We start from the raw sequence: 56,139 nt of genomic DNA on the forward strand, positions 1-56,139 counted from the left end.
CGCAAGACCGCGGCCACCGCACCGGCACCGGAGGCGGACGCCACCGAGGCCGAGGCGAAGCCCAAGGCACGGCGCACCCGCAAGGTCGCCGCCGCCGAGACCGCGGTCGACACGGCCGAGGCCACCGAGGCGAAGCCGCGCCGCACCCGCAAGGCGGCGACGACGGCCGAGACGGTGCTCGACACCGCCGAAGCCAGCGTGGCCACGGAGACCGCCGAGGCCAAGCCGCGCCGCACGCGTAAGACGGCGGCGGCCGTGGAGACGGCGGCCGAGGCCACCGAGGCCAAGCCGCGTCGCACCCGCACCCGCAAGGTCGCCGAGCCGGAGACGACGGCCACCGCCGACATCCCGGCCCAGACCGCGCAGGAACCGGAACCCAAGGCACGCCGCACCCGCAAGACCGCGGCCACCGCACCGGCACCGGAGGCGGACGCCACCGAGGCCGAGGCGAAGCCCAAGGCACGGCGCACCCGCAAGGTCGCCGCCGCGGAGACCGCGGAGAGCTGAGCACGGCCCGAGGGCCCGGTCCACACAGGTGGGCCGGGCCCCCGGCGTTTCGGCGCCCGCCGTGCCGCCCGATAGCCTCACCCCGTGACCGACCCCACCGCCTTCGACACACCCCAGGGCGCTCGCGCCTACCCGCTGCGGACCACGCGCGGCGAGTTCGCTGTCGTCGACATGCCCCCGGCCGCGGAAGCCGAGGTGAGGGGTGTGGCGCTGATGCTGCCCGGGTTCACGGGGAGCAAGGAGGACTTCAACCTGGTGCACGCGCCGCTGGCCGCGCGCGGGTACCGGACCATTGCCGTGGACGGGCGGGGCCAGTACGAGTCCGACGGCCCGGCCGACGACGAATCGGCCTACGAACAGAGCGAGTTGGCGCAGGATGTGCTCGCGCAGGCCGAGGCGCTCGGCACCCCCGTGCATCTCGTCGGACACTCCCTCGGCGGCCAGATCGCCCGCTGCGCCGCCCTGCTGGACCACTCCCCGTTCCGCTCGCTCACCCTCCTCGCCTCGGGCCCGGCCCGGATCTCCGTCTCCCAGGAGCAGCGCGTGAAGCTGCTGCGGGACGCCCTCGACGTGATGACCATGACCGAGGTGTGGGAGGCGATCCGGGCCATGGGACCGCCCGAGGAGGTCGGCGGCCCGGCCCGCGGCCTCGGCACCCAGGAGCAGTTGCGCCGCCGCTGGCTGGGCACCAGTCCCGCCCAACTCCGGGTCACTGGGCGGCAGTTGTGCGGCGAGCCCGACCGGGTCGCCGAACTCTCCGCCCTTCCGCTGCCGTTCCACGTCGTGTCGGGCGCCCGCGACGACACCTGGCCGGTGACCGTTCTCGACGAGATGGCGGTACGGCTGGGGGCGCACCGGACGGTCGTACCGGGCGCCGAGCACTCACCGAACGTGGACCAGCCGCTGCCGACCGCCCGGGCGCTCGCCGGCTTCTGGGACGAGCACACTCGGTAGCGGTGGGTCCGGGGCGGTCCCCCGGACGCCGCTGGTCAGTACTGCGTCTGCAGGTGCTCCCAGAAGCCGTCGCGCAGCGCGCGCCGCAGGTCCGATTGGCCGCGGAGCGAGTACGAGAGCAGCCCCTCGGCCTCGACCAGCAGGTCCTGGTCGACCGATCCCGGCAGGTAGGGATGGCCGGGCAGCAGTTCTACCAGCGCGTCGCGGCCCCGCGCCGCCAGCCACTTCGCCGCGATCTGGGCGCCCACGAAGCGGACGTCCTCGCGTGTGGGCCGGGCGGACGCCGACGCCGGCTCGTAGGTGGGGGCGGTGCGCCGGGACACGTACGGCTTGAAGAAGTCGAGGTCGAGGGTGCGCTGGCTGTCGACCTCCCAGAGCAGGGGCTCGGCCTGGTTGCGGCCCTCGGGAGCCTCGATGCCCCACAGGTGCACCCGGGCGCCGTACCCCTGCGCCGCCTCGACGGCCGACACCAGATCCTCGTCGCCGCCGAGGAGCGCGGCGTCGCTGATGGCGCGGTGCCGGGCGAGTGACTCCAGGTCCGTACGGATCAGGGAGTCGACGCCCTTCTGCTGGTTGTTGGCGTTGAGGTTGCCCAGGCGCACCTTCACGTCGGGCAGTTCCGCGATGGACTGCTGCTCGGCGGTGTGGATGCGACGCCGGGCACCGTCGTACCAGTAGACCCGCAGCAGCCTGCTGTCCGCGAAGATCGTGCGGGCGCGGTCGATGAGCGCCTCGATCAGGCCCTCGGCGTCGAGGTCGAAGGCGCGGCGGTCCTCGGTGCCGGCCACCAGCCGGCCGGCGGCCGCGTACAGGTACCCCGCGTCGACGAAGATCGCGTGGGTCGAGGGTGTCTTCGCCACCTCGGCGAGCATGCGCTGGAGCAGCGCGTTCGTGCGGTCGATGCGGGCGGTCAGGTCCGCGAGGTCGTCGTTCATCGCCTCCATTGTCCCGGCGGTCACGCTGCGAACACAACCGGTCCCGTTCAGTCTCCGCAAACTCACTTACCGGGCAGTAGTTAGCCGTTCGAAAAATTTCTTTAGCGTAGGGAATGTCTGTAACACGCAACGCGTTGACTACTCATAGAGCAGGGGGCACAAACGCCCCCCGTTCCTTCCAGCCAGTAGTTCTCCTCAGGAGGATGACCAGACGAAGGGGGAAGCAATGCGCTTCGAAATCCTGCGACTCGACGACATCGACGGCACGCCCGTGGACACCACCGTCGTGGACGCCGCCTCCGTCAACCGGATCGTTCAGCAGGCCGCCGCCATAGGGCAGCGGCTGTGGATCCGTCCGGCCGACACCTCGGCCTCATAACGTACGGATCACCATCCATAGACTTCAGAGCCCCGTGGGGCGGCCGGCCCGACCGGCGTCCCACGGGGCTCTGCGTGTTCCCGGGGCGGGTCCGCCGGGGCCCTGCGCGCTCCCGTGGCCGGCCCGCCGTATACGACCGGCTCACCGCCCGACCCGCGTACGGCTGTCGCCGACCCGCGTACGGCTGTCGCCGACCGGCGTACGGCTGTCACATGAGCCGGTCGCGACACCGTCTGTCGCCTCGATCGCCGCCCGGGCCGGTCGCGACCCAGGCCGCCGCCTCAGGCGCCGCGGACCACCTGGGTGATGCCGTTGATGATCTGCTGCACGGCGATCGCGGAGAGCATCATGCCCGCGAGCCGGGTCACCAGTACCACGCCGCCGTCCCTGATGACGCGGATGATCACCAGCGAGTACCGCATGACGAACCACAGCACGACGTGGATCGCGACGATCGCCGTCCACACCGACACCTGCGAGGCCACGCTGTCCGCCTTCTGCACGGCCAGGATCACGGACACGATCGCGCCCGGGCCCGCCAGCAGCGGCATGCCCAGCGGTACGAGCGCCACGTTGACGTCCTTGGTCTGCTTCGGCTCGTCGGTCTTGCCGGTGAGCAGGTCGAGCGCGATGAGCAGGAGCAGCAGACCGCCCGCGATCATCAGCGCCGGCACGGACACGTGCAGATAGTCCAGGATCTGGTGCCCGAGCAGTCCGAACACGGCGATCACACCGCCGGCCACGCACACGGCCTGGAAGGCCATGCGCTTCTGCACCTTGGCGGGACGGCCGGCGGTCAGCGCGAGGAAGATCGGGGTGATCCCGGGGGGATCCATGATGACAAAAAGGGTCAGGAAGAGAGAGCCGAAGACAGCGACGTCGAACATGAGAGTGAGAAGGCCTTGCGGAAGAGGTGAGCGAACAGGGTGAGAGGTGGCGAGGGGAGAGGCGAGCCTCAGGCTCCGCCCGTCCCCGGCACGGGGAACGCCCCGGTCGCCCGCCGGGTGATCTCCCCGTACACCTCGGGATCCGTGGTGTACGCGCCGAGCGCGACCGTCTTCCGGCTGCCGTGGTAGTCCGAGGACCCCGTGACGAGCAGTCCCAGATCGGCGGCCAGCGCGCGCAGCCGGACCCGCGCGTCGGGGTCGTGGTCCATGTGGTCGACCTCGACGCCGTCCAGCCCCGCCGCCGCCATCTCGGCGATCGCGGCCTCCGGCACCGTGCGGCCCCGCTTGGCGGCGGCCGGGTGCGCGAACACGGTGACTCCCCCGGCGCCCTTGACCAGCCGGATGGCCTCGAACGGGTCGGTCTCGTGCTTCGCCACGAAGACCCGGCCGCCGTCGGCCAGCCAGTCCTGGGTGAACGCGTCGCTCACGGTGGGCACGACGCCCAGCTCGACGAGCGCGGACGCGACGTGCGGCCGTCCGACGGAGCCGTCACCGGCGATCCGGGCGACCTGCTCCCAGGTGACGGGCACACCCAGCTCGTTGAGCCTGGCGATCATGCCCTTGGCCCGCGGCACCCGGTCGTCCCGCACCAGCTCGCGCTCGGCGAGCAGCGCGGGCTCCTCGGGGTCGAAGAGGTAGGCCAGCATGTGCATGCCGATGCCGTCGATACGGCAGGACAGCTCGGCACCGGTGACCAGGGTGAGCCCCTCCGGCAGCGCGGCGGTCGCCTCGGCGTGTCCGCGGGTGGTGTCGTGGTCGGTCAGCGCGACCACGTCCAGCCCGGCCGCGGCGGCGGCTCGCACCAGCTCGGCCGGGGTGTCCGTACCGTCGGAAGCCGTGGAGTGGCAGTGCAGGTCGATACGCACGACGCGGGCTCCTGGCGGTGACAGGGCGGAGGGGGACGCTCCAGCATAACGGGAGAACGGAACGCCTCTGTCACACCCACACCCGCCGAGCGCCCCCTACATTCGCGCCACTGTCGCACCTTGAGCGGTGGCACATACCGGCGGGGCACCCCAAGCACACATCGGGGCTCGGGCCGTACGCCCTCTCCAGCGGCACGCATCAGGGCTCCGGCGACCCGCCACAGAACTCCGTCGGCACGCATCAGGGCTCCGTCAGCACACGCCAGGACTCCGGCGACCCGCCACAGAACTCCGTCAGCACACATCAGGACTCCGGCGACCCGCCACAGAACTCCGTCAGCACACATCAGGACTCCGGCAACCCGACCCAGGACTCCGTCAGCACACATCAGGACTCCGGCAACCCGACCCAGGACTCCAGCACGCGGCAGGACTCCAGCGGCGCGCCCCCACGGTTCCGGCGGCCCGCTCCAGGGGTGCCGGCTCCAGCGTCCGCGGGCTAAGGCTCCAGCAGGCGCGGCGACAGCGCCCCGCACGGGACCAAATCCAGCTCGGCCCCGGCGTCCCGCAGGTCGGTCAGCACCAGCTCGTCGTACATCAGCAGCCCCGACTGCTCGGGCCACACGACCGCCCACACCCACAGGCCCAGCGCCTCGCCCGCGAAGACGGCACGGTCGGCGGGGACACCGGTGACATGCCAGAGCGGGGTCGGCCGGCCGGCCGCCAGCACCTTGGCCTGGGGCGGCTTCTCGACGTCCATGGACGGACCCGGGTCCGGGCCGTCGATGCCGGCGTACCGCGCGCCGAGGCCGACGCCGAGTTCCTCCGCGACCAGGATCAGTTCCCCCATGCCGCCGAGCGGGCCGGGACCCGAGCAGGCCACGGCGGTAGCGCGGCCGCCGCTACGGTCGTCACCGGCGTAGGCCACACCCGTGAACAGCCACCCGACCGGCAGTGGCCAGGGCATCCACACCGGCACCTGGGTGCGATGCACCACGACGCTGAGGGCCTCGACGCTGGGCGGGATCACGGGCTGCAGTGGATGCACCGTGCCGTGCGCATCGCACTGCCAGGAATCGGCGAAGAGTCCGGGAGCCCTGACCCGGCCACCACACTTCGGGCAACTGGGTTCGCCCCTCATAGAGCTCCACGGTCCTACCCGCGCACGCCCACGTCAAGGACGATCACCCGTCCGGGCGGAACCCGCGTCACCCGACCCCCGACCGGACCCCGAACACACCCTCGATCGCATTCCGATCACACCCCCCTCGGCAAACTACATGTAGCTTGCATTAATTAGCCGACCTAACTTACTATGTGTATACACCAACTATCTCCTCCGGATTGGAGAACCAATGGACCCCTTCGACGCCGGAGCCGGCAGCCTCCTGCGGCAGCCCAAGGCGGTCTGGGCGACGGCCGGCGCGTCGGTCGTCGCGTTCATGGGCATCGGCCTCGTCGACCCGATCCTGCCGTCCATCGCCCAGGGCCTGAACGCCACGACAAGCCAGGTCTCCCTGCTTTTCACCTCGTATTTCCTGATCACCGCCGTCGCGATGCTGGTCACGGGCTTCGTCTCCAGCCGCATCGGCGGCCGCAAGACCCTGCTGCTCGGTCTCGCATTCGTCGTGGTCTTCGCCGGACTCGCGGGCACGTCCGGCTCGGTCGGCGAACTCGTCGGGTTCCGGGCCGGCTGGGGTCTGGGCAACGCGCTCTTCGTGTCGACGGCCCTCGCGGTCATCGTCGGCGCGGCCGCGGGCGGCAGCGCCGCCGCGATCCTGCTCTACGAGTCCGCCCTCGGCCTCGGCATGGCGTGCGGCCCGCTGCTGGGCGCCCTGCTCGGCAACGCCAGCTGGCGCTACCCGTTCTTCGGCACCGCGTTCCTGATGGCGGTCGGCTTCCTGTGCATCACGGTGTTCCTGAAGGAGCAGCCCCGGCCGGCTCGAAAGACCTCGCTCCTCGACCCGCTCAAGGCGCTCGGGCACGGCGGTCTCGCCTCCGCGGCGGTCTCGGCGTTCTTCTACAACTACACGTTCTTCACCGTGCTGGCCTTCACGCCGTTCGTGCTGAACATGACCCCGTACAGGTCGGGCGCCGTGTTCTTCGCCTGGGGCGTGCTGCTGGCCGTGTTCTCGGTGCTCGTGGCGCCGCGGATGCAGGCGCGGTTCGGCTCGCTGAAGGTGCTCGGCGGCTCACTCGTGCTGCTCGCCGTCGACGTACTGGTCCTCGGCTACGGCGACCACACCACGGCCGTCGTCTGCACGGTCCTGTCCGGCGCCTTCATCGGCGTGAACAACACGGTCTACACCGAACTGGCGCTCGGCGTCTCGGACGCGCCGCGTCCCGTGGCCAGCGCGGGCTACAACTTCGTGCGCTGGTTCGCCGCCGCCGCGGCGCCGTACTTCGCGCCGAAGATCGAGGAGTGGAGCGACATCCACATCCCGTTCGTGGTCGCGGCGGTCACGGCCGTCCTCGGCGCGGTGGTGGTCTTCGTACGACGTGACGCGCTGACGCACGAGGCGCAGGAGCTGGAGCCGCAGCACGCGACGCAGGACGGCGTCGCCGTCTTCGCCGACTGAGCGCACCGAACATGCCGGGCGCGCTGGACATGCTGAGCACACTGAACCGACCGGGACACCGAACGGACCGGCTCACAGACTCGGCCGGCTCACAGACTCGGCCGGCTCGACCGGCTCAACCGACGCTTTCCGGCCACTCGTTGATGAGAGGTTACTCACTCCAGCGGGACGGATCTGCGGGACGGATCCCGCAGGTCCGTCCCGTTCGTCAGCCAGCGCTCCTGGAGGGCCTGCGCGCCGTGGACACGCTTCCACGCGGCCTCGTTCGCGGTCATGGGGAGCAGCGGCAGGAACCGTACGGGATCGAGCGGCTCGTCCAGTTCCAGGTCCTCGACCAGACCGCCCGGCTCGGCGACCAGGACCGAGGTGAACGGGGCGCCCGGCCACAGCGGGCCGCCCACGTCGAGCGAGGCACCGGGGGTCACGACCAGACCTTCGACCTGCGGAGACGCGGCGAGTACGGCGAGTGGACGGAGCACCTTGTCGGTGTCGGCGAGGCCCGCGCGGACGGAGAGGACCAGCTCGGCGCGGGGGCCCTTGACCGGGTCGGCGAGCACGGCGGTGGGGTCCGCCATGGGCTGGGCGGACATGCCGAGCGTGGCGTAGCGGACCACCGCGCCCTCGGTGGAGTCGTCCCGGAAGCGGAGCACCTCGATGCGGTCGGTACCGAGGAAGGTGACCGCGGCGCGCGCGTCCGGCTCGCCCAGCGCGGTACGCAACCGGGCCTCCACCAGAGGAAGAACATCAGCCATGGGGCGAGCATAGATCTCGTCAGTACCAGGCAAAGCAGCACCTTGACACTTCAGTCGGCTGTTACTCTTGCCCGGTGGTTCGGGGCAGCACGCAGAAGCGTCGCGATCAAGCCCCGACGCCGATGGAACTCCCTTACGAGGGACCGGCCGGAGGAGGTGGGGCTGCAATGGACCGAAGTCGACCTGGCAGTACCACCCGCTCTTCCGGCCGCTGATGTAGCTGCTCTGGCTCTGGCTGGCTGCCACCTCTCGCGCCCGTATTTCTACGGAAGAGCACTTCGTTTCGTTTTACCTGATCTGTCTGATCTGAATCAGTAGCGAAGCTCGCCACCGCAACGGTGCGGTGCTCCCCGCTTTGTGGACGTGCCAAACATCCGCAGTCAGGACGTCCCCATTCCGGGTAGTTCCACCCGTTTTCCGGAGGCTTTTCGTTGCCTGTCGCGAAGGAGCCTGCCCATGTCGATGATCCGCGACCTGCGTTCCGTGGTCCGCCCGTCCCGCGTCTCGCTGCGCAAGGACGTTCTGCGCAGGGACGGTCTGCGCACGGACGGTCTGCGCACGGACGGCGGGGTGTACGACACCACCCGCGACCCCTCGACGCCGTCCGCCGTCGTGGACTGCGCCATCTACCGTGACGGCGCCCGCGTCGAGACCGCGACGCCGCTGACCCCGCACGAGGCGATGCGCCTGGTGCGGCGCGACGGCGGCTTCGTGTGGATCGGTCTGCACGAGCCGACCGAGGCCGAATTCGCCGGTATCGCCCGTGAGTTCGGACTGCACCCGCTGGCCGTGGAGGACGCCGTGCAGGCGCACCAGCGGCCGAAGCTGGAGCGCTACGACGACTCCCTGTTCACGGTGTTCAAGACCATCCACTACGTCGAGCACGACCGGCTCACCGCCAACAGCGAGGTCGTCGAGACCGGCGAGGTCATGTGCTTCACCGGCCGGGACTTCTTCATCACCGTCCGGCACGGCGGCCAGGGCTCGCTGCGCGCGCTGCGCCACCGCCTCCAGGACGACCCCGAGCTGCTCGCGAAGGGCCCGTCGGCCGTGCTGCACGCCATCGCCGACCACGTCGTCGACGGCTACATCGCGGTCGCCGACGCCGTGCAGGACGACATCGACGAGGTGGAGACCGAGGTGTTCTCGCCGGGCCGCAAGGGCAGTCCGCGCGGCACGGACGCCGGACGGATCTACCAACTCAAGCGCGAGGTGCTGGAGTTCAAGCGCGCGGTGTCGCCGCTCCTGCGCCCCATGCAGCTGCTGAGCGAGCGGCCCATGCGGCTGGTCGACCCGGACATCCAGAAGTACTTCCGGGATGTCGCCGACCACCTCGCCCGGGTCCAGGAGCAGGTCGTCGGCTTCGACGAACTGCTCAACTCGATCCTCCAGGCCAACCTCGCGCAGGCGTCGGTCGCGCAGAACGAGGACATGCGGAAGATCACGTCCTGGGCCGCCATCATCGCCGTACCGACGATGGTGTGCGGGGTGTACGGGATGAACTTCGACTACATGCCCGAGACGCACTGGAAGTTCGGCTACCCCGTGATCATGTCGGTCACGGTGGTCATCTGTCTGGGCATCCACCGCACGCTGAAGCGCAACGGCTGGCTGTGAGGCTGCCTGGTTAGGCTGGGCCCATGACAAGCGAGCTGCTCGACCAGGCCCTCGTCGAGGAGGCCACGAAGAAGTCCGGCCTCATCTGGGTCCGGGGCTCCGGTGTCCCCGCCGCGCGTCCGCTGTGGCACGTGTGGCACGAGGGCGCGGCCTGCCTGATCGGCGACGGGCCCGGGGAGCAGCCGCTGCCGGGACTGGCCGCCGGGACCGAGGCGGAGGTCACCGTCCGCAGCAAGGACAAGGGGGGCCGGCTGGTCTCCTGGACGGCGCGGGTCGTCGAGCTGGCGCCGGGGTCCGAGGAGTGGGCGGCGACCGTCGCCGAGCTCAAGGGCAAACGCCTGAACGCGCCCGACGGCGAGGCCATGACGGACCGCTGGTCCCGTGAGTGCCGGCTGCTGCGGCTGGAGCCCACGGGGGCGACGGCGCCGCTTCCCGACGGCTCCCTGGCCGAGGCGCCGGTGGCGACACCGGCGACCACACGGCAGCCGGTTCCGGCGGGGCTGCCCCGCCTCCTGCTGAAGAAGCGCGGCCGCCGCTGAGGCGTGAGGGGTCGGCAGGCGCGGGGGCCTCGGAAGTCGGCCGCCGCCGAGGCCTGAGGGGGCGGTTGCCACTGAAGCGTCAGGGGGCGACCGCCACTGAAGCGTGAGGGGGCAGCCACTGAGGCCTACGAGGTCGGCAGCTGCTGCCCGTAGTCCACCGTGTCGCCCTTCGCCGGTTCCTTCACGGTGAAGTCCTTGCCCCAGTCGGAGAAGGTGAGCGTTCCCGCGCCGCCCGCGCGTTCGAGGCGCAGCGGGTACGGCTTGCCGTCCAGGGACACGTCCAGCGTGCCGCCGGAGCCGTCGTCGCCGGTGATGCGGATCGTCGGGACGCCCGACTGTTCGTGGTGGCCGCCCGTCCCGAGCTTGCCGTGCAGGGTCAGCAGACCGTCGAGGAGGACGTCCTTGTCGGTGAATCCGCTGAACTTCTTGTACGCGGGATCGTCCTTCGGGACCTTCACGTACTTGCCGTCGAGCTTGTCGGCGGCCGCCGTGTCCGTACCGCCGCCGCCGGTCTTGCCGTCCTCATGGCTCCAGAACTCCGCGTCGGCCTTGAGGTAGAGCTGGTCGTCGATCCGCAGCACCTGGAAGGTCGTTCCCTCGGACGTGACCGACCCGGTCCCGCCGTCGGACTTCAGGCGCATGTCGAGCGTGTACGTGCTCCCGCTGGCGACCACGGTTCCCGACAGCCGGACCGCGTCCACGGACGCGGCCGCCGTTCTCGTCCGGCTCTGGATCTTCGCGGCGGGCAGCTTGCCCACACCGTTCGTACCCTCGTCCGGGCCGGAGCTGCACCCCGTCAGTCCCGTTCCGGTCACGACCAGGGCGCACAGCGCACTCACCAGCACGGCCCGACGGCCACGGCCCTGGGGAATCGCAGTCACGGATGGGGTTGCCTCTCTCGCGGTCCTCGACGCAGTACGGCAGCGTACCGGGGCCGTCGAGGGCGAGCGGAGCCAGTCCGTCCGGACCGCTCACCAGGGCGTGCCCGAACGGGACGGGCTAGCCTGAACCACACCCGAGCGGGCACATCGGAAACGAGCGGAAATCCGGAAACCACCTCGGCTGAAGCGAACCGGAAACCACGTCAGAGGAAGCACAGCACGCCACGCCCCGTACGCAGAGGGAGCCCCGTCATGGCAGCCGGCGCCCACCGGATCTTCGTCTCGCACCTCGCCGGCGTCCCGGTCTTCGACCCGAACGGCGACCAGGTGGGGCGCGTGCGCGAGCTGATCGTCATGCTGCGCGTCGGACGCCGGCCCCCGCGCCTGCTCGGCATGGTCGTGGAACTCTCCACCCGCCGCCGCGTCTTCCTGCCCATGACCCGGGTGACCGGGATCGAGTCCGGCCAGGTCATCAGCACCGGCGTGCTCAACGTCCGCCGCTTCGAACAGCGCCCCACCGAACGCCTCGTCTTCGGCGAACTCCTCGACCGCCGGGTCACCCTGGTGGAGACCGGCGAGGAGGTCACCGTGCTCGACCTGTCGGTACGGCGACTGCCCGCCCGCCGCGACTGGGAGGTCGACCGCGCGTTCGTGCGCAAGGGGCGCAAGAGCAGCGCCTTCCGCCGCGACCGGGGCGAGACGCTGACCGTCCCCTGGTCCGCTGTCACCGGCTTCTCCCTGGAGGAGCACGGGCAGGGCGCCGAAAGCCTGCTCGCCACCTTCGAGCAGCTGCGCGCCGCCGACCTCGCCAACGTCCTGCACCACCTCTCCCCCAAGCGGCGCGCCGAGGTCGCCGCCGCCCTCGACGACGACCGGCTCGCCGACGTCCTGGAGGAGCTGCCGGAGGACGACCAGATCGAGATTCTCGGCAAGCTGAAGGAGGAGCGTGCCGCCGACGTCCTGGAGGCGATGGACCCGGACGACGCGGCCGACCTGCTCTCCGAACTGCCGGAGGAGGACAAGGAGCGGCTGCTGAGCCTGATGGAACCCGCCGACGCGGCCGACATGCGGCGCCTGATGTCGTACGAGGAGGACACCGCGGGCGGTCTGATGACGACCGAGCCGATCGTGCTGCGGCCGGACGCCACCGTCGCCGACGCCCTCGCCCGGGTCCGCAACGGCGACCTGTCCCCCGCCCTCGCCGCCCAGGTCTACGTGTGCCGCCCGCCCGAGGAGACGCCGACCGGCAAGTACCTCGGCACGGTCCACTTCCAGCGGCTGCTGCGCGACCCGCCGTACACCCTGGTGAGCGCGATCGTCGACGACGACCTGCAACCCCTGGACCCCGAAGCCGAGCTGCCGCTGGTCGCCGGGTTCTTCGCGACGTACGACATGGTCGCGGCGCCCGTCGTCGACGAGGCGGGCTCGCTGCTGGGCGCGGTGACCGTGGACGACGTGCTGGACCACATGCTGCCGGAGGACTGGCGGGAGACGGAGTTCCACCTCGACGAGGAAGCGATCGGCGAGGAAGCAGAGGAAGCAGAGGAAGCGATCGACGAGGAAACGACCGGTCATGGCTCCTGAGCGCGAGACGGTCCGCGAGCGGACCCCCGCGGGCGCCACCGCCGCCGGCCGGACACGGGCCCGGCTGGACCAGCCGCGCCCGCCCCGGCGCCGCATCCTGCCCGAGTGGGACCCGGAGGCCTTCGGGCGGCTGTCGGAGCGGATCGCGCGCTTCCTGGGCACGGGCCGGTTCATCGTCTGGATGACGGTCGTCATCATCGTGTGGGTGGTGTGGAACGTCTCCGCGCCGCACTCCCTGCGCTTCGACAACTACCCGTTCATCTTCCTGACCCTGATGCTGTCCCTCCAGGCCTCGTACGCGGCCCCGCTGATCCTGCTCGCGCAGAACCGGCAGGACGACCGCGACCGCGTCAACCTGGAACAGGACCGCAAGCAGAACGAGCGGTCCATCGCCGACACCGAGTACCTCACCCGCGAGATCGCCGCCCTGCGCATCGGCCTCGGGGAGGTGGCCACCCGCGACTGGATCCGCTCCGAACTGCACGACGTCGTGAAGGAGCTGGAGGAACGGCACCCGAACGGACACGTCACATTCCCGACAGAAAGGGCAGAACGGCCGGAACGGTCGTCGGCACGTGACGCAGACGACCGCTGACGTACTTCCCGGCGGCCGGGCCCGGCGCCGTACCATCGTTCTCATGGCTACGGAAGACGCGGTGCGCGAAGCGCTGGCGACGGTGAACGACCCCGAGATCAACCGCCCCATCACCGAACTGGGGATGGTCAAATCGGTGGAGATCGGCGCGGACGGAGCGGTCGCGGTCACCGTGTACCTGACGGTCTCGGGCTGCCCTATGCGCGACACGATCACCCAGCGGGTGACGGAGGCGGTCTCCCGGGTCGAGGGGGTCACCCGTGTCGGCGTCACGCTGGACGTGATGAGCGACGAGCAGCGCAAGGAGCTGGCGACCGCCCTGCGCGGCGGCCAGACCGAGCGCGAGGTCCCCTTCGCCAAGCCCGGCAACCTGACCCGGGTGTACGCGGTGGCGTCCGGCAAGGGCGGCGTCGGCAAGTCGTCGGTGACGGTGAACCTCGCGGCGGCGATGGCGGCCGACGGGCTCAAGGTGGGCGTCGTGGACGCCGACATCTACGGCCACTCCGTGCCGCGCATGCTGGGCGCCGACGGCCGCCCCACCCAGGTCGAGAACATGATCATGCCGCCGTCGGCGAACGGCGTGAAGGTCATCTCGATCGGCATGTTCACCCCGGGCAACGCCCCGGTCGTCTGGCGTGGCCCGATGCTTCACCGCGCCCTCCAGCAGTTCCTGGCGGACGTGTACTGGGGCGACCTGGACGTGCTCCTGCTCGACCTGCCCCCGGGCACCGGCGACATCGCCATCTCGGTCGCGCAGCTGATCCCGAACGCGGAGATCCTGGTCGTCACCACGCCCCAGCAGGCGGCGGCGGAGGTGGCCGAGCGCGCGGGCTCCATCGCCGTCCAGACCCACCAGAAGATCGTCGGCGTGGTCGAGAACATGTCGGGGCTGCCCTGCCCGCACTGCGGCGAGATGGTCGACGTCTTCGGCACCGGCGGCGGCCAGGCGGTGGCCGACGGCCTCACGCGCACGACCGGCGCGAGCGTCCCGGTCCTCGGCAGCATCCCCATCGACGTCCGGCTGCGCGAGGGCGGCGACGAGGGCAGGCCGGTGGTCCTCACCGACCCGGACTCCCCGGCGGGCTCGGCCCTGCGGGCGATCGCGGGCAAGCTCGGCGGACGGCAGCGCGGCCTCTCCGGCCTGTCGCTGGGCATCACGCCGAGGAACAAGTTCTAGCGCCGGTACTGCCGACGCCGGTCGGAACTCCCGGGTCCGGCACGGCGAGGGGCGCCGTCCTTGGTGGACGGCGCCCCTTCGCATGCTCCGGCCGGTCAGGCCGCTCCGGCTAGGCGTACGCGCTGATGTCCTTGATCATCGCGAACCCGAGACCGTACGCGCTCATGCCTTTCCCGTACGCCCCCACGTGGACGCCCGCCTCGGTCGAGCCGGCGAGGACCCATCCGAACTCGGACTCCCGGTAGTGGAACCGGGTCGGAACGCCGTCGACCGGCAGGGACAGCGTCGACCAGTCCGGCCCGTCCAGGTCGTCGGCCAGTACCCAGGCCGTCTCCGTCTGCTGGTCCAGCCACGAGTCGCGCAGGCTGTGGTCCATCTGGCCGGGCCAGGTGAAGGACAGCAGCCCCACCCCCGCCAGCCAGGCCGCGGAGGACACCGAGGTGGCCTCCAGCAGGCCGGTGCCGTCCGCGCTGCGCCGCACCGGGTTGGCGGCGACGGTGACCACGACCGCGAACCGCTCCTTGTCCTCGGTCGCCTCGTTGCGCACGGAGGGTTCCTCACCGTGCCCGATCGACCCGTGCTCCACGGCGCCGTCGGCGGCCGTACCGACCTGCATCAGCCAGCGCGGCCCCGTGAAGGCCTCGTCGAGGCCGTACCAAGGGAAGGGCGCCAGCAGGTAGCCGTCGACCGTGCGCCGGGCGGAGGGGACCTGCTGTCCGCCCTCCGTGGCCGGCGCCTGCGCGACCGCCCCACTTGTCGTCTCCATGTGCCCGGACGCCTCCTCGCTCTCGTCGGATCCGGGCGGCCCGCCCCCCTTCGGGCGTACTCGTCCGGTCCGCGCAACAACTCGGCAGCATATCCACCCCGCCGCGGAGAGCAGGGAAACCGCCCGGCGCGTGCGTCGCTCGAAGGTCCCCTTCCGGCCTCACGGGGCCTGAACAGGAGTATGAAACGCGTCACGTACGCCGGGGCGTGCGTGGCGCGTCGGGGGTTCTGCTTCCGCTTCTACGGCCTGAGCTTCGGCGGCTTCCGCTTCTACGGCAGGAGTCTCGACGGCGTGGTGACCGCGCTCAGGTGGCATCCGCGTCGTACGGCGGACGCTCCTCGCGGTCACCGGAGCCCTCGGGCTTCTTCGTCATGTCGATGCGGCCGCCGGACGAACCGGTGGACGAGGAAGCCGACGAGGACGACTCGGCGTCGCGGCTGTGCACCGCGTCCGTGACCTCGGCCATCTCCTTCTTCAGGTCGAAGCCGTTGCGGATCTCCTTGAGCCCCAGCTCGTCGTTGTCCATGTGTTTGCGGATGAACGTCTTGGGGTTGAGGTCCTCGAACTCGAAGTCCTTGAAATCGGGGCCCAGCTCCTGCCGGATGTCCTGCTTGGCGCTCTCCGAGAACTCACGGATCTTCCGGATCGTGCGCATCACGTCCTGGATGACCTTCGGGAGCTTGTCCGGACCGAAGACGAGCACGGCGAGGACAACGAGCGTGATCAGCTCGAGCGGTCCTATGTCATTGAACACCTGAAGCTCCTTGCGATGTCCTCGGTCCTCGGCCCTCGGTGGTCTGTGCGGTCTTCCGTGGTCCGGGCCGGGTCCACGGTACCCGGCCCGGCTGTCAGACCGGTACTGCCCCGAGCCGTCCGGGTGCGTGTACGCGACCGGTTTTTCGCGGCGTTCGCCTTGTCGGGCCCGGAGTCAGGCCCCGACCTGCGCGGATTCCGTCCATAGCGGGCGGGGCCCGATCCCCGGACGGGTCAGTCGCCGTCCGCGGATCCGAGGACGAGGGTGATCGTCCGCGCCCGGCCGTCACGTTCGACGGTCAGCTCCAGGCTGTCGCCGGGGCGGTGGGCGCGGGTCTTGACGATGAGTTCCTCGCCGGAGTGGACGCGCCTCCCGTCGACCGCGGTGATGACGTCACCCGCCCTGAGTCCGGCCCGGTCGCCGGGGCCGCCCGCGGTGACCGGGGAGCCGCCGGCGCCGCTCTTGGTGGCGACCCGGGCGCCGTCCCCGGCGAAGTCCATGTCGAGCGTGACGCCGATGACCGGATGGGTCGCCCGGCCGGTGTTGATCAGCTCCTCGGCGACGCGCTTCCCCTGGTTGACGGGGATGGCGAAGCCGAGGCCGATGGAGCCGGGCTGGCCGGTCCCGGAGTCCGAGCCGTTGTCGGCGGACTGGATGGCGGAGTTGATGCCGATGACCCGGGCCTGCGAGTCGAGGAGCGGGCCGCCGGAGTTGCCTGGGTTGATGGGAGCGTCGGTCTGGAGGGCGTCCACGTACGACACGTCGCTGCCGTCCGCCTCGCCGCCCGCCGTGATGGGCCGCTCCTTGGCGCTGATGATGCCGGAGGTGACCGTGCCCTCCAGGTCGAAGGGGGCGCCGATGGCGACGACGGGGTCACCGACCCGCACGTTGTCGGAGTTGCCGAGCGGGATGGGCCTGAGCCCGCTGACACCGGTCACCCGCACCACGGCGAGGTCGTAGCCGCTGTCGTGCCCGACGACCTCGGCCTCGGCGGTCTCGCCGCCGTTGAAGACCACGGTTATCCGGCCGTCCGTGCCGGCGGGCTGCACCACATGGTTGTTGGTGAGGATGTAGCCCCGGGTGTCGAGCACGAAGCCGGTGCCGGTGCCCTGTTCCTCGGTGCCGGTGACATGCAGGGTGACCACCCCTGGCAGGGCCCGCGCCGCGATCCCCGCCACGCTGTCCGGAGCCCGCCCGGCGGGCACCGCACCGGCCTGCGGCAGCTCCACCTTCCCCAGCCCGCCGTTGCGCTCCAGATACGCGCCTACGACGCCGCCCACGCCGCCGGCGACGAGGGCGAGCACCACCGCCCCGCCGACGATGCCCCGCCGCACCCTGCGGCGCCGCTGCCGCTCACCGGGCACGGCGGCCCCGTTCAGCTGGAGGGGGGCGGCGGTGAGCGGGGCGGCGGTGGCGAGCGGGGCGGCGGCCCAGGGGTCGTAGCGCTGCCAGGGGTCGCCGGGCGCCCGGGTGCCGGACAGCGGGGGCCGGTCCTCGGGGAAGGGGGCCGGGGTGACGGCGTCGGGAGCGGACGGCACCGGGGTGCCCGGAGCGGGCGTCCCCTGACCGCTCGGGCCCGGCGTGGGCGTCCCTTGAGCACTGACAGCCGGTGCGGGCCTCCCCAGTGCGTCAGCAGCCGGTGCGGGCGCCGGGACGGTCGTACCGTGCGTCGGGGTGGCCGTCACGGCGGGGTGCTGGACCGGTGGAGCGGGCGCCCAGGGGCCCGCCTCGCCGTACGGCGGGGTGCTGTAGGGATCGGGGTCGTGCAGAGGCCTGGGCCGCTCACCGGCCGAGGCCGTGGCTTCGGCGCCGAAGCCGGTTCCCTGCCCCGGAACGGGGGCGGGGGCGGGGGCGGTGGGCACGACAGCAGGGGCGGGGAAAGGTTCGGCGTCCGCCATCGCGGCAGGCCGCTCCAGCTCGAAGTCGCCGTCGCCGTAGGCGGGGTGATCCGGCCTCGTCCGCGGTCGAGGCCGGTTCCACCACTTCGCCTTCGTGGGCTTCCCCTCGTTCATGCTCTCCCCCAGAGCCGGCCGCGGCTCGTCGATTCCCACCCCCGCGCCCGGCTGTGTGCCGTGGGCGCGACCCTCCCTGGATTCAACCAGGTTCGCGGGCCACCGCGCAGCGGTCGGCGGGAAGGACGGCTGGTCAGCGAGGCAGAGGAGAGACGGAAGGGGTCGAGGTCGTGCCGGGGACGGGTGCGGCGAGCACCCCGGGGGCGGTGACCTCCGGGGCCGAGGACCAGGCGGTGAGGGCGATCGGGGTGACCGCGGTGAGCGGACGTATCAGCGGGGACATCGCGGCGGCACCCGCCATCACCGGTGTGGTGAGCGTGTGCACGACATCCTGGGCCGCCCCGGGCGCCGGCACCCCGGGCAGCAGCGGAGCGCCCGCCTCGGTCGGGGCGACCGGGGTCTCCCCGAGCATGCCCTGACCGCCCTGCGCGACCAGCGGCCCGAGCCCGCGCCGCCGCTGGTTCTCGGGAGTGGCTCCGGCGCCCGTGCCCGGCGAACGCGCCGGGGTGACATTGCTGCCGGAGCCGGAACCGCCACGAGCCTCCGCGGCCGAGTCGCCCGGTGTGCCCGTGGTCACCCCGCCCAGCGCGACCGCGGCCAGCGACACCGCCCCGGCGGCGGCGAACGCGAACCGCAGCCCGCGCGAGGCGGACCGTTCGGCCTCGGTCCGGCCGACGGGATGGATACGGAAGCCCCGGTCGGGGGCCGTGGGCGGCAGCACGGAACCGTGCTCGCCGGAGGAGACGAAGTCGAAGTCGAAGGGGCCGTCCCGCTTCACGCCGAAGACCCCGGCCCTGCCGCCGAAGCCTCCGGAGGCACGCGGGGAGAACCCCCCGAAGCCTCCCCCGCCGAGCGGCGAGCCACCGCCGTCCGGGTCACCTCCCCCGGGAAGCCCCTGAAGTCGGGCCAGGAAGCTCTCGGAGGGGGGCGGAGGGGCCACTTCCGCGAAGACGTTCTTCAGCCGGCGCTGGGCGTCGACCTCGGTCTTGCACTTCGGGCAGGTCGCCACATGCGCGAGCACCCGCTCGCGGGCGTCGTGACCGAGCTCTCCGTCCACCAGGGCGGAGAGCCGGTCTCCCAGGTGCTGTTCGGCCAGGAGCCGTTCGGTCGGGGTGGGTCGTGATCCACTCACGCGGTCGCGCCCCCTCCCCCCAGAGCGGGCACCCGGGCCACGAAGGAACGGCGTTCGGCGCGCGCCTCCGGCGAGCGGTGCGCGAGGGCCTTGCGCAGCTGGGAACGGCCACGGTGGATCCGGGAGCGGACCGTGCCGAGCTTGACGCCCAGGGTCGCGGCGATCTCCTCGTACGACAGTCCTTCGATGTCGCACAGGACCACCGCGGCACGGAACTCGGGCGCGAGGGTGTCCAGCGCCTGCTGGACGTCCGCGTCGAAGTGCGCGTCGTTGAAGACCTGCTGCGGGGACGGCTCGCGGCTGGGCAGTCGCTCCGCCGCGTCCTCGCCGAGGGCGTCGAAACGGATGCGCTGCTTTCGGCGGACCATGTCCAGGAAGAGGTTGGTGGTGATGCGGTGCAGCCAGCCCTCGAACGTGCCCGGCGAGTACGTCGACAGGGAACGGAAGACGCGGACGAAGACCTCCTGGGTGAGGTCCTCGGCGTCGTGCTGGTTGCCGGTGAGGCGGTAGGCCAGCCGGTACACCCGGCCGCTGTGCATGCTGACGATCTCCTCCCACGTGGGCGGAGTCCACGCCTGCCCGTCCGCGTCGGTGGAGAAAGTCGCGGTCTGGGTCGTGTCAGCGGCGTGACTGTGGTCAGCAGCGGTGTCGTTCACGGATTTCGGCTTGCCGGCCGATCCGAGGAAGCGCCTGAGCACTCCTCCCCGATCCACAGGCGCGGCCGCACCTCCCCTGTCGGCTCTGGTGGTGTCCAGTGGAGCCCCTACCATAGCCACCTCGCCCGTTAGCTCCGGATAAGCGGTTTTACGAGAATTTGATCTGGGCTGATACGGCTCATACGGCTGCGTCAGCACTTTCGCGTCGTCCGGTCCGTCGTCGTGATCCAACTGTGTCCCCCCGCCGTATCTGCCACCCCTATAAACGGCCGGTCCCATCAGCAGGTTCCCGACGGCAGCGGATACAGTCACGCCCAGGCAACCATGGGGACAGGAGACGGTCATTACCGGCAACCGGCAGACGAGCTGGGCGTTCGCCGACGCCTATGTCGCCGAGGACGAAGCGCTGCGTTGGGCCCGCGACCGTGCCCGCGACGCGGGGCTGCGCTCGGTGTCGCCCGGCACGGGCGCCGCGCTGCGGTTGCTGGCGGCCTCGGTGGACGCGAAGGCGGTCGCGGAGATCGGTACCGGGACCGGCGTGTCCGGCATCAACCTGCTGCACGGCATGCGGCCGGACGGCGTGCTGACCACCGTCGATCCCGAGCCGGAGCACCAGCAGTTCGCCCGGCACGCCTTCCGCGCCTCGGGCTTCGCGAGCAACCGGGCCCGTTTCATCCCCGGCCGCGCGCTGGACGTGCTGCCCCGGCTGGCGGACGCCGGCTACGACCTCGTCTTCTGCGACGGCGACCGGCTGGAGTTCCTCGACTACCTCGCTGAATCGTTGCGCCTGCTGCGCCCCGGGGGCCTGGTGGTCTTCGAGGGCGTCTTCGCCAACGGCCGCACGGTCGACTCCGGTCCGCAGCCGACGGAGGTCATACGGATCCGGGAGCTCCTGCGCGCGGTGCGCGAGAGCCAGGAGCTGGTGCCGTCGCTGCTGCCGGTGGGCGACGGGCTGCTCTGCGCGGTCAAGCGCTGAGCGCTGCCCTTCCGGCGGGCGGTGCGCGGGTGGCACGCGCGAACGGTACGCGGAGGCGCCCTGGACGGGCGGTGCGCCGCAGGTGGCACAGGCGGGCGTACGCAGGTGGTACGCAAGGGGCGCACCCGCGCAAATCAGCCGCCCCGGCACCACATAGGATGCCGGGGCGGCTGAAAAGGGTATGGTCGCTTGCGCGCTAGCCGACGACCTTCTTGAGGGCATCGCCCAATGCGTCGGCCTCGTCAGGGGTCAGCTCGACGACGAGTCGACCGCCGCCTTCGAGCGGAACGCGCATGACGATGCCCCGCCCCTCCTTGGTCACCTCGAGCGGGCCATCACCCGTTCGCGGCTTCATGGCCGCCATGCTCGTTCCCCTTCCTGAAACCAGCTCATCGTCAAAGCCGACGGCCCCTGGGAGAGGGCACGCGCCGTCCTAGCGTGGGACGCACGACACCGGCATCGAACACATTGCTTCCAGGCCATTATCCCGCATCTCAGGACCCGATGACCAACATCAGTCGGCATCGCTTGGGCAACGCGCGCGAGCAAAACCACTCAATTCGGCGATGTGGCTGCGATACTGCGCCACCGCACGGACGTCCGCGGACCGGAAACCCGCCGGAATTCTTTGACGCAGGTCACACGGACGGTCCGGTCCGTGGACAGTGATCTCCGCCATGCTGTCCTTCGGACACCGGACGTACCGACCAGTACGTCCCCACAGCGACACCTGGAGGGGTTCCGCCATGGCCGACACCGTGCTCTACGACGTGAGCGACGGACTCGCGACGATCACCCTGAACCGCCCCGAGGCGATGAACGCGCTGAACGTCGCGACCAAGGTCGCCCTCCGCGACGCGGTCGAGGCGGCGGCCGCGGACGACGCCGTACGGGCCGTGCTGCTGACCGCGGCCGGTGACCGGGCGTTCTGCGTGGGCCAGGACCTCAAGGAACACATCGGGCTGCTGGCCGCCGACCGGGAGTCGGGGTCGGGCCGGACCATGAGCACGGTGAAGGAGCACTACAACCCGATCGTGCGGGCGCTGGCCGGGGCGCCGAAGCCGGTGGTCGCCGCGGTGAACGGGGTCGCGGCCGGGGCCGGTTTCGGATTCGCGCTGGCCGCGGACTACCGGATCGTGGCGGACACGGCCGCCTTCAACACCTCCTTCGCGGGAGTCGCCCTGACGGCGGATTCGGGCATCTCCTGGACCCTGCCGCGGGTCGTCGGCCCCGGCCGGGCCGCCGACCTGTTGCTCTTCCCGCGCAGCGTGAAGGCGCAGGAGGCGTACGAGTTGGGGATCGCCAACCGGGTCGTAGCGGCGGCCGAACTGCGCGTCGAGGCCGAGAAGGTGGCGCGGGCGCTGGCCGAGGGGCCGACCGTGGCCTACGCGGCGCTCAAGGAGGCCGTCGCGTACGGGCTGTCGCACTCCCTGGCCGAGACCCTGGAGAAGGAGGACGAACTCCAGGCGCGGGCCGGTGCCTCGGAGGACCACGCGATCGCGGTCCGCGCGTTCGTCGACAAGGAGAAGCCGAAGTACCTGGGCCGCTGAGCCCGGCCGGACTCGGCCGAACCCGAACCTGAACCCGCACCCGAACCCGGACGGGTCGCAACGGGCCCGGACGGGTTCAGGCGCGGCGTGCGGCGCAGTCGGCCAGGTGGTCGTCGACCAGTCCGCACGCCTGCATCAGCGCGTACGCCGTCGTCGGCCCGACGAAGCGCAGCCCCCGCTTCTTCAGGGCCTTCGACAGAGCCGTCGACTCAGGGGTGACGGCCGGCACGTCGGAGATGCCTTTCGGGGCCGGGCGCGTCGCGGGGTCGGGGGCGTGGGACCAGATCAGCTCGTCCAGTTCGCCCGGGGCCCAGTCGGCCAGCACACGCGCGTTGGCGACCGTGGCGTCGATCTTGGCGCGGTTGCGGATGATGCCGGTGTCGGCGAGGAGTCGCTCGCGGTCCTGGTCGGTGAAGGCGGCGACCTCGGCGATCACGAACCCGTCGAAGGCGGTCCGGAATCCCGGGCGGCGGCGCAGGATCGTGATCCACGACAGGCCCGACTGGAAGGCCTCCAGGCTGAGCCGTTCGAACAGCGCGTCGTCACCGTGGACCGGGCGGCCCCATTCCTCGTCGTGATACGCCACGTAGTCCGGTGTGGACAGCGCCCAGGGACAACGCAGACGGCCGTCCGCGCCCGCGACCGAGTCGCTCACCGGTGGTCCTCCTCCGCGGGCTTGTCCATGGAGACGCGGGCGCCGGTCCTGGCGCCCGCGAGCGCGGACTCCAGATCGGCGATACGGGCGTCGCGTTCGGCGAGTTCGGCGCCGAGGCGGTTGAGCGCGTCGTCCACGTCCGCCATGCGGTAGCCGCGCGGGGCGAGCGGGAAGCGCAGGCTGTCGATGTCCGCGCGGCTGACCGGGCGCTCCGGGGGCAGCGGGTCGTGCAGTCGCTCGGGCGCCGCCTCCGGCAGTGGTCCGGTGCCCTCGCCGCCGCCCACCACGGCGAGTGTCACCGCGGCGACCACGACGGCCAGCGCGACAACCAGGAACAAGAACATAACCATCGCTGGGTCCCCACGCTCGGTGTGCTCGGTGTCGAAAGTGTCAGGGTCCGATCGTGCCATGCGAGTCTGACGGTTAGGGTCACAGGCGGCCGAAGACCAGCACGTACTAGGAGAGGTCACAGGGGATGCTCAGGCTGGGCAGGCGTGAATTCGACGCGCACGAGCCGGTGATCATGGCGATCGTGAACCGGACCCCGGACTCCTTCTACGACCAGGGAGCGACCTTCCGGGACGAACCCGCCCTCGCGCGCGTGGAGCAGGCGGTGGCGGAGGGGGCCGCGATCATCGACATCGGCGGGGTGAAGGCCGGGCCGGGCGAGGAGGTCACGGCCGAGGAGGAGGCGCGACGGACCGTCGGCTTCGTCGCGGAGGTGCGGCGGCGCTTCCCGGACGTCGTCATCAGCGTGGACACCTGGCGGGCCGAGGTCGGGGAGGCGGTCTGCGAGGTCGGGGCGGATCTGCTGAACGACGCGTGGGGCGGGGTGGACCCCGGGCTCGCGGAGGTCGCCGCGCGGTACGGGGCGGGGCTGGTGTGCACCCACGCGGGAGGCGCGCAGCCGCGGACCCGGCCGCACCGGGTGACGTACGACGACGTCATGGCCGACATCTTGCGGGTGACGTCGGGGCTGGCCGAGCGGGCGGTGGCGCTGGGGGTGCCGCGCGAGTCCGTGCTGATCGATCCCGGGCACGACTTCGGGAAGAACACCCGGCACAGTCTCGAGGCGACCCGGCGGCTCGGCGAGATGGTCGAGACGGGGTGGCCGGTGCTGGTGTCCCTGTCGAACAAGGACTTCGTCGGGGAGACGCTGGACAGGCCCGTGAAGGAACGGGTGCTGGGCACGCTGGCGACCACGGCCGTGTCGGCGTGGCTGGGGGCACAGGTGTACCGCGTGCACGAGGTGGCGGAGACCCGTCAGGTGCTGGACATGGTGGCGACGATCGCGGGGTGGCGGGAGCCGGCGGTGGCGCGACGCGGGCTGGCCTGACCCGGCCGGACGAGCGAGGCCGGACGGACGGGGTCCGGGAGCTGCCGCCCCCGGACCCACCGGCTCAGCGCTGGCGTCCGGCTTCCTTGGAGACCAGGGCCACCGCCTCGTCCATGTCGTCCGTGACGTGGAAGAGGGTGAGGTCCTTCTCGGCCGCCTTGCCCTGTGCGATCAGGGTGTGCCTGAGCCAGTCGACCAGACCGCCCCAGTAGGCGCTGCCGAACAGGACGATCGGGAAGCGGGTGACCTTCTGGGTCTGGACGAGGGTCAGGGCCTCGAAGAGCTCGTCCAGGGTGCCGAGACCGCCGGGCAGGACCACGAAGCCCTGCGCGTACTTCACGAACATCATCTTTCGGACGAAGAAGTAGCGGAAGTTCAGGCCGATGTCGACATAGGGGTTGAGCCCCTGCTCGAAGGGCAGCTCGATGCCGAGGCCGACCGAGACGCCGCCCGCCTCGCACGCGCCCTTGTTCGCCGCCTCCATGGCGCCGGGCCCGCCGCCGGTGATGACGGCGAAGCCCGCTTCCACCAGGCCGCGGCCGAGCCGGACGCCCGCCTCGTACTCCGGTGACTCCCTGGGGGTGCGCGCCGAGCCGAACACGCTGATCGCGGCCGGGAGTTCGGCGAGTGTGCCGAAGCCCTCGATGAACTCCGACTGGATGCGCAGGACCCGCCAGGGATCGGTGTGGACCCAGTCCGACGGGCCGCCCGCGTCCAGCAGCCGCTGGTCCGTCGTGCTCGACGTCACCTGGCCCCGCCGTCGCAGGACCGGTCCCAGCCGCTGTTCCTCCGGTGGCTGCTTCTTGCCCTCGGGGTTTCCGGTAGCCATGTGCGCTCCCTCCGCGATCGGGGCCTCCTCCGCTCCGGCGAAGCCGAGCGCGGGGGAAGGGTCTTTCCACCTCAGCGTAGATCTACGCGGGTTACGGACGGGGGACGTCGGCATGTCCTACCGGAAGCCGTCGGCTCCTCAGCTCGTCAGCCAGTCGCGCAGCCGGACCTCGCCCGCCAGGATCTTCCCGGTATCGACCCTTTCGTCACGCTTGTGCGCCAAGTGCGGATTTCCGGGCCCGTAGTTGACCGCCGGGATGCCCAGCGCCGAGAAACGGGAGACGTCCGTCCATCCGTACTTGGGTTGCGGGGTGCCGCCCACCGCCTCGATGAAGGCGACGGCGGCCGGGTGGGACAGACCGGGCAGGGCGGCGCCGCTGTGGTCGTCGATCACGAACTCCGTGACCCCGCAGTCCGCGAAGACCTCGCGGACGTGGGCGACGGCCTCCTCCTCGGTGCGGTCGGGCGCGTAGCGGAAGTTGACCGTCACGACGCACTCGTCGGGGATGACGTTGCCGGCCACTCCCCCCGACACGCCCACCGCGTTCAGGCCCTCGCGGTACTCCAGGCCGTCGATCACCGGGTAGCGCGGCTCGTAGGCGGCGAGGCGGGCGAGGACGGGGGCCGCCGCGTGGATCGCGTTCGAGCCCATCCAGCCGCGCGCCGAGTGGGCGCGCTCGCCCGTCGTCTTCAGCAGGACGCGCAGGGTGCCCTGGCAACCGCCCTCCACCTGGCCGTCGGACGGCTCCAGCAGCACCGCGAAGTCGCCCTCCAGCCAGTCCGGGTGGGTCTCGGCGATGTGCTTCAGGCCGTTGAGGTCGGCGGCGACCTCCTCGTTGTCGTAGAAGACGAAGGTGAGATCGCGGTTCGGGGACGGAACCGTGGCCGCGATACGCAGCTGCACGGCGACACCTGACTTCATGTCACAGGTGCCGCAGCCCCACAGCACGCCCTCGTCGTCGAGGCGGGAGGGGACGTTCCCGGCGATGGGCACCGTGTCGATGTGGCCGGCCAGGATCACGCGTTCCGAACGCCCCAGGAACGTACGGGCGATCACGTTGTTGCCGTAGCGCTCCACCGTCAGGTGCGGCAGGGCGCGCAGCGCGGTCTCGATCGCGTCCGCGAGGGGCTTCTCGGTGCCGCTCTCGGACGGGAAGTCGACCAGCCGCGCGGTGAGCTCGGCGGCGTCCAGCGTGAGGTCAAGAGGGGTGTCGGCCATGCCGTCGACCCTAGCGCGCCGCGCCGCTCACCCACTGTCCACACCCGGCACGGCAATTCGCGCGGCCTCCAGTACCTTGTACCCGTGCCAGAGCCGACCCCCTCCCCCAAGCGTCGCGGCCGCCTCCTCCGTTTCGGAGGGGCCTGCGTGATCCTGTGCGCGGTCGCCGGTTATCTCGTGGTGCAGTACGTCGCGGGCGGCGCCGGCGATCCCGGCTGCCGAGTCGTCTCGGGCGGGCGCGACGGGGCGGTCTACGAGTTCACGCCCGAACAGGCCGTCAACGCGGCGACCATCTCGGCGGTCGGCACCAACCGCGGTCTGCCCGAACGGGCCGTGACCATCGCGCTCGCGACCGCGCTCCAGGAGTCGGGGCTGCGCAACATCGGGCACGGCGACCGGGATTCGCTGGGCCTGTTCCAGCAACGGCCGTCGCAGGGCTGGGGCACCGAGAAGCAGATCCTGGACCCGGCGTACGCCGCGGGCGCCTTCTACGAGCACCTGGTCAAGGTGTCCGACTACACGGATCTTCCGCTCACCGTGGCCGCGCAGCGCGTGCAGCGCAGCGGCTACCCGGAGGCGTACGCCAAGCACGAGCCGGACGCCACGCTGCTGGCCGCCGCCCTGACGGGGCGTTCGGCGGCCACCCTGACCTGCGCGGGCCGTCCCGGGGCCACCACGGCCGCGGGGCCGGACGCGGTACGCACGGCGCTCGTGCGGGACTTCGGGCGGGACGCCCTGGAGGAGGCCGGCGCGGAGGTGAGCGAGAGCTCCGGCGGCACCGACGACAAGGCGCCCTCGACGCCCGCGCCCGTCGTGACCGCCGAGTCCAGCGGGCGGACCGTGACGGTGCCGGTGCCGACCGCCGAGGGCGGCTCCGCGGGGCACGCCACCGAGGAGCGCGGCTGGCAGCTCGCGCACTGGGCGGTGGCGAACTCCTCGGCGCTGCACATCGAACGCGTCTTCTACGCCGGGCGGGAGTGGACCGCAGGGAACACCGACAGCCGGTGGCGTACGGCGGCGGTGGGGGGTTCCGCCGGGTCGGAGCGGACGACCGTGGACTCGGTGCGGATCATCACCGCGCAGTAGTACGGGAGTTCACCCGTACGGGTCACGTACGGTCGCAGCGGGCGGACGGGTGCGCGGATTTCCGCGCCGTCGCCCCGCGTGCGCCGAAGCCCTTGGGAACACGGAGCCGTAAGGATTCGGCAGATTTTCGGAGCGGGCGCTCTTTGCCCGATTTTATCCGAAACCGATAATGCGACGCGTTACCAATTCTTTACATTGGGCCGCCGCAACCTTCCCGGGCTTCGAGCGGTAGTCAGGGGGACCGAGCCCGGACGATCAACTCCGATCAACTGCCGGGAGCGGTCGGACACTTTATGTTCTCTTCCTCAAAGGAGCATCATGACCCTCCCTCTGACCCGCCGGATCGCCCGTGTCGCGCTGCTCGTCGCGGCGGGAGCGGCTGCCGGGGTCGGTGCGGCCGGCTCCGCGAGTGCGGCCCCGGAGCTGCCGGCCGGCCCGAACCTCGGCGGGCTGACCGCGGTGGACGGCGCGAGCGTCGGCAACTCCCTCGACGGCGCGACGCAGAGCGCCACCGGGCTCGCGGGTGAAGCGGGCGGCAAGGCCGTCCGCACGGCGGTGCCGGCCGCGGGCAAGACCGGCGGCAAGGCCGTACGGAAGGCGGCGCCCGCGGCGCAGAAGACGGCCGGCGAGGCGGCGGGGTCCGCGGGGGACATCCTCGGGGACACCGCGTCGACGGCCACGAAGGGCGGGCTGCCCACGGAGTCCCTCACCAAGGGCGGGCTGCCGACGCAGTCCCTGCCGGTGAAGGGGCTGCCGCTGGGCGGCTGAGCCCCCGGCCCGGCGCCGCCGCGACAGCGCGAGGCCGGGCCCGACACGACAGCGGAGCCCCGGGGCGATCGTGCCCCGGGGCTCCGTGATGTCGACGCGTCGCTCAGCGGCGCGTCAGGACCTGGCTCGTCACGATCGGCGCGCCGCGGCCTGGGTCGTGACTAGCGGCGCGTCAGAGCCTGGCGCAGCACGTCGTACACGTAGGTGTTGGCGTGCTTGCCGGTGAAGCGGTCGGACAGCGGGCCGGCCGCGGTCACGGGCACGTCCACACCGGTGTGGCCGGACGTGGTCCAGTCGATGTAGAAGCTCTTCTCGCTGCCACGGATGCTGAACGGACCGTCCTCGGCGGAGATGCCGGTGCCGGACTCGTCGGCGGCGTCCGTGTCCTCGACGGCCAGGCCGCCGGTCTCGTGGTCACCGGTGACGACCAGCAGCGTGTCGGAGTGGGTGGCGACGTACGCACGGGCCACGGCCACGGCCTTCTCCAGCTCCTGCATGGACTGCAGGGTGCGGGTGGCGTTGTTGGAGTGCGCGAACTCGTCGGTGCCCTCCTCCTCGACCATGAGGAAGAAGCCCTTCTTGTTCTTGTCCAGCGTGCTCAGGGCCTTGCTCGTCATCGTGGAGAGACCGACGACCGGGCTGTACACGTCGCCCTGGCCCTCGGGGCGCTGCTGGAACATCTCCTCGTTGGCGAAGAGACCGAGGAGCTTGCCGCCCTTGGCGCGGTCGAGCTGGTCCGCGCTGGAGACGTACGAGTAACCGGCCTTCTTGGCCTTGCTGATGAGGTCGCCCTTGGTGCCCTTGCTCGCCTCGGACGGGTCCTCGGCGGGCTGGTCCTTGAACGCGCCGGCGTTGCCGGTGGGCAGCCACCAGTCCTCGCCACCGCCCAGGATGACGTCGGGCTTGCTGACCTCGATGTACTGGCGGGCGATCTCGTCCTGCGCCGAGCGGTTGGCGGTGTTCGCGAAGAACGCCGCCGGCGAGGCGTCGGTGACCTGAGCGGTGGTGACCAGGCCGGTGGCCTTGCCGGCCGCCTTGGCCTGCTGGCCGAGGGTGGCCAGCGGGTTGCCGTCCACGTCGACGCTGATCGCGCCGTTGTAGGTCTTCTCGCCCGTGGCCCACGCGGTCGCCGCGGCGGCCGAGTCGGTGACGACGGCCTTCGGGTCGTCCGGCTCGGTGGTCAGCTGGCCCGAGGTGGGGAGCTTGTCCATCGCGAGCTGGCCGCCCAGGCCGGAGAAGTGCAGACGGGCGGCCTGGCGCATGGCCGCGCCCATGCCGTCACCGTTGATGAAGATGACGTTCTTGGCGGTCGGGGCCTTGCCCTTGGCGGCGGCCTGCGGAGCCGCGGCCGACGCGCCGAGCGTCGGGTTGACCACCATCGTCACAACCGCGGCGGCGATGGCGGCGGCTGCGGGAGCGGCGAACCGCCGAGCCCTACGAACTTCCAGGGACACAACGTCCTCCGTTGTTGTTCTTGCCCACTATTTGACCGTGAACATAAGCTCCTTTGGGGGGAGGATGACCAAGAACAGATGACCAGTACGCGACGAAATCTCCAGTGGCAGGTAAAGGCGCAGGCCCCGGACTTGTCCGGACAGGTCACGGCATGCCGCCGCACAGGCGAGGTCATGACCGCTGTTCAGCCAAAATATTGCCCGCGCCCTTCCACCGCCTGGTGTGCACGGCGTCGCGGTGGGACGCGGCCCTGAGGCGTGTCGTCGCGGTGGGACGCGGCCCTGAGGCGTGATGCGAAAGTCCCGTCCGGCCTCCGGGCGGAAGACGCTACTTCGGAAACACGCCTAGCCGGCCAGTCGTGCCACTGCCGCGCGCACCCGCTCGTCCGTCGCCGTGAGGGCCACGCGGACGAACTTCTCGCCCGCCGTGCCGTAGAAGTCGCCCGGGGCGACCAGGATGCCGCGCTCCGCCAGGTGGGACACCGTGGCCCAGCAGGACTCGTCCCTGGTGGCCCAGAGGTAGAGGCTGGCCTCGCTGTGCTCGATGCGGAAGCCGTGCTCCAGGAGCGCCTCGCGCAGCACCGCGCGGCGGGCCGCGTAGCGCTCGCGCTGCTCGCGGACGTGGATGTCGTCGCCGAGGGCCGCCACCACCGCCGCCTGCGTCGGCGCGGAGGTCATCATGCCGCCGTGCTTGCGGATCTCCAGGAGCGGGCCGAGGACCGCCGGGTCGCCCGCCAGGAAGGCCGCGCGGTAGCCGGCGAGGTTGGAGCGCTTGGAGAGGGAGTGGACCGCGACGATGCCCTCGTACGAGCCGCCGTTCACGTCCGGGTGCAGGACCGAGACCGGGTCGGCCTCCCAGCCCAGTTCGACGTAGCACTCGTCGGAGAAGACCAGGACACCGTGCTCACGGGCCCAGGCGAGGATCCGCGTCAGTTCCGCCTTGTCCAGTACCCGGCCGGTCGGGTTGGACGGCGAGTTGAGCCAGAGCAGCTTCAGGCCCGTCGGGTCCAGCTCGCGCGGGTCGTCGTAGACCTCGTACCCGGCGCGTGCCAGGCGGGCGCCGACCTCGTAGGTCGGGTAGGCCAGGCGCGGGTAGGCCACCTTGTCGCCGGGGCCGAGGCCCAGCTGGGTGGGGAGCCAGGCGACCAGTTCCTTGGAGCCGACGATCGGCAGGACGTGCCGGTGGGTGAGCTCGCGGGCGCCCAGCCGGCGCTCCAGCCAGCCCGTGATCGCGTCACGCAGCTCCGGGGTGCCCCAGACCGTCGGATAGCCCGGGGAGTCCGCAGCGGCGATCAGGGCCTTCTGGATCAGCTCGGGGACCGGGTCGACCGGGGTGCCGACGGACAGGTCGACGATGCCGTCCGGGTGCGCGGCGGCCGTCTTCTTGTACGGCTCCAGCTTGTCCCAGGGGAAGGTGGGCAGACGGTCGGAGACTGCGGACACGAGGATCTTGCTCACTTTCTCGAAGGCTTGAGCCGTTCGTGGCGGAAACGCGTCGGTCCCGCACGGCGCGATCCGAGGGGATCAGGCCGTACGGGACCGAGGCGGCGCGTCGGAACGGGCCGCTGGTGCGGGGTCAGCCGGCCTGCGGGGGCAGCGCGGCGACAAAGGGGTGGTCGCGCTCGATCAGCCCCAGCTTGCTGGCGCCGCCGGGAGAGCCGAGCTCGTCGAAGAACTCGACGTTCGCCTTGTAGTAGTCCTTCCACTCCTCCGGAGTGTCGTCCTCGTAGAAGATCGCCTCGACCGGGCAGACCGGCTCACAGGCACCACAGTCGACGCATTCGTCCGGGTGGATGTACAAGGACCGCTGGCCCTCGTAGATGCAGTCGACCGGGCACTCCTCGATGCACGCCTTGTCCTTCACGTCGACACAAGGCTGCGCGATGACGTAGGTCACGCTGTCGTTCCTCCTCGATAGGGCGCTGGCGGGCCTCCCACAGGCTCCGCCGCCTGGCGCGCGGGAGCGCGGCGTCGTCGATGCCCGCCCCTAGTATCTCCGTTCTTGGGCATGATCCGAACAGGAGGGGTGAACGGACCAGTGGAATTCTCGGCCGTCGGACGCCTCGAGGTCCGTATCACCGCTGCTGACGTGGGCAAACGCGTCTCCGTTCGGCGGTTGGGCGACCCCGGGGACACCGGAGCGAAATTCACCGACACGGTCGGTGTTCTCACATCATGGGACAACGCTGTGCTGGTGATCACACGGAAGGACGGCGAAAGCGTCCGGATCATGGAATCCTCCCTGGTCGCGGGCAAGGTCGTGCCCGCCGCGCCGGCCCGCCGACGGGGTCCGGCCGCGTCCTACGAGGAGCTCGCCCAGATCTCCGGGCGGGCCTGGCGGCCGGTGGAGAGCACACGTCTGGGCGAGTGGGAACTGCGGGCCGCCGCCGGGTTCACCCGACGGGCAAACTCGGTGCTGCCGCTCGGCGAGCCGGGCCTCCCGCTCGACGAGGCGCTCACCGAGGTACGACGCTGGTACGGAGAGCGCGGCCTGCCCGCGTACGTCCAGACCGCGACCGGAGCCGCGGGCACCCAGGAAGCGCTCAGCGCGGAGCTGGAGCGGCGCGGGTGGGTGCGCGAGGTGAGCGCCGAACTGTGGATCGGGGCGCTCGCGCCGGTCGCGGACCTGGGTGAGCCGTCCGGGGTCGTGCTCTCCCGGTCGGCCGGTGCGGCGTGGCTGGCGCGCTATCAGCGCAAGGGAGTGAGCGACGTGGCCCTGAAGGTGCTGGGCAGTGGGCCGTCGGTGTGGTTCGCGACGGTGCCGGGTGAGCGTGCGGGTGACCCGCCCGCCGCGATCGGGCGGTGTGTCGTCGACGGGCGGTGGGCCGGGTTCGCCGCCGTCGAGGTCGACGCGGCGCTGCGGCGGCGCGGGCTGGCCACCGCCGTGATGGCCGCGCTCGCCCGACAGGCCCTCGACGAGGGCGCCTCCGCCGCCTGGCTCCAGGTGGAGACGGACAACACGGGCGCGCGCACCCTGTACGCCCGGCTGGGCTTCGCCCCCCATCACGCGTACCACCACTACCGCGAACCGGCCGGGCACGGGGAACCGACCGCGCACGGGGCACCGGCCGAGCACCGCGACCCGGCCGAATACCGGGACCCGACCAGGTACCGCGACCCGGCCGGCCCCGGCGCCGGCCGGTACGAATCGCCGTGAGGGGGAACGAGCCTGCCATGCGCGCGCCCTTCCCCCCACCCCCCGAGCGCTCCGCCGAACTGCGGCAGCGGTTCGCCGAGGAGGCCCGCAGCGAGCGGCCCGACCTGTCGGCACTGTGTCTTCTGGTGGGCGCGGCGGCCGACGGGGGCCTGGACGAGACCGGCATGGACGCGGCAGAGATGGAGCTGGACCGGCTGGCGGGTCAGCTGCCGTTCCGCCCGGGCGGCCCGGCGGCCTGGGCCCGGGCGCTGCGTTCGGTGCTCGGGGAGCGCTGCGGGTTCCACGGGACCCCCGCCGACTACCAGTGGCTGGAGTCGTCGCTGCTGCACGAGGTGCTGCGCCGGCGGCGCGGGCTGCCCATCCTGCTCTCCGTGGTGTGGATGGAGGTCGCGAGGCGGGCGGGCGCGCCGGTGTACGGGGTCGCGCTGCCGGGTCACTTCGTGGTCGGGTTCGGACCCCGGGAGGAGCAGGTGCTGGCCGATCCGTTCGACGGGGGGCGGGTGCTCAGCGGGTCCGACGCCGAGGTGCTCGTCGCCGGGGCCACCGGGACGCGGATGACTCCGTCGATGCTGGCACCGGCGGATCCGCTGGAGGTGGTGCTGAGGATCCTCAACAACGTCCGGGCGTGGGCCTCGGCCCGGCCCGAGCGGTCGGACGTGGCGTTGTGGGCGGTGGAGTTGTCGCTGCTGTTGCCCTCGCATCCGGCCCGACTGCGCTACGAGCGGGCGCAGATCCTGGTGCAGCGGGGGGACTTCGTGGGCGGGGCCGCCGAGTTGGAGGCGTACGCGGAGGTGGTGGACGCGGTGGACTCACCCGCGGCGGAGCGGGTGCGGGGGCAGGCGCTGGCGGCTCGCGCCAGGCTGAACTGACCTGTCCGCGCGACACCGTGGAGCGGCCGTGGGCGCGGAGGTGCGGGTGCGGGGGTCCGGTCACGCGGTTCCCCGCGCCGCCGGCGGCTGCCCCGCATCGCCCGGCGTCACAGCCAGCCCTTCTCCCGCGCGATCCGGACGGCTTCCGCTCTGTTGCGGGCCGCCAGTTTCTGGATCGCTGTCGAGAGGTAGTTGCGGACCGTGCCCTGGGAGAGATGAAGGGCACGCGCCAGTTCCGCGTTGGTGGCGCCGTCGGCCGCGGCGCGCAGGATCTCGCGTTCGCGGTCGGTCAGGGGGTTGGCGCCCTCGGCCAGCGCGGCGGCCGCGAGGGTGGGGTCGATGACCCGCTCGCCGGCCAGCACCTTGCGTACGGCTTCGGCGAGTTGGGCGGCCGGAGCGTCCTTGACGAGGAACGCGTCGGCGCCGGACTCCATGGCGCTGCGGAGGTAGCCGGGGCGGCCGAAGGTGGTCAGGACGACCAACTTCACCCGGGGCAGCTCCCGGTGCAGCAGGGCGGCGGCCTCGATGCCTGTCGCGCCCGGCATCTCGATGTCGAGGAGAGCCACGTCCACGTCGTGGGCACGGGCGGCCGCCAGGACCTCGTCCCCGCGGGCCACCTGGGCGACGACCTCGATGTCGTCCTCGAGGCCGAGCAGAGCGGCCAGCGCCTCGCGGACCATCGACTGGTCCTCGGCCAGGAGGACCTTGATCGTGTGGCTCATGCCCCGGATCCTATGTCCCGCGAGGAGTCGGCCGGAACGCGGGCGACCAGTCGGAAACCGTGCTTGAGACGGCCCGTCTCCAGGGTGCCGCCCGCCTTCTCCAGGCGCTCGGCCAGACCCGCCAGACCGTTGCCGGGGCCCGTGCCCGGGCCCGGGCCCCCGGATCCGTTGTCCTCGACGGAGAGTTCGAGGAAGGGGCCGTCGAGGGTCTGGCGGCGGCGCAGCTCCACCGTGCAGCGCTGTGCGCCGCTGTGCCGTACGACGTTGGTGACCGCCTCGCGCAGGGCCCAGGCGAGGGCGGATTCGCTCTCCTCCGGGATGCCGGTGAGGTCGGGTTCGACGGGCAGCTCGGCCGCGACGGCCGCCGCCGTCAGAGCGACCTGGGTACCGGCGAGTTCGTCGGCGAGGCGCGCTCGGCGGTAGCCGGTGACGGCCTCGCGTACGTCGACCAGGGCCTGGCGGCTGACCTGTTCGATGTCGGCGACCTGCCGGGCGGCCTTGTCGGGGTGCTCGGGGAGCATCCGGCCGGCCAGCTCGCTCTTCAGCGTGATCAGCGAGAGCGAGTGGCCCAGCAGGTCGTGCAGGTCGCGGGCGAGGCGCAGGCGCTCCTCGTTGGCGGCGAGCTGGGCGACGGTGGCCCGGGCCTTGCGCAACTCGATGGTCGTACGGATGAGTTGGCCGATCCCGGTCATCGCGAACCCGATGAGCAGCACCAGCAGGACCAGGTCGAGCGCGTCCTGTTCGCCGACGCGCAGCCCGACGAGCAGCATCGCGACGGCGGCCAGCGGGATCGTGCGGTACGCCATACGCAGTGGCAGGGCCGCCCCGCAGGCGACGGAGACGTACACGAAGAGGCCGAGCCACTGCTTGCCGAGGGCGAGGCACAGAACGACGGCGAGGACCCCGAGTCCGAGGATCAGGACGCCGACCGTACGGCCCGAGTACGCCCTGCCGCCCATGTTGCGGAAGACCAGCGACAGGTAGGCCGCGACGAAGACGACCAGGCCCAGCCAGCCGGCGACCGTGCCGCCGACGCTGTGGCCGCCGGAGAACAGGTCCTGGACCGGCGAGCTGAGGAAGACCAGCCAGACGACGATCCACAGCGTCTTGATGAGGACTTCGCGCGCGTTGCGTGGCGGCAGGCCCATGCGCATCGGTCGTTCGGTACGGACCTCGGCGTCTTCGTCGCGGTTGCTGTTCACGCCTTCAGCGTGTCCTTCCGGTACAGCCAGGCCGCTCCGCCCGAGAACAGGACGAAGAACACGGCGAGGATGGCGACGTCCTGGGTGTGCGGGGCCTGGCTCTGTTCGATCGCCTGTCCCAGGGCAGCGTACGCGTGGGTGGGCAGCCACTCGGCGATGTCCTGCAACCACTGCGGGAAGGTCGTGGACGGCATCCACAGTCCGCCGAGGATCGACAGGCCGAAGTAGGTGATCATCGTGATCGGGCGGACCGCGTCCCCGCTGGCGAGATAGCCGATGGCGACCCCGAGCGCGGCGAAGACGAGACTGCCGGCCCAGATGGCGCCGGTGAGGGCGAGCCACTGCCAGGCGTCCAGGCGTACGCCCTTCACGGCCGCGGCGACGGCGAACACGACGACGATCGACGGCAGGCTCACCACGGCCGCGCCGGCCGTCTTGGCGAGGACGTAGCCGCGGCCCGGCAGGGTGGTCAGCCGCAGCTGCCGCACCCAGCCGCTCTCGCGCTCCTTGGCGATGCGCTCGCTGTTGCCCATCAGGACGGCGGTCAGGGCTCCGAAGGAGGCCATCGACACCATCATGTAGGTCGGCAGGGTCAGCCCGGTGCCGTCGATCCTGGTGGTGTCGTCGGCCTGGCCCGCGATGAGCAGGAACAGCACCGACGGGTAGATCACCGAGAAGAACAGGAACTTGCGGTTGCGCAGGGCGCGGGCGAGTTCCAGCTTGATGAGGGCGTTCACGACTGCTTGGCCTCCTCGGCGGCGGTGATGGCGACGAAGGCCTGCTCGAGCCCGAGTCCGGCGACTTCGAGGTTGCGGGGGTAGACGCCGAGGCCGTACAGGGCGTGGACGGTCGCGTCGGCGTCGGTGGACTGGATGCGGATCGTCTGGCCCGAGATGTCCACCGAGGTGAGGAAGGGCAGCGCTCGCAGCGGTGCTTCGTCGATCGTGTCGTCGAGGAGGTCGAAGGAGATCCTGCGCGCTCCCGCCTTCGCCTTGATCTCGGCGGCGGTGCCGTCCGCGAGGAGCCGGCCCCGGTGCAGGACGAGCACACGGTCGGCGATGGCGTCGGCCTCTTCGAGGTAGTGCGTGGCGAACAGCACCGTGCGGCCCTGTTCGGCCTGCTCGCGCATGGTGGCCCAGAAGGCCTGGCGGGCGGAGACGTCCATGCCGGTGGTCGGCTCGTCCAGGACGATCAGGTCGCTGTCGCCCGCGGTGGCGAGGGCGAACCGGACCCGCTGGGCCTGGCCGCCGGAGAGCTTGTCGACCTTGCGGTCGGCGATCTGCGCGATGCCCGCGCGGGCCAGCACGTCGCTCGCCTTGTACGACTTCGGGTGCAGGTCGCAGGCGAGCTTGACCAGTTCCCCGACGGTCACCTCGTCCATCAGTCCGCCGCTCTGGAGCATCGCGCCCACCTGTCCGGCGATGATCGCCTCGCGCGGGCTGGCGCCGAACACCCGGACGGTGCCGCTGTCGGCCTGCTTGAGTCCGAGCAGCAGGTCCAGGGTGGTGGACTTGCCGGCTCCGTTCGGCCCGAGCAGGGCCACGGTCTCCCCCGGGTGCAGCCGGAGCGTCAGGCCGTCCACGGCCCGTACGTCCCCGTACCTCTTGCTCACCTGATCGAACCCGACCACCTCGGTGGCGGTGGCCGTCGCTGTCGTCGTCATGCCCACCATCCTGGCGGCGGGGGCCGGGTGCCCGGCAGTGTCGGGGGTCCCGACTGCCGGATGACAGATGTCATGTCTACGGGGTGACACACCGGCGTCCGGAGGCACACGCGGCCTCCGTGGCCGGGCACGGCGAAGGGGCACCCGGGTGCTGCTGCCGGGTGCCCCTTCGGGTGCCGTGACGGCCCGCCACGGCGACGGCTAGGACGGGTTCGTCTCGATGATGCCGACGCGGTTGGTGGTGCTGGTCAGCGCCGGGCGCAGGGCGCTGATCACGTCCTGGACCGTGACGGCCGTCTTCTGGCCGGTGCCGCGGGTGATGAGCACGCCGTCGAAGGTGTGGCCGTAGAGCTCCTTGAGCGCGGCCTCGTTGTAGCTCTCGACGAGCTTGCCGTCGACGGCCTTCACCTCCAGGAACTTCCACAGGGAGTTCTCCGGGCTGAAGGGGATCGAGTGCGCGGCGTCCGTGCGGACGGTGACCTTGGCGGACATCGCCGGCTCGGCGAACTTCTTCATCATCCGGTCGACCTCGGCGTCCGGGACCGTCGGCTGCCTGGTGGTCGTCGGCACCTTCACGGTGGCGGGCGCGCCGGTCTCCACCTGGGTCCGGTAGGCCTGTGCGACGGCGGTGTTGGACTGGGCGATGTCGATGCCCTTGCCCGCCTTGCCGTACACGGCGACGGCCTTGCCGGACTGGAACTTGATCGTGCCGTCGCTCGCCGAGCCGGAGCCGCCCGCGGCGCTCTCCAGAGCGGCCTGGAGCTTCTCCTCGTCGACGGGCATGACCGGCTCGATCTCGCGCTGCCCGCCGAAGAGCGAGCCGATCACGGAGACCGGGTTGTAGTCGCTCTGCGCGGCCGCGGCGACGGTGGCCTGCTCGTCGAGCTGGAGCCCGGCCTGGTCCGGCTTGAGCGTGACGGTGTCGCCGTCGACCGACAGCTTCAGTGGCTGGCCGACCCGCTCGCCGAAGGCGTCGTCGAGCTTCTTGACGGCCTCGTCGCGCGTTCCGCCGCCGATGTCGACGCCGAGCACGGTGGTGCCCTTGGGCACGTCGGAGTGGTTCATCAGCAGGCCCGCGCCGTAGGCGCCGGCCGCGGCGACGACCACGAGGCTGCCGAGCAGGACCAGCTTGCTGCGGCCCTTCTTCTTCTTGCGGGGCGCGGCCGCGGGCACGTTCTGCGCGACCGGCTCGGGCAGCTTCGGGGGCGTGTGCGGCAGCGGCCCGTCGGGGCGCGCCCCGGATCCGAACGGCGCGCCGGCCGCACCCGGGGCGCCCGGGGCGCCGGGAGCGCCCGGGGCCACGATGGGGATGCCGCTGGTGACGGTCTGCCCGGAGACGTTGTCCATGCGGCCGCCGTAGCCGCCGGGGCCGGGCTCGGGGGCCGGCTTCTGCGGGGTGAGGATCGCGGTGTCGTCGCTCAGCCCGCCGGGCCCGCCGCCCGCGGCCGCGGGGCCGCGGCCGGGAGGCGTGCCGGGGCCACCAGGACCGCCGGGGCCGCGCCCACGCGGTCCGCCGGGTCCACCGGGCATGCCGGGTCCGCCGAACGACTCGGGGCCGCTGAAGGACTCCCCGCCGCTGAACGCCTGGGGGCCGCCGGGAGCACCCGGAGCGCCGGGCGCACCCGGGCCGCCAGGAGCGCCGGAGGCGCCGGGTACGCGGCGCACGCCGAGGCCGCCCTGTGCGCCGCCCACGGGAGGCACCAGCGGGCCGTCGCCGGTGACCGGGCCGCCGGTCGGGCCGGAGGGGCCCTGGGCGCCGCCCTGGCCGCCGGGGACGTTCGGCGGGCCGCCGTAGCCGCTCTGGCCGCCCTGGCCGATCTGACCGCCCTGTCCGCCCTGGCCGTTCTCGGCGAAGTACGGCAGGTCGTCGCGGCGGGAATCGCCGGGGCCGGGGCGTGAGCCGTTGCCCAGCGGACCGGCCGCCAGGGCCTCGGTCACGTCGAAGGAACCGGTGCCGCCGCCGTGTCCGGGCGCGACGGGGCCGCCGGTGGCGCCCGACAGTCCGGCACCGTTCGTGCCGCCGGGACGCGAGCCGCCGGGGGAACTCATGGAGCCGACCACACCGCCGGGACGGCCGGTGTTCGGCCGGGCAGGCGCGGGGGCGCCGGCGGGAGCACCCGGACCGGCACCGGGACCGGCGGCAGCGCCGCCCGCGGCGGAACCGCCTGGCAGGGCCGCGCCGTTGGTGGAACCGCCGCCCTTGCCCGATCCGCCCTTGCGGGGGGCGAACCAGTCGCTCGTCTTCTCCTCGGCCGTGGCCGCGGGGTCGGCGGGCGGTTCGACGGTGCCGGTGGGCACGGCGGCGGGAGCCGGTGCGTCGGCGCCGGTGTCCTCGCCCGTAGCGCTGTCGCTGTCCGCGACGGGCGTACGGACGACGACCGGCGGAATCGGCCGCGACCCGGGGATGTTGATCCGGATCCGGGTCGTCAGCGTGGTCTCGGTCTTGCGCTCCTCCGGCTGGGCGGCCGAACGGCCCGCACCCGTACCGCCGTCGGAAACCATGGGGGTCCCGTACGGCGGCGTGCCCGAGGGGTAAGCGGCTCCGCCGCGCCCGTCGGGCCCGGAGGACGGAGTGTCAGTTTCACGACTCAAGGCAGGTTCTCCCGGTTGGCTCCGCCGCCCGCACAGGCCTCACGGGCGGCTCGGCGGCGCGCACCACCATACTGGCCACTTCTGGCGTGTATCCCACGACCGCCGGGGAAACCCACACGGCACATCCACGGGCGCCACACGGCGAAGTGGTACGTCACTTCCCAAGTCGGACGGTGTCTGCCCCCGATTGCCGCCCCCATCCGAGGGTGGCGCAGATCACAGCAAGGGCCATGCCGCCGAGCAGGAAGAGATAGGAACCGCCGCCCGCGCCGAACAGGAAGTCCCCTTCGGGGCGGCTGGCGGTGAGGAAGACGACGGTGACCATCCAGCCCGCGGCGGGCGCGACGGCCCCGCCCCGGCTGCCCGCCGCGCGCGCTCCGCCGAGGAAGAGCCCGGCGGCACCGGCGAGCGCGAGCAGGAGCCCGCCCGGGAACCACGCCGCCTGCACCAGCGCGCCGGCCATGGCGACCAGCACACCGAGCAGGAGGAGCCCCAGATAGGCGAGGGCCCGTCCGGCGGAGGGGCGCCGCAACGGCTGGGCGAGCATCGACCCGCGTTCGGTCATGACGCCTCCTCGGTCCCGGCGAACAGATCGGCCCCGTGCCCGTCCGCGCGCTCCCCGCTCACCAGTTCGTAGTACTCGGTGGTGAAGAGGGGCTGGGCGAGCTCGTTGGAGAGCGCGAAGTACGCGCCGTCGGACGACACCTCGATCTGAGTGGCGTGCGCGCGCATCGCGGCGGCCTTGGCGGCGGCGTACGCGGTACCGTCGATCTCGGCGGTGATCCGTTCGCCGGCCACGACACCCGGCACGTCGTCGACGGCGGCGGCCTTGGCGTGGGGCAGGCCCGGCAGTTCGGCGCGGAGCCGGTCGAAGGCCTCCTCGGCGACCGCGCGCGGTACCCGGTTCCAGTAGACCCTGGGGATCGGCCGGCCGGCGTCGGCGGCCAGTTCGGCGGCGCGCGTGGCGACGCGGTGGGCCTGGATGTGGTCGGGGTGGCCGTAGCCGCCGTTGTCGTCGTAGGTGACGAGGACCTGCGGGTTCACCTCGAGGATCACGTCGAGGAGGTGGGCGGCGGCCTCGTCTACGTCCGCCTGCCAGAAGCAGGACGGGTCGTCGTTCTCGGGCAGGCCCATCATCCCGGAGTCCCGGTAGCGGCCGGGACCGCCGAGCTGACGGAAGTCCTCGACGCCGAGTTCGCGCATCGCGGCCGCCAGCTCACCCAGCCGGTACTCGCCCAGGGCGGCGCCGGTCAGGTGCCCGAGCTCGGGCGGGATGACCTCGCCGAGTTCGCCGAGGGTGCAGGTGACCAGGGTCACCCGCGCGCCCTCGGCCACGTACCTGGCCATGGTCGCGCCGTTGTTGATCGACTCGTCGTCCGGGTGCGCGTGCACCAGCAGCAGACTCCGGGCGGGTGGTTCCGTCATGGGACCCACCCTACGAGGCACGCTCGCCCCGGCGGCGCGCCAGGCTCCCCGTCGGGACGGCCCGGACGCCACGGCCCCGTGCCCGGGTCAGAACTTGATGCTGCCGATCATGCTCGCGACGCTCGTGGTCAGATCGCTGATCGTGGGCGCCACGGTCGACGAGGCGAGATAGAACCCGAGGAGCATGCACACGACCGCGTGCCCGCCCTTCAGACCCGACTTCTTGATCAGCAGGAAGACGACGATCGCCAGCAGCACTACCGCCGAAATCGAGAGTGCCACGGCGGCTCACCTCCAAGGACCCGGGGACGTGGGGGCACAGCAGGGGAACTTGTAAATCCATACAGCGGCCAGCAGGTTCATACCCACACAGCGCTAGTGATCATAACTATCCGTGCGCGCGCATCCCTCGGCGCACTGCCGCACAAGGGGGCGCATGGCCAATATGGTCAGGGCATGACGACCGAGCCTGACTCCTTCCCCCGTCGGCACGCCCGCACCCAGCGATTCACGCTCGGCGCGCCGCGTTCCTTCACCGTGGCTCCCGACGGTTCGCGGGTCGTGTTCCTGCGCTCCGGGTCCGGCACGGACCGGGCCAACTCCCTTTGGTTTCTTGACGTTGCGGGCGGCACGGAGCGCGTGGCGGCCGACCCGCGCGCCCTCCTCGGCGGGGCCGCGGAGAACCTCTCGCCCGAGGAGCGGGCGCGCCGCGAACGCAGCCGCGAGGGCGGTGCGGGCATCGTCGGCTACGCCACCGACGCGGCGGTGGAACTGGCCTCCTTCGCCTTGTCCGGGCGGCTGTTCACGGCCGGGCTGCTGTCCGGCACGGCACGCGAACTGCCCGTACCCGGACCGGTGATCGACCCGCGCCCCTCCCCCGACGGACAGCACATCGCCTACGTCCACCAGGGCACCCTGCGGCTGGTGGGCGCCGACGGCGAGGGCGACCGCGCGCTCGCCGAGCCCGAGTCGGCCGCCGTTTCCTATGGATCGGCCGAGTTCGTCGCGGCCGAGGAGATGGCACGCTCGCGGGGCTTCTGGTGGGCGCCGGAGTCGGACCGGCTGTTGGTGGCACGGGTGGACGACACGCCGGTACAGCAGTGGTGGATCTCCGATCCCGCCCATCCGGAACGTGACCCACAACACGTCCGGTATCCGGCGGCCGGCACGCCCAACGCCGAGGTGCGGCTGTTCGTGATCGGGCTCGACGGGGCGCGGACGGAGGTGTCCTGGGACCGGGCGCGCTACCCGTATCTGGCGCGAGTGCACTGGTCAGCGGCGGGTGCGCCACTGCTCCTCGTCCAGGCCCGGGACCAGCGCAGCCAGCTGTTCCTGGCCGTGGACCCGGAGACCGGGACGAGCCGGATGGTGCACGCCGATGAAGATCGAAGTTGGCTTGATCTTTTCCCTGGAGTGCCGTGCTGGAGTCCGTCCGGGCAGCTGGTACGGATCGCGGACGAGGGCGGCGCACGGGTGCTCGCGGTCGGCGAACGCCCCCTGACCGGAACGCAGTTGCACCTGCGCGCGGTACTGGACGTCACCGACGAGGACGTGTTGGTCTCGGCCTCGGCCGGCGAGGGCGCGGCGGCTCCGGAGACCGGCGAGGTGCACGTCTACCGCGTCAACGAACTCGGCCTGGAACGCGTGTCCCAGGTGCCCGGCGTGCACACGGCGGTGCGCGCGGGGGGCGTGACCGTACTCGTCTCCGCCACGCCGGACCGGCCGGGGTCGAAGGTGCAGGTGCTGCGTGGCGGAAAGCTGACGGCGACTGTCCGGTCGTACGCCGAAGATCCTGGTATGTCCACGCGCGTGACGTTGGTCGAGGGGGGCGCACGGCGAATTCCATGCGCCGTGCTTATGCCTTCGGACTACCACGGTGACACTCCCCTGCCGGTCCTCATGGACCCCTACGGCGGTCCGCACGGCCAGCGCGTGGTCGCCGCGCACAACGCGCACCTGACCTCGCAGTGGTTCGCCGACCAGGGGTTCGCGGTCGTCGTCGCCGACGGGCGGGGCACCCCGGGCCGCTCGCCGGGCTGGGAGAAGGCCGTCAAGGACGAACTGGCGGCGGTGGTCCTCCAGGACCAGGTCGACGCGCTCCAGGCCCTCGCCGAGGACTTCCCGCTGGACCTGAGCCGGGTCGCCATCCGCGGCTGGTCCTTCGGCGGCTACCTGGCCGCCCTGGGGGTGCTGCGGCGCCCTGACGTCTTCCACGCCGCCGTGGTCGGCGCCCCGGTCACCGACCTGCGCCTGTACGACACGCACTACCAGGAGCGCTACCTCGGGCATCCCGCCGCGCAGCCGGAGGTGTACCGCCGCAACTCGCTGGTGGACGACACCGGACTGGTGGACCCGGCCGAACCGGCCCGCCCGATGATGATCATCCATGGTCTCGCGGACGACAACGTGGTGGTCGCCCACTCGCTGCGGCTGTCCTCGGCGCTGCTGGCGGCCGGCCGGCCGCACGAGGTGCTGCCCCTGTCCGGGGTGACCCACATGACCCCGCAGGAGGCGGTCGCCGAGAACCTGCTCCGGCTTCAGCTGGACTTCCTGCGGCGGGCCCTCGAACTGGACTGAGGCACGGAAAGCGGCAACGGGCCGGGAGACATGGCGCTCCCGGCCCGTTCACGGCACCCGCACGGCCGTACGCTGTTCAGACTGACGCGTCCGTATATCGGAATCGCGTCGGCCAAGTTGCCTGCTTGTTAACGCAGTTGATGCTGTTTTAGGCGGCTATGCCGTCCCGTCGGCAGGGTCGTCCGGTGTCTCCTCGGGCGGCACCACCTGCTTCTCCTCGGCGAAGTGGCAGGCCGAGTCGTGGGCCGCCGGGCTGGACGTCATGCGGAACTCGGCGGGGACGGCCAGGGCGGGCACCTCCAGGGCGCAGCGCTCCTGGGCCTTCCAGCAGCGGGTACGGAAGCGGCAGCCGGAGGGGATGTTCGTCGGGGACGGCACGTCGCCCGCCAGGATGATCCGCTCACGGTGTTCGCGAGCGTCCGGGTCGGGGACCGGGACCGCCGAGAGCAGGGCCTGGGTGTACGGGTGGGTGGGATGGTCGTAGATCTCGGCGTCCTTGCCGATCTCCACGATCCGCCCGAGGTACATCACCGCGACCCGGTCCGAGATGTGCCGGACGATCGACAGGTCGTGCGCGATGAACAGGTAGGAGAGGTCGAACTCCTTCTGGAGACCGGCCATCAGGTTGATGACCTGCGCCTGCACCGACACGTCCAGCGCGGAGACCGGCTCGTCGGCGACGATCACCTCGGGGCGCAGCGCCAGCCCTCGCGCGATGCCGATGCGCTGGCGCTGGCCGCCGGAGAACTGGTGGGGATAGCGGTTGATGTACTCGGGGTTGAGGCCGACCACGTCCAGCAGGTCCTGGACCTTCCGGCGCCGGTCGCCCTTCGGGGCCGCCTCCGGATGGATCTCGTACGGCTCCCCGATGATGTCGCCGACCGTCATCCGGGGGTTGAGGGAGGTGTACGGGTCCTGGAAGACCATCTGGATGTTGCGCCGTACGGCCTTCAGGGCCCTCCCGGACAGGCGGGTGATGTCCTCACCCTTGTACTTGATCGAGCCGGCCGTCGGCTTCTCCAGGTTGACCAGCATCCTGGCGACCGTCGACTTGCCGCAGCCGGACTCACCGACGATACCGAGGGTCTCGCCCCGGGCCAGGGCGAAGTCGACGCCGTCGACGGCCTTCACCGCGCCGACCTGCTTCTTGAAGAGGATGCCCTGGGTGAGCGGGTAGTGCTTGACGAGCCCGCTGACCTCCAGAATCGGCTCAGTCATGCAGGCACTCCCTCCAGAAGTGGCAGGCGCTCGTCCGGGCCCCGCCCGACTCGGACACCTCGTACAGCGGTGGCTCGTCCGTCCGGCACACGTCCTGGGCCATCGGGCAACGGGGGTTGAAGGCGCAGCCCGCCGGGATGTCCATGAGGTTGGGCGGCAGCCCCTTGATGGCGTAGAGCTCCCGGCCCTTCTGGTCCAGCCGCGGGATGGACTCCAGCAGTCCCCGCGTGTACGGGTGGGCGGGCGCCTTGTAGATGTCGTGCACGGGGGCCTGCTCCACGATCCGGCCCGCGTACATCACCGCGATCCGGTCGGCGACGTCCGCGACCACGCCCAGGTCATGGGTGATCAGGATGAGGCCCATGTTGTACTCGCGCTGCAACTCCGCGAGCAGGTCCATGACCTGGGCCTGGACGGTGACGTCGAGGGCGGTGGTGGGCTCGTCGGCGATGATCAGGGCCGGTTCCAGGGCCAGCGCCATCGCGATCATGATGCGCTGGCGCATACCGCCGGAGAACTGGTGCGGGTACTGCTTCACCCGCTCCCCGGCGGCCGGGATGCGGACCCGGTCCATCAGCTCGACGGCCTTGGCCCGCGCGTCCTTGCGTGACATCCCGCGGTGCACCACGAACATCTCGCCGAGCTGGTCGCCCACGGAGAGCACGGGGTTCAGGGAGGACAGCGCGTCCTGGAAGATCATCGCCATCTCGGCGCCGCGCACCTTGCGCCGCTGGTCCTCCTTCAGGGTCAGCAGGTCCCGGCCCTGGAAGAGGATCTGGCCGCCGGTGATCCGGCCGGGCGGCATGTCGAGGATGCCCATGATCGCCTGCGCGGTGACGGACTTCCCGGAGCCGGACTCGCCGAGCACGGCGAGGGTCTCGCCCGCGTCGACGCCGTAGCTGACGCCGTTGACGGCCTTGGCGATCCCGTCCCTGGTGCGGAACTCCACCTGCAGGTCGCGTACTTCGAGCAGCATGTCGCCGTCACCTCAGCTTCGGGTCGAGGGCGTCGCGCACCGCGTCGCCGAGCATGATGAAGGCCAGGACGGTCAGCGCCAGCGCCCCGGAGGGCCACAGCAGCGCGTGCGGGGCGTTGCGGATGTACGGGGAGGCGGCGGAGATGTCGATCCCCCAGGACACGCTCGGCGGCTTCAGCCCGACACCGAGGTACGAGAGGGTCGCCTCCAGCGCGATGTAGGTGCCGAGCGCGATGGTCGCCACGACGATCACCGGCGCCACCGCGTTCGGGGCGATGTGCCGCAGCAGGAGCCGGGAGTTGGAGGCGCCCAGGGCGCGGGCCGCCTGGACGTAGTCGTTCTGCTTCGCGGTGATGACGGAGCCGCGGGCGATGCGGGAGATCTGCGGCCAGCCGAGCAGCACCATGAACCCGATGACCGGCCAGACGGTGTTGCTGGTGACCACGGACAGCAGGACCAGACCGCCGAGCACGACCGGGATCGCGAAGAAGACATCGGTGATCCGGGACAGGATCGAGTCCCAGAACCCGCCGAAGAAGCCCGCCAGGCCGCCCAGGACGCTGCCGAAGAGCGCGACCCCCACCGTGGCGCAGACGCCCACCGTGACGGACGTACGGGCCCCGTAGACCGTGCGGGTGTACACGTTGCAGCCCTGGCCGTCGTAGCCGAACGGAGCGCCTCCCTGCGAGCCCTGCTGGGCCTTGGCGAGGTCGCACTGCAGGGGGCTGCCGGAGGCGATCGCCGAGGGCCACAGGGAGATGAAGACCAGGAAGAGGATGACCAGCGAGGAGACGATGAAGACGGGGTTGCGGCGCAGGTCGCGCCAGGCGTCGGACCACAGCGAGCGGGGCTTGCCCGCGGGGCCGGTGCCCAGGGGACCGCCCGGCGTCTTCTCCAGGGTCTCCGCCTCGCTCGTGGCGAGGTCCATGGCCCCGCCCATGCCGGTCGCGGCGATGGCGCCCTCGGGTGCGCCCCGGTCCTGGGGGTCAGGCATAGCGGATCCTCGGGTCGAGTACGGCGTACAGGAGGTCGACGAGCAGGTTGGCGACCAGGAAGACGAGCACGAGAACGGTCACGAAACCGACGACGGTCTGGGTGTTCTGGCGGACGATGCCCTGGTAGAGCTGGTAGCCGACGCCGTGGATGTTGAAGATCCGCTCGGTCACGATCGCGCCGCCCATCAGGGCGCCGATGTCGGTGCCGATGAAGGTGACGACCGGGATCAGGGAGTTGCGCAGCAGGTGCCGGGTGATGACCCGGTGCCTGGGCAGGCCCTTGGCGGTCGCCGTGCGGACGTAGTCGGAGCGCTTGTTCTCGGCGATGGAGGTGCGGGTCAGCCGGGTGACGTAGGCCAGGGAGACGGACGCCAGCACCAGGCCCGGCACGATCAGCTCGCCGAAGGTGGCGTCCGGGGAGACGGACGGTTTGATCCAGCCCCACTCGACGCCCAGCAGCAGCTGGAGCAGCAGACCGGTGACGAAGGTGGGGACGGAGATCACGACCAGGGTGAGCAGGAGCACCGCGGTGTCGACGGGCCGGCCCCGGCGCAGGCCCGTGACGACACCCAGGGTGATCCCGATGACGATCTCGAAGATGATCGCGACGATCGTCAGCCGGATGGTGACGGGGAACGCCGCGCCCATCAGCTCGGTGACCGGCTGGCCGTTGAACGCCGTACCGAAGTCGCCGGTGAAGACGTTCCCCATGTAGGTCGCGTACTGCTGCCAGACCGGTTTGTCGAGGCCGAACTCCCGCTTCAGCTGGGCGGCCGTGGCGGGGTCGCACTGCCGCTCGCCGCACAAGCCCGCGATGGGGTCGCCCATCACGTTCACCATCAGGAAGATCAGCAGGGTGGCGCCGATGAACACCGGGATCATCTGGAGGAGGCGCCGGACGACGTAGCGTCCCACGACGGATCAGCCGACCTTGATCTCGTTGTACACGGGGACGGAGAACGGGTTGAGCTTGACGTTCGAGAGCCGGTCCGAGTAGCCGGCGCTGCCGTTCTGGTACCAGAGCGGGATGGCGGCCATGTTGTCCCGGACGACCTTCTCGGCGTCCTGGAAGGTGCTCACCGCCTTGGTCGTGTCCGTCTCGGCGTTGGCCTTGTCGACGAGCTTGTCGAAGTCCTTGTTGGACCACTTGCCGTCGTTGGAGGAGGCGTCGGTGTAGTAGAGCGGCTGCAGGAAGTTCTGGATCAGCGGATAGTCCATCTGCCAGCCGGCGCGGAACGGGCCGGTCATCTTCTTGTCGCCGATCTGGTTGCGGAAGTCGGCGAACGTGCCGACCGGGTTGCCGACGCAGGCCTTGTCGTCGCCGAGGGCGTTGTTGATGGAGTTGCACACCGCGTCGACCCACTGCTTGTGCGAGCCGGTGTCCGCGTTGTACGTGATCTTGACCTGGCCGCCGGGCAGGCCGCCGCCCTCGGCGATCATCTTCTTGGCCGCGGCCGGGTCGTACTTGCAGCTGTCCCCGCACAGTCCGTCCTGGAAGCCGCCGGCCTCGCCGAGCACCGGTGAGGTCCAGTCGGTGGCCGGGGTGCGGGTCTTCTGGAAGATCGTGTCCGTGATCTGGTCGCGGTTGATCGCCATCGACAGGCCCTTGCGGACCTTGTCCGAGTCGGTCTTGTTCCAGGCCTTGTCGTAGAACGGGAAGGCGAGGGTCTGGATGATGCCGGCCGGGGTGTTGATGTACCGCCCGCCGAGGTCGTTCTTCACGTTCTTGAGCTGGGCGGCGGGCACGTCGTCGACCAGGTCGAGGTTGCCGGCCAGCAGGTCGGTGTAGGCGGTGTTGTTGTCGGTGTACACCTTGAGGGTGACCCCGTCGTTCTGCGCCTTGTCGTCCCCGGGGTAGGCGTCCCACTTCTTCAGGACCATCTGGGAGCCCTTGGCGTACGAGTCGATGGTGTACGGGCCGTTGCCGATCGGCTTGCTCACCCAGGCCGCGTGGTCGCTGAAGAACGCCTTCGGCAGCGGGGCGTAGGCCACGTATCCGAGGGTGTCGGGGAAGGTGGAGAACTTCTGGCTGAGCTTGACGGTGAAGGTCTTCGGGTCGACCACCTTCAGCCCTGAGAGCTTGTCGGCGCTCTGCTTGCCACTCTCCGGGTGAACCTTGTCGTAGCCGGCGATGTAGCCGAAGAAGTACGCGTTCTTCTGATTGTTCTTCAAGCTGGCGCCGTAGTTCCAGGCGTCCACGAAGGACTGCGCGGTGACCGGCTCGCCGTTGCTGAAGGTCCAGCCGTCCTTGACGGTGATCGTGAAGTTCTGGGAGTCCGAGGTGACGATCTTCTCGGCGAGCATGTCCTCGGCCTTGCCGGTCTGCGGGTCGTACTTCTTCAGGCTCCGGAAGATCATGTCGAGGACCTTGCCGCCCTGCACCTCGTTGGTGTTGGCCGGCTCCAGCGGGTTCTGCGGGTCTCCCCAGGAGGAGCTGAACACCCCGCCGCCGCCTCCGCCGTCGCCGCCGCCGCTCCCGCCGCCTCCGCAGGCCGTAGCCGCGAGCGCTACCGCCGCCGCGCAGACGACTCGTTGGGCGTGCGTGGCTCCACGCATGGGGTGCCTCCTCAGGAACGCGCATGACTGCGCTGGGCCGCCAGCGCCGAAACGCTGATCCTTTATCGGCCAATATCGCCTCAAAAGGTGCGGCACGCACATGCACTCACCCGTTCGCTCGCCCTCCCGGTGACGGGCCCTCCTCCCCGGCCGGACGCCGGGCGGGCAGGCGGACACACGCGACCGGGGCGGGGGTGGCTTCACCCCCGCCCCGGTCGGCGGTCGCACGTCCTTACGGAGTCACTCCTTGTCGGCCGACTCCTCCAGCGCCCGCAGGGCCGGGTCGAGGACGACGTCCTCGTCACGGGCCTCCGTGGTGGGGTCCTCCGGGAAGTGGCAGGCCGTCAGGTGACCGGCGCCGTTGCCGGAGATCTGCAGCAGCGGGGGCTCCTCCGTGGCGCACTTGTCCTGCGCCTTCCAGCAGCGGGTGCGGAAGCGGCAGCCGGACGGCGGGTGGATCGGGGACGGGACGTCACCGGCGAGACGGATCCGCTCCCGGCCCTCCGACGCGTCGTCGATGCCGACCTCGGGCACCGCCGACAGCAGCGCGTGCGTGTACGGGTGCCGGGGACGGTTGTAGATCGAGTCCCGGTCGCCGACCTCGACCACCTTGCCGAGGTACATGACCGCGACACGCTGCGAGAAGTGCCGGACGATCGCGAGGTCGTGGGCGATGAAGAGGAAGGCGATGCCCAGCTCGTCCTGGACCTTCTTGAGCAGGTTCACCACCTGCGCCTGGATCGACACGTCCAGCGCGGAGACCGGCTCGTCCGCCACGATCAGCTTCGGGTTCAGGGCCAGCGCGCGGGCCACGCCGATGCGCTGGCGCTGACCGCCGGAGAACTCGTGGGGGAAGCGGTTGTAGTGCTCGGGGTTGAGGCCGACGAGCTCCAGGAGCTCACGGACCCGGTTCTCCCGGCCGCCCGCCGGGTCGATCCCGTTGACCTCCATCGGCGACTTGATGATCGAGCCGACCGTCTGCCGCGGGTTCAGCGAGGAGTACGGGTCCTGGAAGATCATCTGGATCTCGGACCGCACCGGCGCCAGCTGACGGCGCGAGGCGTGGGTGATGTCCTGGCCGGCGTACGTGATCTTTCCGGCGGAGGGCTCCAGCAGGCGGGTGATGAGCCGGCCGGTGGTCGACTTGCCACAGCCCGACTCGCCCACCAGGCCGACGCTCTCGCCGACGCCCACGGTCAGGTCGACGCCGTCGACGGCCTGCACGGCGCCGACTCTCCGTTTGATCGGGAAGCCGCCGAAGATGGGGAAGTGTTTCGTCAGGCCCTGGACCTCGAGCAGCGTCTCGGCGGGCGCGGAGTCGGCGGTGCCCTGCTGTGTCGGGAGGGTGAGGTTGTCGCTCATGTCTCGGTTCTCCCTAGCGCAGCCGGGGCTGGATCTTGTCGATGAAGATGGTCTGCTTCTGCTCGGCCGTCAGGTGACAGGCGGCCGACCGGCCCTCGCCCAGCGGCGGCCGGGAGTCGGTGCACAGTGTGCCGGGCACCTCGCTGCGGAAGACACAGCGCGGGTGGAAGGGGCAGCCCGTCGGCGGGTTGAGCAGCGAGGGCGGCGAGCCGGGGATCGGCGTCAGCGCCTCGTTGACGTCGCTGTCCAGTCGCGGCATGGAGCTGAGCAGACCCCAGGTGTAGGGGTGCCGCGGCTCCCGCATGACCTCGCGGACGCTGCCGCGCTCGACGGCCCGGCCCGCGTACATCACGAGCAGGTCGTCGGCCATGTTGGAGATGACGCCGAGGTCGTGGGTGATGAAGATGATCGCGGAGCCGAACTCCTGCTGGAGGTCCTTGAGCAGGTCCAGGATCTGGGCCTGCACGGTGACGTCCAGTGCGGTGGTCGGCTCGTCGGCGATCAGCAGGTCGGGGTCGCACATCAGCGCCATGGCGATCATCGCGCGCTGACGCATACCGCCGGAGAACTGGTGCGGGTAGTCGTCGAAGCGCACCTTGGGCTGCGGGATGCCGACCTTCTCCAGCATCTGCACCGCGCGGTCCTTCGCCTCCTTCTTGGAGGCGCCGGTGTGCTTCATGTACGGCTCGGACAGCTGACGGCCCACGGTGTAGAACGGCGACAGCGCGGTCAGCGGGTCCTGGAAGATCATCGCCATCTTGTTGCCGCGGAGCTGCTCCAGCTCCCTCTCCGTGGCGGTGACGAGTTCCTTGCCGTCGAGGATGATCTCGCCGTCGATCGTGGTGCTGCGCGGGTTGTGCAGGCCCAGGACCGTCAGGTTGGTGACGGACTTGCCGGAGCCGGACTCGCCGACGATGCCCAGGGTCTTGCCGCGCTCGACGTCGAAGGAGAGCCCGTCGACCGCCTTGACGATGCCGTCCTCGGTGGAGAACTGCACCCTCAGATCACGCACCGACAGGAAGCTCTCCGGGCCGGTCGGGGCCGGGGCGTCCTCGGTCTTGGTCAGTGTGGTCACGGTGGTTCGTTCTTCCTAGGAGAGCCGGACGCGCGGGTCGATGTAGGCGTACGCGATGTCGGTGAGGATGTTGAAGATCAGGATGAAGAAGGCACCGAACAGCATGACGCCCATGGTCAGCGGCAGGTCCTTGTGGGAGGCACCGTCCACGGCGAGACGGCCGATTCCCTGGAGGGAGAAGGTCAGCTCGGTCACGACGGCACCGCCCAGCATGCTGCTGATGTCGATACCGAGCACGGTGACGATCGGGATCAGCGCACCACGCCACGCGTAGCGGAAGAACACGTACTTGCTCGACATGCCCTTCGCCCGGGCGGTGCGCACGTGCTCCTCGGCGAGCTGCTCGATCATCGACGAGCGCGCCATACGCGTGTACTGCGCGGTGAAGATCGTGGCCATCACGAGGGTGGGCAACAGCATGCCGGTGAACCAGGTCCACGGGTTCTGGGTGATCGGGTTGTACTGCGGGTTGTCCATCCAGCCCGTGCTGTAGACGAAGATGATCAGCACGATCGGGCCGAGGAAGTAGATCTGGAACGAGCTGAGCACCATCGACGCGCCGGTGGCGATCTTGTCGACCACGGACCCGCGCTTGTACGCGGCGAGCATGCCGGCGCCGACACCGACGACGAGGAAGACGACCGCGCCGCCCGCGGTGAGGGTCAGGGTGGTCGGGAAGCGGTCCAGGATCGTGGACCAGACCTCGTCGCCCGAGTAGAAGGAGACCCCGAGGCACGGAGCGCTGCAGTGCCCGGTCGGGAAGTCACGGCCCATGACGATGCCCGTCATGAAGTCCCAGAACTGCTGCGCGATGGGCAGATTGAGGCCGAGTGCCTGGCGGATGTCTTCCAGTCTCTGGGGAGAGCAGTCCTTGCCACAGGCCAGGGAGGCGTAGTCGGATGGCGCGGCGACAAACAGGAAGAAGGTGGCGGCGCCGAGGAGGAACAAGGTGACGACGGCACCGACTGTGCGCCGGAGGATGAACTGAAGCATGGCGGGAAGGCTGCTCTCTGCGGAGACGGTGGGAGGTTTAGCGGAAGTACGGGGGCGCGCTCCGCCTGGTGCGCGCCCCCGCGATCAGCCGTAGAGAGTTACGACTTCAGGTAGAGCTGGTTGATGTCGATGAGGCTGGAGACCGAGGCGTACCGGGCACCACCGATGTTCGAACCGGAGAGCTGGAACTGCTTCGTGTACCACAGCGGAGCGGCCGGAAGGACCTTCTCCATCAGGTAGTGCTGGGCTTCCTTCCAGGTCTTCGCGGCCTCGGTCGGGTCCTGGGCCAGAGCGGTCTTGATGAGCTCCTTGACCTTCGGGTCCTTCGTGTGCGAGTAGTTCGGCGAACCGTCGGCGACCTGGGCCGGGTCGTAGACCGGCGTGATCACGGTGCCGGGCGACGGCCAGTCCTGGCCCCAACCCGAGATGTAGATGTCGTACGGGTTGTTGAGCTTGCCGATCTGCTCGTAGTAGCTCGCGGCGTCGACCTCCTTGGAGACGACGTCGAAGCCGACCTTGGTCAGGGCGTCCTCGATCGCGACCTTGCGCTTCTGACCGTTCTCGCTGTTGGCGTAGGCGAAGACGACCTTCTTCTCGGCGGCCGGGAGGCTGTTGACGATCTCCTTGGCCTTCGCGATGTTGCCCTGCGGCGTCTTCAGACGGCCGTACGGGTCGTACTTCGCCTCGTAGCCCGGCAGGGTCGGGGCGAAGTAGTTCGGCGCCACGTCGCCGCCGTAGACACCGCCCTCACCGGCGATGAGCGACTTGGAGTTGACCGCGTACGTGATGGCCTGGCGGGCCTTCAGGTCCTTCACACGGTCCAGGTTGAAGGTCAGCTGCATCACGTAGGGCTGGTAGCCCTTGACCGTGCGCTTGCTGACCGCCGGGTTGCCGATGACGTCCTGGATCTGCGTGGCCTCGACGCCGGCGGTGAGCTGGATGGCGTTCTTGTCCGCGCCCTGGTCGGCGATCAGACGCTTGGTCTGGGTCGACTCGGTGAGACCGAACTGGAAGTTGAAGCCGTCCGGGTACTGGTGGCGCACCGAGTCGGTCTTCGGGTCCCAGTTGGTGTTCTTGGTGAGCACCAGGGACTTGCCGATCTTGTACGACGCGATCTTGTACGGACCGGTGGCCACCGGGGCCTTGTCGTACTTCTCCTTGGTGTCCGTCTTCTCCGGGACGACCGCGTAGCCGGCCATGGCCAGCGTCTGCGGCAGGTCCGGGCGGGCGGTGTCGAAGTGGAAGACGACCGTCTTCGCGTCCGGGGTGTCCAGCACGGAGGCCGGCAGGTGCTTGCCGTCGAAGCCGCCGCCCGGGAGGAGCTTGCGGTAGTCCGAGGAGTACTTGTCGCCGGCGAGCCAGGTCTGGAGGTAGGGCGGGCCGTCGAAGATGAACTTGGCGAACTGGCGCTCGACCGTGTGGCGGACGTCGGCGGACGTGATGGCCGCGCCGTTCGCGTCCTTGACGCCGTCCTTCAGCGTGAAGGTCCAGGTCTTGCCGCCGTCGGAGGACTTGCCCGAGTCGGTGGCGAGGTCGCCCACGACCGAGACGTTGCCCTTGCCGTCCTCCTTGAACTGCGTCAGGCGACGGAAGAGCAGGTTGGCGACCTGGCCGGCGTCCGAGACGTAGATCTGGCTCGGGTCGAGGTGGGACAGGCCCGCCTCCTGGTAGACCGCGATGGTGCCGCCGCTCTTGGCACCGGCGACCTCCGCGGCGGGGCCGGTGGAACCGGCGGCGTCGGCGTAGGTGACCGCCTTCGACTGGACCGACGCTTCCTGCTGGTCCTTCTTGGAGTCGCCGGTCGACTTGGAGCCCTTGTTCTCCGAGCATCCGGTGAGCGCGAGGGAGCCGGCCGCGATCGCGACCACGATGGCGCGCGCTCTGCGCGAAGTGAACGACTTCATAGTGGCGTATGCACCTACCTGTCGGTTGTTATCCATGAGTACTGCCTGACGCGGCTGGTAGGCCGACGCGGGGGCGGCAGTCACCCCCCACCAATGGACGATCTACCGCCCAGACTTGGGGTCGAAAGCGTCCCGCACCGAGTCTCCGAGGAGGTTGAAGGCCAGGACGAAGATCACCAGCGCCACACCGGGGAAGAAGATGAACGCCGGATCCTGCTGGGCGTAGGAAGAGCCCGCGGCGAACAGTCGTCCCCAGTCCGGGGTCGGCTCGACGAAGCCGACTCCGGCGAAGGAGAGGAAGGCGATGGTGAGGATGGTGCTGGGCAGCTGGTACGTGAACTGCACCAGGATGGGCGTCACCACGTTCGGCAGGATCTCCTTGCGGACGATCCGGCCCGGCGAGGCGCCGGAGACCTTGGCGGCCTCGACGAACTCCCGCTCCCGCAGGGACAGCACGGTCGAGCGCACCAGGCGCGCCATGCCCATCCATCCCAGGAGCCAGAGCACGATCAGCATCGCCAGCGCGCGGAAGTAAGTGGGGGTCTCCTCGCGCGGGTCCACGAAGAACGCGGTCACCACGGGCATGAAGGCGATGAAGAACAGCTGCTGCGGGAAGGACAGGAAGAAGTCCGTGACCCGGCCGATCCAGTAGTCGGTGCGACCGCCGAAGTAGCCGCCCACCAGACCGATGATGACGCCCGTGACCATCAGCAGACCGGTGACGCCGAGGGCCATGAACAGCGAGGTCCGCATGCCGTACACCAGCATGGCGAACACGTCGCGTCCGTACTGCGGCTCGACTCCGAACCAGTGCTCCCCGGAGAGCCCGCCGAACCAGCCCAGCGGAAGGCCGAAGTCGTCCAGGACCGGCGTGTCCGCGTACGTCGGGTCCTGGCCGTACAGGGTGTACGGGTCGGTCCCGCTCAGCTTGGTGAGCAACGGCGCCAGCAGAGCGACGACGAAGTAGAAAATCACTACCACCGCACAGATGACGCCGGTACGGTCACGCTTGAACCGCTGCCACATCAGCTGGCCGGGGGAACGACCCTCAAGCTTCGTCTCGCCCTTGGCGGGCTCGGGCTTCGACTCGAGCTCGGGGTCCAAGGCGATCGACGGCCCGGAGCCCTCGGCCTTGGCTGGACTGGTCATGTGTGTTCTTCCCCCGGGGGGTTGGAGAATTGGAGCGCAGCACAGAAACCGGCAGGTTCTGTGGTTTGGGGGAACTTTCGCCAAGGAGGTCAACGCGCGTCAAGGGCGGAAGACCTAGGGATCTCCCTATCGTCAATATTTTGAGCAAAAATTGCGACGATTGACACCTGTGCGCGCTTGACATGCGAGACAGTAAACCG

At 70.9% G+C, this 56,139-nt stretch carries 53 protein-coding genes and 1 pseudogene; 17 read left to right on the plus strand and 37 right to left on the minus strand.

The genetic code is table 11. The features are described from left to right. A pseudogene (locus ACFV0T_RS33660) lies at window positions 1-507 on the plus strand (hypothetical protein); the annotation flags it as partial. Between the two features lie 84 nt (window positions 508-591). Beyond that, a complete protein-coding gene (locus tag ACFV0T_RS33665) occupies window positions 592-1,461 on the plus strand; it encodes an alpha/beta fold hydrolase (RefSeq protein WP_385787692.1) in 870 nt (289 codons plus the stop codon). Window positions 1,462-1,496: 35 nt separating this feature from the next. On the opposite strand, the gene ACFV0T_RS33670 is transcribed toward ACFV0T_RS33665, so the two are convergent. Next, the gene (locus ACFV0T_RS33670) at window positions 1,497-2,405 is read right to left on the minus strand and encodes an NYN domain-containing protein (RefSeq protein WP_385787815.1); all 909 of its coding nucleotides are present in this window, start codon (window positions 2,403-2,405) and stop codon (window positions 1,497-1,499) included. Between the two features lie 217 nt (window positions 2,406-2,622). Here ACFV0T_RS33670 and ACFV0T_RS33675 point away from each other — a divergent pair, with 217 nt between their 5' ends. Beyond that, window positions 2,623-2,775, plus strand: coding sequence for a hypothetical protein (locus tag ACFV0T_RS33675; protein WP_351148613.1), 153 nt, complete (start codon window positions 2,623-2,625; stop codon window positions 2,773-2,775). A 281-nt stretch (window positions 2,776-3,056) separates the two neighbouring features. Here ACFV0T_RS33675 and ACFV0T_RS33680 read toward each other — a convergent pair whose 3' ends face one another. From ACFV0T_RS33680 to ACFV0T_RS33690, 3 genes are all read right to left on the minus strand, one after another. Beyond that, window positions 3,057-3,662, minus strand: coding sequence for a MarC family protein (locus tag ACFV0T_RS33680; RefSeq protein WP_385787695.1), 606 nt, complete (start codon window positions 3,660-3,662; stop codon window positions 3,057-3,059). Between the two features lie 68 nt (window positions 3,663-3,730). Then, on the minus strand, window positions 3,731-4,588 hold the full coding sequence (locus ACFV0T_RS33685; protein WP_385787698.1) for a PHP domain-containing protein: 858 nt from the start codon (window positions 4,586-4,588) through the stop codon (window positions 3,731-3,733). A gap of 499 nt (window positions 4,589-5,087) precedes the next feature. Further along, window positions 5,088-5,729 (minus strand): DUF6758 family protein, encoded by a 642-nt coding sequence (locus ACFV0T_RS33690; RefSeq protein WP_385787701.1) that lies wholly within the window; start codon window positions 5,727-5,729, stop codon window positions 5,088-5,090. Window positions 5,730-5,943: 214 nt separating this feature from the next. Between ACFV0T_RS33690 and ACFV0T_RS33695 the strand changes: the two genes are divergently transcribed. Then, window positions 5,944-7,167 carry an MFS transporter gene (locus tag ACFV0T_RS33695; RefSeq protein WP_385787703.1) on the plus strand — a complete coding sequence of 408 codons (1,224 nt, stop codon included), beginning with the start codon at window positions 5,944-5,946 and terminating at the stop codon, window positions 7,165-7,167. Between the two features lie 155 nt (window positions 7,168-7,322). On the opposite strand, the gene ACFV0T_RS33700 is transcribed toward ACFV0T_RS33695, so the two are convergent. After that, window positions 7,323-7,919 (minus strand): suppressor of fused domain protein, encoded by a 597-nt coding sequence (locus ACFV0T_RS33700; protein ID WP_385787706.1) that lies wholly within the window; start codon window positions 7,917-7,919, stop codon window positions 7,323-7,325. A 456-nt stretch (window positions 7,920-8,375) separates the two neighbouring features. Here ACFV0T_RS33700 and ACFV0T_RS33705 point away from each other — a divergent pair, with 456 nt between their 5' ends. Together ACFV0T_RS33705 and ACFV0T_RS33710 are read left to right on the plus strand one after the other, a co-directional pair. After that, window positions 8,376-9,536: a magnesium and cobalt transport protein CorA gene (locus ACFV0T_RS33705; protein WP_385787709.1), complete on the plus strand. Its 1,161-nt coding sequence runs from the start codon at window positions 8,376-8,378 to the stop codon at window positions 9,534-9,536. Window positions 9,537-9,559: 23 nt separating this feature from the next. Beyond that, the gene (locus tag ACFV0T_RS33710) at window positions 9,560-10,075 is read left to right on the plus strand and encodes a hypothetical protein (RefSeq protein ID WP_385787712.1); all 516 of its coding nucleotides are present in this window, start codon (window positions 9,560-9,562) and stop codon (window positions 10,073-10,075) included. A gap of 125 nt (window positions 10,076-10,200) precedes the next feature. Here ACFV0T_RS33710 and ACFV0T_RS33715 read toward each other — a convergent pair whose 3' ends face one another. Then, complete coding sequence (locus ACFV0T_RS33715; RefSeq protein WP_385787715.1) at window positions 10,201-10,956, minus strand: hypothetical protein; 756 nt, start codon at window positions 10,954-10,956, stop codon at window positions 10,201-10,203. 252 nt (window positions 10,957-11,208) lie between these two features. On the opposite strand from ACFV0T_RS33715, the gene ACFV0T_RS33720 reads away from it, so the two are divergent. The 3 genes from ACFV0T_RS33720 to ACFV0T_RS33730 are packed head-to-tail and all read left to right on the plus strand — an operon-like array spanning window position 11,209 to window position 14,312. After that, window positions 11,209-12,540, plus strand: coding sequence for a magnesium transporter MgtE N-terminal domain-containing protein (locus ACFV0T_RS33720; protein ID WP_385787718.1), 1,332 nt, complete (start codon window positions 11,209-11,211; stop codon window positions 12,538-12,540). After that, window positions 12,530-13,135, plus strand: coding sequence for a DUF1003 domain-containing protein (locus ACFV0T_RS33725; RefSeq protein ID WP_385787721.1), 606 nt, complete (start codon window positions 12,530-12,532; stop codon window positions 13,133-13,135). The genes ACFV0T_RS33720 and ACFV0T_RS33725 overlap by 11 nt, the downstream gene beginning before the upstream one ends. A 43-nt stretch (window positions 13,136-13,178) precedes the next feature. Beyond that, window positions 13,179-14,312, plus strand: a complete 1,134-nt coding sequence (locus ACFV0T_RS33730; protein WP_385787723.1) for an Mrp/NBP35 family ATP-binding protein — start codon at window positions 13,179-13,181, stop codon at window positions 14,310-14,312. A 109-nt stretch (window positions 14,313-14,421) separates the two neighbouring features. On the opposite strand, the gene ACFV0T_RS33735 is transcribed toward ACFV0T_RS33730, so the two are convergent. The 5 genes from ACFV0T_RS33735 to sigE all read right to left on the minus strand — a co-directional run bounded on the left by ACFV0T_RS33735 (window position 14,422) and on the right by sigE (window position 19,674). Continuing rightward, window positions 14,422-15,078, minus strand: coding sequence for a hypothetical protein (locus ACFV0T_RS33735; protein WP_385787726.1), 657 nt, complete (start codon window positions 15,076-15,078; stop codon window positions 14,422-14,424). 304 nt (window positions 15,079-15,382) lie between these two features. After that, window positions 15,383-15,832, minus strand: coding sequence for a sec-independent translocase (locus ACFV0T_RS33740; RefSeq protein ID WP_385787729.1), 450 nt, complete (start codon window positions 15,830-15,832; stop codon window positions 15,383-15,385). 233 nt (window positions 15,833-16,065) lie between these two features. Continuing rightward, a complete protein-coding gene (locus tag ACFV0T_RS33745) occupies window positions 16,066-17,844 on the minus strand; it encodes a trypsin-like peptidase domain-containing protein (RefSeq protein WP_385787731.1) in 1,779 nt (592 codons plus the stop codon). Between the two features lie 133 nt (window positions 17,845-17,977). Further along, window positions 17,978-18,976, minus strand: coding sequence for a zf-HC2 domain-containing protein (locus ACFV0T_RS33750; RefSeq protein ID WP_385787734.1), 999 nt, complete (start codon window positions 18,974-18,976; stop codon window positions 17,978-17,980). Then, window positions 18,973-19,674: an RNA polymerase sigma factor SigE gene (gene sigE / locus ACFV0T_RS33755; protein WP_385787818.1), complete on the minus strand. Its 702-nt coding sequence runs from the start codon at window positions 19,672-19,674 to the stop codon at window positions 18,973-18,975. Before sigE ends, ACFV0T_RS33750 begins: the two co-directional genes overlap by 4 nt. 235 nt (window positions 19,675-19,909) lie before the next feature. On the opposite strand from sigE, the gene ACFV0T_RS33760 reads away from it, so the two are divergent. Next, window positions 19,910-20,608 (plus strand): O-methyltransferase, encoded by a 699-nt coding sequence (locus ACFV0T_RS33760; RefSeq protein WP_385787821.1) that lies wholly within the window; start codon window positions 19,910-19,912, stop codon window positions 20,606-20,608. A 196-nt stretch (window positions 20,609-20,804) separates the two neighbouring features. Here the strand turns inward: ACFV0T_RS33760 and ACFV0T_RS33765 are convergent, their stop codons facing one another. Next, window positions 20,805-20,972, minus strand: a complete 168-nt coding sequence (locus ACFV0T_RS33765) for a DUF3117 domain-containing protein (RefSeq protein ID WP_003966491.1) — start codon at window positions 20,970-20,972, stop codon at window positions 20,805-20,807. A 382-nt stretch (window positions 20,973-21,354) separates the two neighbouring features. Between ACFV0T_RS33765 and ACFV0T_RS33770 the strand changes: the two genes are divergently transcribed. Next, complete coding sequence (locus ACFV0T_RS33770; protein ID WP_385787737.1) at window positions 21,355-22,158, plus strand: enoyl-CoA hydratase/isomerase family protein; 804 nt, start codon at window positions 21,355-21,357, stop codon at window positions 22,156-22,158. A 76-nt stretch (window positions 22,159-22,234) separates the two neighbouring features. Here the strand turns inward: ACFV0T_RS33770 and ACFV0T_RS33775 are convergent, their stop codons facing one another. Further along, window positions 22,235-22,813 carry a DNA-3-methyladenine glycosylase I gene (locus tag ACFV0T_RS33775; protein ID WP_385787740.1) on the minus strand — a complete coding sequence of 193 codons (579 nt, stop codon included), beginning with the start codon at window positions 22,811-22,813 and terminating at the stop codon, window positions 22,235-22,237. Beyond that, a complete protein-coding gene (locus tag ACFV0T_RS33780; RefSeq protein WP_385787823.1) occupies window positions 22,810-23,157 on the minus strand; it encodes a DivIVA domain-containing protein in 348 nt (115 codons plus the stop codon). The genes ACFV0T_RS33775 and ACFV0T_RS33780 overlap by 4 nt, the downstream gene beginning before the upstream one ends. A 131-nt stretch (window positions 23,158-23,288) precedes the next feature. Here ACFV0T_RS33780 and folP point away from each other — a divergent pair, with 131 nt between their 5' ends. Beyond that, window positions 23,289-24,149 (plus strand): dihydropteroate synthase, encoded by an 861-nt coding sequence (gene folP, locus ACFV0T_RS33785; RefSeq protein WP_385787743.1) that lies wholly within the window; start codon window positions 23,289-23,291, stop codon window positions 24,147-24,149. 64 nt (window positions 24,150-24,213) lie between these two features. On the opposite strand, the gene ACFV0T_RS33790 is transcribed toward folP, so the two are convergent. Both ACFV0T_RS33790 and dapE read right to left on the minus strand, forming a co-directional pair. Further along, window positions 24,214-24,978, minus strand: coding sequence for a TIGR00730 family Rossman fold protein (locus ACFV0T_RS33790; RefSeq protein ID WP_385787744.1), 765 nt, complete (start codon window positions 24,976-24,978; stop codon window positions 24,214-24,216). A 138-nt stretch (window positions 24,979-25,116) separates the two neighbouring features. After that, the gene (dapE, locus tag ACFV0T_RS33795; protein ID WP_385787746.1) at window positions 25,117-26,196 is read right to left on the minus strand and encodes a succinyl-diaminopimelate desuccinylase; all 1,080 of its coding nucleotides are present in this window, start codon (window positions 26,194-26,196) and stop codon (window positions 25,117-25,119) included. A gap of 84 nt (window positions 26,197-26,280) precedes the next feature. Between dapE and ACFV0T_RS33800 the strand changes: the two genes are divergently transcribed. Beyond that, window positions 26,281-27,282 carry a heavy metal transporter gene (locus ACFV0T_RS33800; RefSeq protein WP_385787749.1) on the plus strand — a complete coding sequence of 334 codons (1,002 nt, stop codon included), beginning with the start codon at window positions 26,281-26,283 and terminating at the stop codon, window positions 27,280-27,282. A gap of 318 nt (window positions 27,283-27,600) precedes the next feature. Further along, window positions 27,601-28,050, plus strand: a complete 450-nt coding sequence (locus ACFV0T_RS33805; RefSeq protein ID WP_385787752.1) for an ATP-binding protein — start codon at window positions 27,601-27,603, stop codon at window positions 28,048-28,050. 161 nt (window positions 28,051-28,211) lie between these two features. Here ACFV0T_RS33805 and ACFV0T_RS33810 read toward each other — a convergent pair whose 3' ends face one another. The 3 genes from ACFV0T_RS33810 to fdxA form a co-directional block, all read right to left on the minus strand. After that, the gene (locus ACFV0T_RS33810; protein WP_385787826.1) at window positions 28,212-29,429 is read right to left on the minus strand and encodes an alkaline phosphatase; all 1,218 of its coding nucleotides are present in this window, start codon (window positions 29,427-29,429) and stop codon (window positions 28,212-28,214) included. Between the two features lie 420 nt (window positions 29,430-29,849). Further along, complete coding sequence (locus ACFV0T_RS33815) at window positions 29,850-30,947, minus strand: bifunctional succinyldiaminopimelate transaminase/glutamate-prephenate aminotransferase (protein WP_385787829.1); 1,098 nt, start codon at window positions 30,945-30,947, stop codon at window positions 29,850-29,852. Window positions 30,948-31,080: 133 nt separating this feature from the next. Then, a complete protein-coding gene (fdxA, locus tag ACFV0T_RS33820) occupies window positions 31,081-31,401 on the minus strand; it encodes a ferredoxin (RefSeq protein WP_086766880.1) in 321 nt (106 codons plus the stop codon). Window positions 31,402-31,542: 141 nt separating this feature from the next. On the opposite strand from fdxA, the gene ACFV0T_RS33825 reads away from it, so the two are divergent. After that, window positions 31,543-32,661, plus strand: a complete 1,119-nt coding sequence (locus ACFV0T_RS33825) for a GNAT family N-acetyltransferase (protein WP_385787832.1) — start codon at window positions 31,543-31,545, stop codon at window positions 32,659-32,661. A 17-nt stretch (window positions 32,662-32,678) separates the two neighbouring features. After that, window positions 32,679-33,530, plus strand: a complete 852-nt coding sequence (locus tag ACFV0T_RS33830; protein ID WP_385787755.1) for a tetratricopeptide repeat protein — start codon at window positions 32,679-32,681, stop codon at window positions 33,528-33,530. Between the two features lie 107 nt (window positions 33,531-33,637). On the opposite strand, the gene ACFV0T_RS33835 is transcribed toward ACFV0T_RS33830, so the two are convergent. The 8 genes from ACFV0T_RS33835 to ACFV0T_RS33870 all read right to left on the minus strand — a co-directional run bounded on the left by ACFV0T_RS33835 (window position 33,638) and on the right by ACFV0T_RS33870 (window position 41,416). Next, complete coding sequence (locus ACFV0T_RS33835) at window positions 33,638-34,252, minus strand: response regulator transcription factor (RefSeq protein ID WP_385787758.1); 615 nt, start codon at window positions 34,250-34,252, stop codon at window positions 33,638-33,640. Next, window positions 34,249-35,406 (minus strand): sensor histidine kinase, encoded by a 1,158-nt coding sequence (locus ACFV0T_RS33840; protein WP_385787835.1) that lies wholly within the window; start codon window positions 35,404-35,406, stop codon window positions 34,249-34,251. The genes ACFV0T_RS33835 and ACFV0T_RS33840 overlap by 4 nt, the downstream gene beginning before the upstream one ends. 44 nt (window positions 35,407-35,450) lie before the next feature. Beyond that, complete coding sequence (locus ACFV0T_RS33845; protein WP_385787760.1) at window positions 35,451-36,191, minus strand: ABC transporter permease; 741 nt, start codon at window positions 36,189-36,191, stop codon at window positions 35,451-35,453. Continuing rightward, window positions 36,188-37,117, minus strand: a complete 930-nt coding sequence (locus ACFV0T_RS33850) for an ABC transporter ATP-binding protein (protein ID WP_385787763.1) — start codon at window positions 37,115-37,117, stop codon at window positions 36,188-36,190. The genes ACFV0T_RS33845 and ACFV0T_RS33850 overlap by 4 nt, the downstream gene beginning before the upstream one ends. Before the next feature lie 201 nt (window positions 37,118-37,318). Then, window positions 37,319-39,709 (minus strand): hypothetical protein, encoded by a 2,391-nt coding sequence (locus tag ACFV0T_RS33855; RefSeq protein ID WP_385787766.1) that lies wholly within the window; start codon window positions 39,707-39,709, stop codon window positions 37,319-37,321. Between the two features lie 154 nt (window positions 39,710-39,863). Then, window positions 39,864-40,274: a DUF6113 family protein gene (locus ACFV0T_RS33860; protein WP_385787768.1), complete on the minus strand. Its 411-nt coding sequence runs from the start codon at window positions 40,272-40,274 to the stop codon at window positions 39,864-39,866. Beyond that, window positions 40,271-41,134, minus strand: coding sequence for an N-acetyl-1-D-myo-inositol-2-amino-2-deoxy-alpha-D-glucopyranoside deacetylase (gene mshB, locus ACFV0T_RS33865; RefSeq protein WP_385787771.1), 864 nt, complete (start codon window positions 41,132-41,134; stop codon window positions 40,271-40,273). The genes ACFV0T_RS33860 and mshB overlap by 4 nt, the downstream gene beginning before the upstream one ends. Before the next feature lie 87 nt (window positions 41,135-41,221). After that, complete coding sequence (locus tag ACFV0T_RS33870) at window positions 41,222-41,416, minus strand: hypothetical protein (protein ID WP_385787774.1); 195 nt, start codon at window positions 41,414-41,416, stop codon at window positions 41,222-41,224. 174 nt (window positions 41,417-41,590) lie between these two features. Here ACFV0T_RS33870 and ACFV0T_RS33875 point away from each other — a divergent pair, with 174 nt between their 5' ends. Continuing rightward, window positions 41,591-43,711 carry a prolyl oligopeptidase family serine peptidase gene (locus ACFV0T_RS33875; protein WP_385787777.1) on the plus strand — a complete coding sequence of 707 codons (2,121 nt, stop codon included), beginning with the start codon at window positions 41,591-41,593 and terminating at the stop codon, window positions 43,709-43,711. Between the two features lie 156 nt (window positions 43,712-43,867). On the opposite strand, the gene ACFV0T_RS33880 is transcribed toward ACFV0T_RS33875, so the two are convergent. From ACFV0T_RS33880 to ACFV0T_RS33925, 10 genes are all read right to left on the minus strand, one after another. Further along, entirely contained in the window at window positions 43,868-44,929 is a 1,062-nt protein-coding gene (locus ACFV0T_RS33880) for an ABC transporter ATP-binding protein (RefSeq protein WP_385787780.1), read from the minus strand. Next, complete coding sequence (locus ACFV0T_RS33885; protein WP_385787783.1) at window positions 44,922-45,905, minus strand: ABC transporter ATP-binding protein; 984 nt, start codon at window positions 45,903-45,905, stop codon at window positions 44,922-44,924. The genes ACFV0T_RS33880 and ACFV0T_RS33885 overlap by 8 nt, the downstream gene beginning before the upstream one ends. Window positions 45,906-45,912: 7 nt before the next feature. Next, window positions 45,913-46,899 carry an ABC transporter permease gene (locus tag ACFV0T_RS33890; protein WP_385787786.1) on the minus strand — a complete coding sequence of 329 codons (987 nt, stop codon included), beginning with the start codon at window positions 46,897-46,899 and terminating at the stop codon, window positions 45,913-45,915. Beyond that, the gene (locus ACFV0T_RS33895; protein WP_385787789.1) at window positions 46,892-47,815 is read right to left on the minus strand and encodes an ABC transporter permease; all 924 of its coding nucleotides are present in this window, start codon (window positions 47,813-47,815) and stop codon (window positions 46,892-46,894) included. The genes ACFV0T_RS33890 and ACFV0T_RS33895 overlap by 8 nt, the downstream gene beginning before the upstream one ends. A gap of 6 nt (window positions 47,816-47,821) precedes the next feature. Further along, a complete protein-coding gene (locus ACFV0T_RS33900) occupies window positions 47,822-49,456 on the minus strand; it encodes an ABC transporter substrate-binding protein (protein WP_385787792.1) in 1,635 nt (544 codons plus the stop codon). A gap of 240 nt (window positions 49,457-49,696) precedes the next feature. Beyond that, a complete protein-coding gene (locus ACFV0T_RS33905; protein WP_385787795.1) occupies window positions 49,697-50,818 on the minus strand; it encodes an ABC transporter ATP-binding protein in 1,122 nt (373 codons plus the stop codon). Window positions 50,819-50,831: 13 nt separating this feature from the next. Beyond that, the gene (locus ACFV0T_RS33910) at window positions 50,832-51,893 is read right to left on the minus strand and encodes an ABC transporter ATP-binding protein (protein ID WP_385787798.1); all 1,062 of its coding nucleotides are present in this window, start codon (window positions 51,891-51,893) and stop codon (window positions 50,832-50,834) included. A 15-nt stretch (window positions 51,894-51,908) separates the two neighbouring features. Continuing rightward, window positions 51,909-52,886: an ABC transporter permease gene (locus tag ACFV0T_RS33915; RefSeq protein ID WP_385787801.1), complete on the minus strand. Its 978-nt coding sequence runs from the start codon at window positions 52,884-52,886 to the stop codon at window positions 51,909-51,911. A 98-nt stretch (window positions 52,887-52,984) separates the two neighbouring features. Continuing rightward, a complete protein-coding gene (locus ACFV0T_RS33920; RefSeq protein WP_385787804.1) occupies window positions 52,985-54,790 on the minus strand; it encodes an ABC transporter substrate-binding protein in 1,806 nt (601 codons plus the stop codon). Window positions 54,791-54,892: 102 nt separating this feature from the next. Next, complete coding sequence (locus ACFV0T_RS33925; RefSeq protein ID WP_385787806.1) at window positions 54,893-55,939, minus strand: ABC transporter permease; 1,047 nt, start codon at window positions 55,937-55,939, stop codon at window positions 54,893-54,895. Between the last annotated feature and the right edge of the window lie 200 nt (window positions 55,940-56,139).

The sequence above is a fragment of the Streptomyces sp. NPDC059582 genome (genome assembly GCF_042735715.1).
Lineage (GTDB): Bacteria > Actinomycetota > Actinomycetes > Streptomycetales > Streptomycetaceae > Streptomyces.

Bases quoted from the DNA above. Each gene is read 5' to 3' on its own strand.
- ACFV0T_RS33905 (WP_385787795.1), bottom strand. From the start codon at position 50,818: ATGAGCGACAACCTCACCCTCCCGACACAGCAGGGCACCGCCGACTCC.
- ACFV0T_RS33850 (WP_385787763.1), bottom strand. From the start codon at position 37,117: ATGACGACGACAGCGACGGCCACCGCCACCGAGGTGGTCGGGTTCGAT.
- ACFV0T_RS33700 (WP_385787706.1), bottom strand. From the start codon at position 7,919: ATGGCTGATGTTCTTCCTCTGGTGGAGGCCCGGTTGCGTACCGCGCTG.
- ACFV0T_RS33900 (WP_385787792.1), bottom strand. From the start codon at position 49,456: ATGCGTGGAGCCACGCACGCCCAACGAGTCGTCTGCGCGGCGGCGGTA.
- ACFV0T_RS33835 (WP_385787758.1), bottom strand. From the start codon at position 34,252: ATGAGCCACACGATCAAGGTCCTCCTGGCCGAGGACCAGTCGATGGTC.
- folP (WP_385787743.1), top strand. From the start codon at position 23,289: ATGCTCAGGCTGGGCAGGCGTGAATTCGACGCGCACGAGCCGGTGATC.
- ACFV0T_RS33790 (WP_385787744.1), bottom strand. From the start codon at position 24,978: ATGGCTACCGGAAACCCCGAGGGCAAGAAGCAGCCACCGGAGGAACAG.
- ACFV0T_RS33720 (WP_385787718.1), top strand. From the start codon at position 11,209: ATGGCAGCCGGCGCCCACCGGATCTTCGTCTCGCACCTCGCCGGCGTC.
- ACFV0T_RS33705 (WP_385787709.1), top strand. From the start codon at position 8,376: ATGTCGATGATCCGCGACCTGCGTTCCGTGGTCCGCCCGTCCCGCGTC.
- ACFV0T_RS33670 (WP_385787815.1), bottom strand. From the start codon at position 2,405: ATGGAGGCGATGAACGACGACCTCGCGGACCTGACCGCCCGCATCGAC.
- ACFV0T_RS33860 (WP_385787768.1), bottom strand. From the start codon at position 40,274: ATGACCGAACGCGGGTCGATGCTCGCCCAGCCGTTGCGGCGCCCCTCC.
- ACFV0T_RS33805 (WP_385787752.1), top strand. From the start codon at position 27,601: ATGACCCTCCCTCTGACCCGCCGGATCGCCCGTGTCGCGCTGCTCGTC.
- ACFV0T_RS33920 (WP_385787804.1), bottom strand. From the start codon at position 54,790: ATGAAGTCGTTCACTTCGCGCAGAGCGCGCGCCATCGTGGTCGCGATC.
- ACFV0T_RS33745 (WP_385787731.1), bottom strand. From the start codon at position 17,844: ATGAACGAGGGGAAGCCCACGAAGGCGAAGTGGTGGAACCGGCCTCGA.
- ACFV0T_RS33890 (WP_385787786.1), bottom strand. From the start codon at position 46,899: ATGCCTGACCCCCAGGACCGGGGCGCACCCGAGGGCGCCATCGCCGCG.
- ACFV0T_RS33915 (WP_385787801.1), bottom strand. From the start codon at position 52,886: ATGCTTCAGTTCATCCTCCGGCGCACAGTCGGTGCCGTCGTCACCTTG.
- ACFV0T_RS33680 (WP_385787695.1), bottom strand. From the start codon at position 3,662: ATGTTCGACGTCGCTGTCTTCGGCTCTCTCTTCCTGACCCTTTTTGTC.
- ACFV0T_RS33765 (WP_003966491.1), bottom strand. From the start codon at position 20,972: ATGGCGGCCATGAAGCCGCGAACGGGTGATGGCCCGCTCGAGGTGACC.
- ACFV0T_RS33925 (WP_385787806.1), bottom strand. From the start codon at position 55,939: ATGACCAGTCCAGCCAAGGCCGAGGGCTCCGGGCCGTCGATCGCCTTG.
- mshB (WP_385787771.1), bottom strand. From the start codon at position 41,134: ATGACGGAACCACCCGCCCGGAGTCTGCTGCTGGTGCACGCGCACCCG.
- ACFV0T_RS33880 (WP_385787780.1), bottom strand. From the start codon at position 44,929: ATGACTGAGCCGATTCTGGAGGTCAGCGGGCTCGTCAAGCACTACCCG.
- ACFV0T_RS33885 (WP_385787783.1), bottom strand. From the start codon at position 45,905: ATGCTGCTCGAAGTACGCGACCTGCAGGTGGAGTTCCGCACCAGGGAC.
- ACFV0T_RS33875 (WP_385787777.1), top strand. From the start codon at position 41,591: ATGACGACCGAGCCTGACTCCTTCCCCCGTCGGCACGCCCGCACCCAG.
- ACFV0T_RS33735 (WP_385787726.1), bottom strand. From the start codon at position 15,078: ATGGAGACGACAAGTGGGGCGGTCGCGCAGGCGCCGGCCACGGAGGGC.
- ACFV0T_RS33830 (WP_385787755.1), top strand. From the start codon at position 32,679: ATGCGCGCGCCCTTCCCCCCACCCCCCGAGCGCTCCGCCGAACTGCGG.
- ACFV0T_RS33725 (WP_385787721.1), top strand. From the start codon at position 12,530: ATGGCTCCTGAGCGCGAGACGGTCCGCGAGCGGACCCCCGCGGGCGCC.
- ACFV0T_RS33730 (WP_385787723.1), top strand. From the start codon at position 13,179: ATGGCTACGGAAGACGCGGTGCGCGAAGCGCTGGCGACGGTGAACGAC.
- ACFV0T_RS33710 (WP_385787712.1), top strand. From the start codon at position 9,560: ATGACAAGCGAGCTGCTCGACCAGGCCCTCGTCGAGGAGGCCACGAAG.
- ACFV0T_RS33780 (WP_385787823.1), bottom strand. From the start codon at position 23,157: ATGTTCTTGTTCCTGGTTGTCGCGCTGGCCGTCGTGGTCGCCGCGGTG.
- dapE (WP_385787746.1), bottom strand. From the start codon at position 26,196: ATGGCCGACACCCCTCTTGACCTCACGCTGGACGCCGCCGAGCTCACC.
- ACFV0T_RS33690 (WP_385787701.1), bottom strand. From the start codon at position 5,729: ATGAGGGGCGAACCCAGTTGCCCGAAGTGTGGTGGCCGGGTCAGGGCT.
- ACFV0T_RS33840 (WP_385787835.1), bottom strand. From the start codon at position 35,406: ATGCGCATGGGCCTGCCGCCACGCAACGCGCGCGAAGTCCTCATCAAG.
- ACFV0T_RS33675 (WP_351148613.1), top strand. From the start codon at position 2,623: ATGCGCTTCGAAATCCTGCGACTCGACGACATCGACGGCACGCCCGTG.
- ACFV0T_RS33810 (WP_385787826.1), bottom strand. From the start codon at position 29,429: ATGGTGGTCAACCCGACGCTCGGCGCGTCGGCCGCGGCTCCGCAGGCC.
- ACFV0T_RS33770 (WP_385787737.1), top strand. From the start codon at position 21,355: ATGGCCGACACCGTGCTCTACGACGTGAGCGACGGACTCGCGACGATC.
- ACFV0T_RS33695 (WP_385787703.1), top strand. From the start codon at position 5,944: ATGGACCCCTTCGACGCCGGAGCCGGCAGCCTCCTGCGGCAGCCCAAG.